The sequence below is a fragment of the Mesorhizobium sp. B2-8-3 genome (assembly GCF_006440815.1).
Taxonomy (GTDB): Bacteria; Pseudomonadota; Alphaproteobacteria; order Rhizobiales; family Rhizobiaceae; genus Mesorhizobium.
On sequence record NZ_VFTW01000013.1, the window covers coordinates 1 to 57362 of the forward strand.

The window sequence follows — 57362 nt, forward strand, 5'->3', positions numbered from 1 at the left end:
ACGCGGCGGTGATCGGCACCCCGACGGTGGCCGATGTGACCGAGGACAGCGCCAGTCCGACGCTGACGGCGAGCGGCGCCATCTCGATCAGCGATGCCGACCAGAACCAGTCCTCGTTCCAGACCACGGTCAGCGGCGATGCGGGCAACCTGGGCAGCCTGACGCTGGCCGCCAACGGCTCCTACACCTACTCGGTGGCCAATGCGGCCGTGCAGTATCTGGGCGAGAACGACACCAAGATCGACACCTTCACCGTCACCGCCCTCGACGGCACCACCAAGCAGGTCAGCTTCACCGTCCACGGCGTCAACGACGCGGCGGTGATCACCGGCAACAGCAGCGGTTCCGTGACCGAGGATGCCGTGCTGACCGTCAACGGAGCTCTGACCGTCAACGACCCTGACGCAGGCCAGAACTCGTTCCTGGTGCACACCAGCATCAATCCGATCGCGGGCACATACGGCTCGCTGACCATCGATGCCAGTGGAAACTGGGTCTACACACTCAACAATGCCGCGGCCAATGTCCAGGCCCTGACCTCTGCCGACCATCCGCACGACCAGATCCATGTATTGTCGGCCGATGGCACGGACCATGTCATCGACATCACGGTGAATGGTGCCAATGAGCCCGTGACCAACCATGCGCCGAGCGCGCCGGTGTTCGTCCCGGGCTCGGCCCCGATCGCCGACGGGAATCCTATCGATTTGGGCCACTTCTTGTCCGTGGATCCCGATGCGGGCGATAGCGTCTCGTTTACGGGCACCTGGAGTGGCACCGGGACAGTCGCGGTTGCAGCAAACGGAGAGCTGACCGCCAGCGTCGGACTAGGAAGCTCGGCAACAGGCACTCTTACTGTCACCGCCACTGATAATCATTCGGCTTCATCGGCTCCACAGTCGTTCACCGTTTGGATCGGCAACGCCAACGGGAGCAGTGTCGACAACACGATCACACTGGTAAGTACCGATCCGACTATCGCTGACGGTCGAGCTGGCACGGACAGCGTCACCGGAACCTCTGCCGTCGACTACATCTTCGGTGGCGCGGGCAACGACACGATTATTGGAAAGGCGAACGCCGATTGGTTGGTCGGCGGCGACGGTGCCGACCATTTCGTCTACACGGCGGTCGCCGATTCCACTCATGCCGCCTTCGATACGATCCAGGACTTCCTCCACGGGACGGACAAACTCGACTTCCTGGATACACTAAATCTGACTGGCACTCCGACCAACTTAGGTGCTTCGACAACGCTTGCCGCGCACAGCGTCGGTTGGACGACGGATGGAACGAACACCATTGTCTACGCAAATGTCGGTACGTCAGCCGAGGCGATTACAAACGGTGCGGACGTCATCGAAATCCACCTCCTGGGGGTGACCAATCTGAGCAGCGCAGACATCAATCTGCATGCCTGATCGCAGGAAGACGATGAAGTGGCAGATAAGATGATGCAGGATCATTCTGCGCTCAAGCTTGCCCTCTCCCGCTGCCGCGGCGGTTTCGCCGCGGTGGCGGGGTTCAGCTTCTTCATCAACCTGCTCGTGCTCTCGACCTCGATCTACATGCTGCAGGTCTATGATCGAGTGCTGACGGGACGCAGCGTGGAAACGCTCGTCTATCTGACGCTGATTACGACGGCGGCGCTGGCTGCAATGGGCGCGCTCGAATTCTTCCGCTCGCGGCTGCTGGTGCAGCTCGGCACCTGGATCGACCGCGTGCTGTCGCCGCAGGTACTGGGCCGCGGCCTTGAGAACGCGTTGCGCGGCTCCTCTTACCGCACCGAGGCGCTGCGCGACCTCGCCACGCTGCGCGGCTATCTTGGCGGCGGCGGCATCATGGCGCTGTTCGACGCGCCATGGATGCCGCTCTATCTCGGCTTCATCTTCCTGCTGCATCCCCTGCTCGGACTTCTGGCGCTGGGCGGCGCTATCATCCTGTTCGGCCTCGCCCTTGCCAACAACGCACTGACGGCCAACACGCTCAAACAGGCCAACGCCGCTTCCGCGCGCGCCTACCAGGCGGCGGATGCCGGTTTCCGCAATGCCGAAGTCATCGACGGGATGGGCATGGGCGGGGTGCTCGCCCGGCGTTGGGACGCGGCCAATGCGTCCGTGCTCGCGCTGCAGACGACCGCCAGCGACTGGGCCGGCCTGATCAATGCCTTCACCAAGCCGTTCCGGATGTTCCTGCAGGTCGCGGTGCTGGGGCTCGGCGCCTGGCTGTCGCTGCGCCATGAAGTCTCGCCCGGCGCCATGATCGCGGCCTCGATCATCATGTCGCGCGCGCTCGCGCCGGTCGAGCAGGCTATCGCAACCTGGAAACAGACGACCGCCGCTCGCGAGGCCTGGCGTCGCCTGGACCGGCTGTTCGAGGCTCCGTCGCTGCGCCCCCCGGGGATGGAATTGCCGCGTCCGCAGGGGCGGCTTTCGGTCGAGGCTGTCGCTTACACGCCAGCCGGCGCCAAGGAGCCCGCGCTCAGGAATCTCTCCTTCGCCGTGCCGCCGGGCCAGGTGCTTGCTGTGATTGGCCCGTCTGCGGCCGGCAAGTCGACGCTTGCCCGCCTGATCGTCGGCATGCTGTCGCCGCAGAAGGCCGGGTTCGGCTCGACGGTGTCGACGTGTTTTCCTGGAACCGAACCGACTTCGGCTCTTATGTCGGCTACCTTCCTCAGGACGTCGAACTCTTTCCCGGCACCATCCGCGAGAACATCGCCCGCATGGAACAAGGCGATCCGGCTGAGATCGTGGCCGCCGCCCAGATGGCCGGCGTGCATGAGATGATCCTCAGGCTCCCGAACGGCTATGATACCGAGATCGGCGAACAGGGTTCGGTGCTCTCCGGTGGGCAGCGCCAGCGCATTGGCCTTGCCAGGGCGCTCTACCGCCGTCCGGCGCTGGTGGTGCTGGACGAGCCGAACTCCAATCTCGATGCCGTTGGCGAGGAAGCGCTGAACCAGGCGATTGCCGCGATGAAGGAGGCAGGTTCGACCGTGGTGATCGTCGCCCACCGCCCGTCCCTGATGGTGAACGTCGATTGCGTCCTGGTGCTGAACGATGGCCAGCCGCAAATGTTCGGCCCGCGCGATGGCGTGCTTGCGCAACTGCGCCGCCCCGAGCAGCAGTCCGCCCAGCCGCAGGTCCGGGTCGTGAGCTCCGAAAGGACCGGGTCGTGACTGAAGCCGCGCTGTCGCTGAAAATGCCGCCGCCACCGCCCGCATGGCCGGCGGTAAGCGCCCATGTCTTCGGCGGCCTGACCGTCATCGGCCTGCTGTTCGGTGGCTTCGGTCTCTGGGCAGCCACCGCGCCGCTGACGAGCGCGGCGGTCGCGTCCGGGGTGGTGAAGGTCGACAGCAACCGCAAGACCATACAGCACCTGGAAGGCGGCATCATCCGGGAAATCCTGGTCCGGGAGGGAGACTTGGTCAAGCAGGGTCAGATACTGGTCCGCCTCGACGGGCTCGACGCGGAATCCGACCGCGACGCCGTGCGCGGCGAACTCGATTCCGCGCTCGCCGGCGAAGCCCGCCTGATCGCGCAGCGCGACGGCCTGAAGACAATTCCTTTTTCTGCGGACCTGTCGGCGCGGCAAAGCGACCCCACCGTCGCCGAGGCCATGGCCGGGCAGGAGCGCATCTTCCAGGACCAGGCCAAGGTTCAGGCGTCGGAGGTCGAGGTCTGGCAGCAGCGGATCGCCCAATACCATGCCCAGATGTCGGCGCTCGCTGCGAGAGTTGCGGCCTTCGAGATCCAGTTGCCGTCACTGCGGGAAGAGCTGGCGGACGCCCGCACACTTCTCAAGAAAGGCTATGGGGTGAAGTCCCGCGTGCTCCAGCTCGAACGGCAGGTCATTGCCGCGCAGGGGGAGGCTGACTCGAACCGTGGCAATATAGAAAGCCTGCGGCAGCAGATCGCCGAGGCGGACGCGCAGATCGACAATGGGCGGCTCTCCTATGTCAAGAAGGCCGCCGAGGACCTTCGTGACGTCCAGACCAAACGCTCCGAGCTCGAAAAGGCGCTTCAGAAGACCGACGCGCGCGCGGCGCGCCGGGATGTCGTTGCGCCGGAAGATGGGGCGGTAATGAACCTTCGGTATTTCACGCCGGGCGGCGTTGTGCCCCCCGGCGGGATTATTCTCGATCTGGTTCCCGACCAGGACAAGATGGTGCTGGACGTCAAGATTCAGCCGCTGGATATCGATGTCGTTCGCCCCGGTCTGCCGGCGACGGTGCGGCTCGTCGCCTACAAGCAGAGAACCACACCCACGGTGAAGGGCGCCCTTACCCGGGTTTCGGCCGACGCCGAGATCGACGAGCGCAGCGGCGCGACGTTTTTCAGGGGGACGGTCGAGGTGAGTGCCGATGAGCTCAAGAACCTCCCACAAGTGAAGCTATATCCGGGAATGCCGGTGGACGTCTCCGTTGTCACCGGCAAGCGAACCCTGCTCGAATATCTCTTTCAGCCGGTCGCCGACAGTTTCGCTCACGCCTTCAAGGAGGAGTGAAAAGGCCGCCTGCCTCCAGTTGGCATGGCATTCACGGCTGCAGCTCCATCGTGCGGGCGCCGCGAAGCGGCGGCGCGCGATGGGTTGAGACGACGACGATCCGATCGCTGAAGCGGTCGAGCAGCCGCTCGAGAATGCGCGCTTCCTGCGTATCATCAAGGTGGGGCTCGTCGAGCAGCATGAGCGGCTTGGTCGACAGCCAGGCACGGGCGAGATTGATCGGGAGCGAATTGCAGTCTGACGATCTGCTGGCGGCCGTCGGAAAGCGTCTTGGTCAATTTCACGACGCCCGAAAGCACATTCGAGAAACGCTCGACGCTCCTGGAATCGCCCACCAGCTCCTTGCCGGCCTCGGCCTTGTGCCGCTTCGTCGATTTGGCGAGCACCTGGAGCTCCTCGGCGTTGAGCGCTCCGCATATGCCGCAGTCCGCCTGAAACCTGCCGGCCGTCCCGGACCTTACTTCATCCTTCGGCCGAGGCCCATGGATTTGGCCAGTTTCGAACGCGTTGCCGAATAATTTGGCGCTACCATCGGGTAGTTCGAAGGCAGGTTCCACTTCGCTCGATACTGGTCTGGCGTAAGGCCGTATTGGGTCTCGATATGCCGCTTGAGCGATTTGAAGCGCTTGCCGTCTTCCAGGCAGATGATGAATTCCGGCGTGACGGTTTTTTTCGCCCGGGCCACGCCCTTTATCTCGTCCGGCGGGACATCGGGCGACCCAAGTGAGATCAGCTTGATCGAGGCGTATATCTTGCCGATGAAGTCGGGCAGCTCGGCCGCAGGCAGCGGATTGTTCGCAATGTAGGCGGATACAACGCTTGCGGTCAGGGAGACAGTGGGATCTAGGCGTTCGTTGAGCGAGACAAAGCCGTCCGAGGAGCTTGAAAAGTCCTTTCCGTTGGTCTCCATGCCGCGATGCGCACGGTCGATGCGGTCGACACTGCCCGCTGGACGGTCGAATCCATCCAGGGCCTTGTTTATGGCCGGCTTCACATAAGGCCTTTTCAACAATGCTCTCCTCTGCCGGTCATACCCTTGCGGCGATCGATGTGAGGTTCTGCCTCGCGATAAATATTGTGGGAAAATTTCACACGTGTCAACCAAGGGAGACCACTGGACATAACGCGCCTTGCGAATTGAGGATAGCGAGGTGGGACAGGCGGCATTGCAGGCCCATCTATTGTGGAAGCATTTCCCACGGGCTATTTTCGGCAGGAATTTTCGGGGCATAGGTGGTTGATTGACGGGTGAAGGACGGCGATGAGTAAATCGGCGGAACAATATTTGGATGCTGCGGGCGTCCAGAGCGCGTTGAACCGGGTGCTTCGCCCGTTGGTGCGATTGGCGATCAAATGCGGGGTGACGTTTCCCACCTTCGTCGACCTGCTGCGGCAGATCTACGTCAACGTGGCGGAGCATGAATTCACGCTGCCCGACAAGCAGCAGACGGACAGCAGGGTAAGCCTGTTGACGGGTGTCCATCGCAAGGAGGTCAGCCGTCTGCGAGGCGCCGGCGCCCCTGTCAGGGTGATACCCGAATCCGTTTCGAGGACGAGCGCGATTGTCGCGCGCTGGCTTGCGGATCGGTTGTTCACCGATGCCAAGGGCGCGCCATTGCCCTTGCCGCGAATGGCCGAGGCCGGAGAGGCGTCGTTCGCGGGCCTCGTGGAGTCGGTGACGCGGGATTTGCGGCCGAGAGCGGTTCTGGACGACTGGCTCGATCGAAAGCTGGTGGAGATCGACGAGGAGGACCGCATCGTCCTGATGGAGGCGGCTATGGCGCCGCGCGACGACGGCGAGGTCAGACTCTATTACTTTGCCCGCAACCTTCAGGACCATGCCGCCGCCGCCGTCGCGAACATCCTGGCGGACAAACCGCCCTTCATCGAGCGGGCCGTCCACTATGACGGGCTCTCGGAAGACCTTGCCAGGTCGCTCGAAGCCTACAGCCGCAAGGTCGCGATGGAGACACTTATCCAGCTCAACAAGCATGCGAACCAGGCGGTGAAAAGCGATCCCGGCGGGACAAGCCGTTGGAATTGCGGCGTCTACATCCTCACCTCCGACGGTGCATCGTTTGCCGGCGAAGAATCCTCCAAGCCTGCCGGCGGAGACGCTTGATGCATTGGAGGTTGACGAGGCGGAGTTTTCTGATGCTCGGCGCCGCCTTTCCGGCGGCGTTGCCCAGTTCAATCGCAAGGGCGACGGATACGTCGAGCGACCGGGGTATCGGCGGCACCGGGTGGACGGCGGGAACGGAGAGCGATCACGGCATCGGCGGCACCGGCATAGTGGGAACCATACAGCGCTTCGGCAGCATCTTCGTCAACGATGTGCGCGTCGCCTACGGTCCGGACGTGCCCGTCTGGATAGACGGCGTCGCAGCCACCACAGGCAGCCTCAAGGTGGGACATGTTGTCCGCGTGGCCGTGACACGGGATGCGGATCGCGTCTTCACGCGTGAAATCCACGTCACCAGCGAGGTCGTCGGGCCTGTCGAACGCGCAAGTCGCGGTTCGATTCTGGTCCTGGGACAGAGCGTGGACACCAGCCGCGTTGCGGGAATGCCGACGGTCAAGAAGGGGGATATCGTGGCCGTTCAAGGCATCCGGCGGCCGGGCGGGAAGATCGTTGCAAGCTTGATAGAGACCAGACCGTCCGGGACGCCTTACCTTGTGCGCGGCCTGGCGGTCGTGAGGTCGGGCTCACTGCTGGTGGGACGACTGAGCCTCGGCCCAAGGTCGCTGCAGCTTGCGAACCGCCGCGTCGAACTGTTCCTGGCCAAGGCCAGCGGCGGCTACAGGGTGTTGCGCATCGAGGCGGAGGTTCCGGTTCCACAGGCCGATGCCGCGAACGTGCTGTATGAGACCTTCCTGCGGCGCCAGGGAGCTCGGCTGGTTTCGGGTCTGGGGGTCTTGATCGACGACCAAGGCGACGATTCGAAATCGACAGCTGTCGTCCACGCGTTCCTTGCCGTCGGGTTCGACCGGGCGGGCAACATCGTATCGGCCTCGCGCCAGGCGAATTCCGGCATGCGGCCGCAAGGCCCGTCCGGCATGCCCGGTCAGCCGCCTGGTTCAGGTCCGCCAAAAGGCCCAGGCGGTCCAGAGGCTCCCGGGGGCGCCTCCAATGGCGAATCGGTTGGGCCCGGTGGGCCTGGTGGGCCGAGCGGCCCCGGTGGACCGGGCGGTCCAGGCGCTCCCTGAGGTCCCGCACGAGGATCTAGCAGGCTGTTGCCGCCGGCAAGGCCGAACGCTTCGCGGTGTCGGCTGCCCCGCTGCTCGAAAACACGCTGTCTCGCGATGGCGATAGATCCGGCCGGCCTGTCTCTTGCGAGGGACAGGCCGGCCGGCGCAGTCGCACTGGGCTCTTTTACCGGGGTGGGTGTTCCGAGCCTTTTCGTTACGGCTGCTGCTCTTCCGCGGATCATGCGGGGGGCAGGTGATCCGTGGAAATTCAGTCCGCGCCTGCGATCGAAGCGGCTTTGATCGACGGCCAAATATTTGTGGGAAAATTACCCACATGTATCAAGCGATTCATTGGCTGGCCGCACCCCCTGGCGGGCGATTTCATGTTCGCCCAGGGCGATGCACAGGTTGCTTGCCCTGGTAAGGCCCGGCCCGCGGCCCTCCCGCCGACTACCGCATTGCACAAATCCGGCCTACCTGCACAATAGGCGCATGTCCGCCGGTTCGTTGACCATCCTTGTTATCGACGAGAACCGCATCCGTGCGTCGATCATCGAGGCCGGATTGCGGGATGCCGGCCATCGGCATGTGACGGTGATCCATGATGTGGCCGGCATAGCCCGGCGCATCGCCGAGATCGAGCCGGACGTCATCGTCATCGACCTCGAAAACCCCAACCGCGACATGCTGGAGAACATGTTCCAGCTTTCGCGCGCGGTGAAGCGGCCGATCGCCATGTTCGTCGACCGCTCGGATCAGGCTTCGATCGAGGCGGCCGTCGACGCCGGCGTGTCGGCCTATGTGGTCGACGGGCTGAAAAAAGAACGCATCAAGCCGATCCTCGACATGGCGATCAGCCGCTTCAACGCCTTCTCACGCATGGCGCGCGAACTCGAGGAGGCGCGCAGCGAGCTCGAGAACCGCAAGGTCATCGACCGGGCCAAGGGGATCTTGATGAAGTCGCGGGGCCTAAGCGAAGGGGCGGCCTACGCGCTGCTGCGCAAGACCGCGATGAACCAGAACCGCAAGATCGCCGACATCGCCCAGAGCCTGGTGACGGCTGCGGGATTGCTGGGGCCTCTGGAGGGCGAATGAGCATGTCGGTAGCGCATCAGATCACCGCCGGCTTCATGCCGCTTTTCGACAGCGCCGTCCTGGTCGCAGCCGGCGAGATAGGCTTTGCCGCGCGCGAGGACATCGAGCTCAAGCTGCAACGCGAGACTTCCTGGGCCAACATCCGCGACCGCATCGCCATCGGCCATTTCGATGTCGCGCATATGCTGGGGCCGATGCCGCTCGCCTGCAGCCTTGGCCTCACGCCGCTTGCCTCCGAAACCATCGTACCGTTCTCGCTCGGCCTCGGCGGCAATTGCGTCACCGTTTCCAACGCCGTGTGGGAAGGCATGGCGGCGCATGGCGCGGCGCCTGACCTCGATCCCGCCCGCGCCGGGGCGGCGCTCGGCGCGCTGATCCGCGAGCGGATGGGCGCTGTTCGCGAGCCGCTGCGTTTCGCCGTCGTGCATCCGCATTCCGGGCATAACTACGAATTGCGCTACTGGCTTGCCGCCTGCGGTATCGATCCCGACCGGGACATCGAGATCGTCATCGTGCCGCCGCCCTTCATGGCCGACGCATTGGCCGCCGGCCGCATCGACGGCTATTGCGTCGGCGAGCCCTGGAACAGCGCCGCCGTCGCGGCGGGCACCGGCCACATCGTCACCGTCAAGGCGCTGCTGTGGCGCAACAGCCCGGAAAAGGTCATCGGTGCCCGCAGGGCTTGGGCTGAGGAAAACCCGGAGGCGCTAGCCGCCCTGCTCAGGGCGCTGCATCATTCCGCCCGCTGGTGCCAGGATCCGGCGAACCGCGGCGAACTGGCCGCGCTGATGGCAAGGCCAGCCTTCCTCGGGCAGCCGGAGACGATCCAGATGCCGGCGCTCACCGGACGCCTTCAACTCGGCGGCGGCGCGGAACGGCGCGTCGAGGATTTCTTCCTGCCTTTCGACAAGGCGGCCAATTTTCCCTGGAAGAGCCATGCGCTGTGGTTCTACACGCAGATGGTGCGCTGGGGGCAGTTGCCGCACACGCCACAGAACCTGGCCATCGCCCGCGACTGCTACCGGCCCGACCTCTATCGATCGGCGCTCAAGCCGCTTGGCGTCGCGCTGCCCGGCGCCAATGCCAAGGTCGAGGGCGCATTGAAGGTCGCGACGCCGGTCGGCTCGGCGGGGGCCAGTCTGATCCTTGGCCCCGATGGATTCTTCGACGGCCAGATCTTCGATCCGGACCGAATCGACGCCTATATTGACGGCCAGAAGCGAGCTTGATTATTTGCGCGCCATTCTTGTGCGTTGCACAAAATTTATGCGCTGTTGTCGCGCCATTGATCAATGTTTGACCGCGAACATGTCTGGCATGGTCGCCGGCTGGCATTCATACCGCTTTGATTTTCCACAGAATTCAGCTTCCGCGTAAAACTGGCACGGTTCGTGCTTTGAAATAGCCGAGCCCCTCGCGGGCAACGGAACAGGCGTCCACTGGCGGGCGCCACAGGCAAAGCTGCCGCTCAGGTCACCACGCGATCCCGGATGTACGGACGCAAGAGGGCCTGGACGGCAGCTTTTTTGTTTTGGCCGACACGCAATCGACGGCGCTGGCCCCAAGCAGCGCCCAACGGGAGACGACGATGACGAGATGGATCGGAACGACATCCCTCAAGGATTTCACCCGCCGCGATTTCCTGGCGAGCAGCGCGCTGACGGCGGTGCTGTTCATCGCCGCGCTGCTCTTGTTTCCCGCCAGCCACGAAGCCGAAGGCAACGGTCCGCAAGTGACCGCGCAAGCCCCGTCGCGCTGACCATGATCAACACCACACGCGGCGCCTTCCTCGCTGCAAACTGGAGCTAGCCATGACCGCAAATCTCCCAGCCGCGCCCAGCCAGGACAGTGCTTCCCGGCAGGCGCTTACCATGTCCACCATCGCCTTCACCGTCTGCTTCGCGGTGTGGACGATCTTTTCCATCATCGGCGTTCGCATCAAGCAGGAGCTTGGGCTCAACGAGACCGAGTTCGGCCTGCTGGTCGGCACGCCGATCCTGACGGGCTCGCTCGTGCGCATGGTGCTCGGCGTCTGGACCGACCGCTATGGCGGCCGCCTGGTCTACACAGCGACCATGCTCGCGGCCGCGGTCGCGACCTTCCTGCTCGCTTTCGCGCACACCTACGGGCAGATGCTGCTGGCCGCGCTCGGCGTCGGGCTCGCGGGCGGCTCCTTCGCCGTCGGCGTCGCCTATGTCTCGCGCTTCTTTTCAGCCGGAAAACAAGGCACGGCGCTCGGCATCTTCGGTGTCGGCAATGTCGGCGCCGCGGTCACCAAGTTCCTGGCGCCGTTCGTGCTCTTGTCCTGGGGCTGGCAGTCGGTGGCGCTGATCTGGGCGGCGGCGCTGGTCGTCATGGCCATCGTCTTCTGGTTCACGACCGACGACGATCCGGTCATCCGCGAGCGCCGCGCCGGTACGGCGGCGCCGGCAAGAAGCTTCTGGCAGGAATTCGCGCCGCTGAAGAACCTGCGGGTCTGGCGCTTGGCCTTCTACTATTTCTTTTCCTTCGGCGCGTTCGTGGCGCTGTCGCTCTGGCTGCCGCGTTACCTGATCGGCGTCTACGGCTTCGGCATCGCCACCGCCGGCATGATCGGCGCCGCCTATTCGATCCCCGCCAGCATCTTCCGCGCCTATGGCGGCGTGCTTTCCGACCGCATCGGCGCCCGCACCGTGCTCTACTGGACCTTCAGCGTTTGTGCCGTCGCGACGCTCGTTCTGTCTCTCCCCTCGGCAGACTATGTCGTGCGCGGCATCAGCGGGCCGATCCCCTTCCACTTCGAGATCGGCCCGCTCGCCTTCATCGCCGTCGCTTCCGTGCTCGGCTTCTTCATGAGCCTCGGCAAGGCCGCCGTCTACAAGCACATCCCGGCCTATTATCCGCAGAGCGTCGGCGCGGTCGGCGGCGTGGTCGGCATGATCGGCGGGCTCGGCGGTTTCATCCTGCCGATCGCTTTCGGCACCCTGAACGACCTCACCGGCGTCTGGTCGAGCTGCTTCATGCTCCTGTTCCTGATCGTCAGCTCTTGCCTGCTCTGGATGCACGTCACCATCCGTCGGATGGAGCGCGCGGCCGCCGTCAAGACATCGTCCCTTTCCTACGCCGCCGAATAGATCGGAGCAGACCGGACATGAGCGAAAAACTCGTCATCATCGGCAACGGCATGGCGCCAGGCAGGATGCTGGAGCACCTGCTGGAGGCAGCGCCGGACCGTTACGCCGTCACCATCTTCAACGCCGAGCCGCGCGTGAACTACGACCGCATCATGCTGTCGCCGGTGCTGTCGGGCGAGAAGGCGTTCGAGGAGATCGTCATCCATGGCGACGGCTGGTACATCAAGCACGGCATCACGCTCTACAAGGGCCACAAGATTGTCGCCATCGACCGTGAGGCCAAGACCGTCACCTCGGACCACGGCGTGACGGAAAGCTATGACCGGCTGATCATCGCTACCGGCTCGGTGCCCTTCATCATTCCGGTGCCCGGCAAGGAATTGCCGGGCGTGCTCAGCTATCGCGACCTCGACGACGTCAATGCCATGCTGCTCGCCGCGCAATCGCGCGCCAAGGCGGTCGTCATCGGCGGCGGCCTGCTTGGGCTCGAAGCCGCGGCGGGGCTTAAAGAACGCGGCATGGACGTCACCGTGCTGCACGTCATGCCGACGCTGATGGAGCGCCAGCTCGATCCGGCCGCCGGCTACCTGCTGCAGAAGGCCGTCGAGGCGCGCGGCATCAAGGTCATGACCAAGGCCAACACCAAGGCCATCGTCGGCAACGGCAAGGTCGAGGGCGTCGAACTGATGGATGGCACGGTCATCCCGGCAACGCTGGTTGTGATGGCGGTCGGCATCCGGCCCAGCACCACGCTCGCCAAGGAGGCCGGGCTGGAGGTCAATCGCGGCATCGTCGTCGACGACCGCATGCGGACTTCCGATCCGGCGATCATGGCGCTCGGCGAATGCGCCGAGGTCGGCGGCCATGTCTACGGGCTGGTCGCGCCGCTCTACGAGATGGCCCGCGTCGCGGCCGCCGGGCTGGCGGATGGCGAGGACAGGCGCTTCGTCCACTCCGACACGCCGACCAAGCTCAAGGTCACCGGCATCGACCTCTATTCGCTGGGCGACTTCGCCGACGGCGAGGATCGCGAGGAGATCATCCTGCGCGACGCATCCGCCGGCATCTACAAGCGCGTCGTGCTGCAGGACAACCGCATCATCGGCACGGTGCTGTTCGGCGAGACGGGCGACGGCGCCTGGTTCAACTACCTCAAGAAGAAGGCGACCGACATTTCGGAGATGCGCGACACGCTGATCTTCGGCCAGGCGTTCCAGGGAGGCGTTTCCTCGGACCCTTTGGCGGCCGTTGCGGCACTGGCGGATGATGCGGAAATCTGCGGCTGCAACGGCGTCTGCAAGGGAAAGATCACCGGCGCGATCACCGGCAAGGGGCTGACCGGTCTCGACGACGTGCGCGCCCACACCAAGGCCTCGGCCTCGTGCGGCTCGTGCACGGGTCTCGTCGAGCAATTGCTGAAGCTCACGCTGGGCGAAGCCTACAATCCGGCGGCGGTGCAGCCCATGTGCGGCTGCACCAGCCTTGGCCATGACGATGTGCGGCGGCTGATCAAGGCGAAAGGCCTGAAGACGATCCCCGCCGTCATGCAGGAGCTCGAATGGAAGACCTCCTGCGGCTGCGCAAAGTGCCGGCCGGCGCTGAACTACTATCTCGTCTGCGACTGGCCTGACCAATATGCCGACGACTACCAGTCGCGCTTCATCAACGAGCGCGTGCACGCCAACATCCAGAAGGACGGCACCTATTCGGTGGTGCCGCGCATGTGGGGCGGCGTCACCAGCGCCGGCGAATTGCGCGCCATCGCCGACGTGGTCGACAAGTTCGACATCCCGATGGTCAAGGTCACCGGCGGCCAGCGCATCGACATGCTGGGCATCCGCAAGGAGGACCTGCCGGCGGTGTGGGCCGATCTCGGCAAGGCCGGCTTCGTCTCCGGCCATGCCTACGCCAAGGGCCTGCGCACCGTGAAGACCTGTGTCGGTTCCGACTGGTGCCGTTTCGGCACGCAGGATTCGACCGGCCTCGGCATCCGCATCGAAAAATTCATGTGGGGCTCGTGGACACCGGCCAAGGTGAAGATGGCGGTGTCGGGATGCCCGCGCAACTGCGCGGAAGCGACCTGCAAGGATGTCGGCGTGGTCTGCGTCGACTCCGGCTACGAGATCCATTTCGCCGGGGCCGCCGGCCTCGATATCAAGGGCACCGAAGTGCTCGGCCTGGTCAAGACCGAGGACGAGGCGCTGGAGGTGATCGTGGCACTTGTCCAGATGTATCGCGAGCAGGCCCGCTATCTGGAGCGCATCTACAAATGGGCCAAACGCGTCGGCACCGCCGAGATCAAGAAGCAGATCCTGGACGATGCAGAGCGCCGCAGGACGCTCTTCGACCGCTTCGTCTTCAGCCAGAAATTCGCGCAGGTCGATCCGTGGTCGGAGCGCGTCTCCGGCAAGGACAAGCACGAGTTCCGGCCGATGGCGTCGGTCGGGTTCGCGGAGGCGGCGGAGTGACCAATATGAACTGGATCGCCATCGGCTCCATCGCCGACATCCCACCGCGCGGCGCGCGTTGCGTCGTCACACCGCAAGGCAAGATTGCCATCTTCCGCACGGCGGACGACCAGGTCTTCGCCATCGACGACCATTGCCCGCACAAGGGAGGACCGCTCAGCCAGGGCATCGTCCATGGCGCGGCGGTGACTTGCCCGCTGCACAATTGGGTGATCTCGCTGGAGACCGGCAAGGCGCTCGGCGCCGACGAAGGCTCGGTCCGGACTATACCGGTCAAGGTCGAGGGCGAACGGTTGTTCATCGCGCTCGAAGCGCTGGCCTCGAAAGCGGCCTGAGGCATGGAAGAAGCACGCGAGGTGAGGACCACCTGTCCCTATTGCGGGGTGGGTTGCGGCGTGCTGGCCGAGGTCGCCGCGGACGGCCCGACGACCGTTCGCGGCGATCCCGATCATCCGGCCAATCTAGGCAAGCTTTGCTCGAAGGGTGCTGCGCTTGGCGAGACGCTTGGCCTCGAAGGCCGTTTGCTCCGGCCTGAAATCCGCGGCAGGCAGACCGATTGGGATGAAGCGCTCGATCTCGTCGCCGGAAAATTCTCGCGGGCGATTGCCGAGCATGGACCGGACTCGGTCGCCTTCTATGTATCCGGCCAGCTACTGACCGAGGATTATTACGTCGCCAACAAGCTGATGAAGGGCTTCATCGGCTCGGGCAACATCGACACCAATTCGCGGCTCTGCATGGCGTCGTCCGTCGCCGGCCATCGCCGCGCTTTCGGCGAGGACATCGTTCCCGGCGTCTATGAGGATTTCGAGCGCGCCGATCTCATCGTGCTCACCGGCTCCAACACCGCATGGTGTCACCCGGTGCTCTATCAGCGCATGCTTGCGGCGCGAAGGGAACGCGGAACCAGGATCGTCGTCATCGATCCGCGCCGCACTGCCACGGCCGACGAGTGCGACCTGCATCTGGCGCTCGATCCGGGCACGGACGTGCTGTTGTTCAACGGCCTGCTCGCGCATCTCGCGCAAGCCGGAAAGACCGATACCGATTTCATCCGCGACCATACATCAGGCTTCGATGCGGCAGCTTCGCTCGCCGGCGCCGATGCGCCGTCGATCGCGCGCGTCGCGAAAGGTTGCGGGCTGGCAGTCGCCGATATCCAGGCCTTCTACGATCTCTTCGCCGCCACAGAGCGGACCGTCACCGTCTACAGCCAGGGCGTCAATCAGTCGGCGCATGGGACCGACAAGGTCAACGCCATCATCAACTGCCATCTCGCCACCGGCCGCATCGGGCGACCCGGCATGGGGCCGTTCTCGGTCACCGGTCAGCCGAACGCCATGGGCGGCCGCGAGGTAGGCGGCCTGGCCAACCAGCTCGCCGCGCATATGGACTTCGCGGACGAGGCCAACGTCGACCGGGTCTCGCGCTTCTGGAAGGCGCCAAGCGTCGCGCGGCGCGGCGGCCTGAAGGCGGTGGACATGTTCCAGGCGGTCGCCGACGGCCGCATCAAGGCGCTGTGGGTGATGGGCACCAATCCGGCCGTCAGCATGCCGGATGCGTCGCGCGTGCGCGCCGCCTTGTCCAAATGCGATTTCGTCGCTGTCTCGGATGTGACCCGCACCGACACCACGCGCCATGCCGACGTGCTGCTGCCGGCCGCCGCCTGGGGCGAGAAGGACGGCACGGTCACCAATTCGGAGCGGCGCCTCTCGCGTCAGCGGTCGTTCCTGCCGCCGCCGGGCGAGGCGAGAGCCGACTGGCGCATCATCTGTGATGTCGCCGCCCGCATGGGCTTTGGCGATGCCTTCGCCTACCAGGCGCCGGCCGACATCTTCCGCGAGCACGCGGCGCTGTCCGCCTTCGAGAACAGCGGCGAGCGCCTGTTCGATCTCGGCGGCATGGCTGACCTCAGCGACACGGACTATGCCGCCTTCGCGCCGCGTCACTGGCCCGCACCGGAGCGAGGCGAGCAGCAGATGCGATTGTTCAGCGACGGCCGTTTCCCGACGCCCGACGGCCGTGCGCGATTCGTGCCGGTGCGGCAGGAGGCGACGGCCTTCACCGTCGATGCCGATTATCCGCTGGCCCTGAACACCGGCCGGCTGCGCGACCAGTGGCACACCATGACGCGCACCGGGACCGTGCCGCGTTTGATGGCGAACGCGCCGGAGCCCGCGGTCGACATCCATCCGGCGGATGCGGCCGCGCACCGTCTCAAGGACGGCGACCTCGCCCATCTTTCGACCCGCTTCGGCTTCGTCCGTGCACGGGTGCGGGTGTCGGAAGCACAGCGACGCGGCCAGGCCTTCATGCCCATGCATTGGAGTGGCCATTTCGCGGCGAAGGCCGCGGCCGGTCTGCTGTCCTCACCGGTTACCGATCCGCATTCCGGCCAACCTGAACTCAAACATGTTCCGGTCAGGATCGTGCGTGAGAACACCGGCTGGGCCGGCGTGCTCATTACACGCCGCGATCTCAGGCCGACAGGTTTCGTCCATTGGAGCCGACAGGCGGTCGAGGGCGGTTGGGTCTACGAGCTGACCGGAACGGAGCCGCCGGATCAGGGCATTCTCCTGGCGCGCAAGCTGCTCGGCGTCCAACGGCGAGACCAGCTTCTGGAATACACCGACCGGCGCGGCCTCGCCTATCGCGCGGCGGCCATTGACGATGGCGGCGCCATGGCCGAAGCCTTGCTGGTCGCCGCCCCGGATCAGTTGCCGGCACGTGACTGGCTGGTGTCGCTGCTCGCAGCGCGCCAGCCACTGTCGGCGACCGATCGCCATGCGCTTTTGTCGGGACGCTCGCCGGTGCCCATGCCTGCCATCGGGCGGGTCGTGTGCGCGTGCTTCCATATCGGCGCCAACCAGCTTGCGTCGGCCGTCGCCGCCGGATGCGACAGTCTGGAAGCAATCGGCTCGACACTGCGCGCCGGTACCAATTGCGGCTCATGCCGCTCGGAGATCAGGGCGATCATCAATGCCCGCCATGTACAGGCGGCGGAGTGAGCCGTGCCTGTCACGGCCACGTCGCTTGGTTCTATCGGTCCTCGACGATCCGCAGATACGCCGCCGTCACGAACAGCACGATGAAGCCGAACAGGATGCGGCGGCCGCCTTCGGGCATTTGCAGGATGGTGAGCAGCGTCGTCAGCACGGTCAGGATCAGCGCGCCGATGATGGTGCCGGTGTAGCCGCCGCGACCGCCGAAGATCGAGGTGCCGCCAATGACGGCGGCGGCTACCGATGGCAGCACCAGCGGTTCGGCGAGCGACAGCGAGGGCGCCTTGATCAGGCCGATATAGAGCAGGCCGGTGATGCCGGCGAGTAGGCTGGAGAGGACGTAGAGCGCGGTGATCACCTGCCAGTAGCGGACGCCCGACAGACGCGCGGCGCGCTCATTGTCGCCGACGGCGTAGAGCAGGCGACCGAAGCCGGTGCGGTTCAGCATGAAGACGATCAGCACCGCCACCGGCACGAACAGCAGAAGCGCGTTGGGAAAGCCGTAGGTGACGCCGGTGCCCAGCCAGCTGAGGAAATCCGGAATCTTGGCGCCGGAGGCGATCACTGTTCGCTGGTAGACCTGCAGGAAGCCGGTGCCGATCAGGCTGGTGCCGAGCGTCATGATCAGAGGATGCACCCGGAACACGCCGACGCCGATGCCGTTGACGAGGCCGATCAGCACGGCGGGCAGCATGGCCAGCAGGAACGCCACCGCCGGATCCTGGTTCACGATCTGCGTCGCCATGATGAAGGCGCTCATCGTCGCCACCGTGCCGACGGAAAGGTCGATGCCGCCGGTCAGCATTGTCATGGTCTGGCAGCCGGCGAGGATCGCCAGCGGGATGGCGAATTTCGCCGTGTTGGCGAGCCAGCGCTCGTTGACGATACCGGGGCGCAGCACCTGCAGGATCGCCACGAGGATGATCAAAAGGATGATCAGCGGGATAAGTGGCCGGTCCGCCATGAAGCGCTTGATCCGGCGACCGAACGAGACCGGCTGGGGCATGGTCGCGATGTCGGTCATGGCGTTGCTCCTGCCGGGCGGCTCCGCATGGTGATGAAGGCGCCGAACATGACGACCGCGACCATGATCGCGCCCTCGATGATCGCGGTGACGTTCGGATCGATGGCCAGAAGCGTCAGGTCGGTGCGCACCAGCCTCAGCACGAAGACGGCGATGATCGGCCCGAGCAGGCCGCCCTTGCCGCCGCCGAGCGCGACGCCGCCCAGCACCACCGCGGCGACGCTGGCCAGCAGATAGGGCCCGGGGATGGGCGCGCCGATGCCGGTGCTGACGGTGAGCGACAGGCCGCCAAGCGCTGCGCACAGGCCGGACAGCGCGTAGGCGATGATCCTGGTGCGCGCCACCGGCACGCCGCTGCGGAAGGCGGCGAGCTCGTTGCTGCCGATGGCGTAGATGGAGAGGCCGAGGCGTGAGCGCCTGAGCGGAATCCACACGATGCAGAGGCAGACGACGAGCAGCACCAGCGCTTTCGGCACCCAGGCGTCAGCCCAATCCGGCAGGCCGGGGATCGGCACGGTGCCGATAACGCTTGCCTTCAGCCATTCGGCGGCGGCGCCGCCGGGGGCGCCCAGCACAAGCAGCGCCGCGCCCTGGAGCACGAACAGCATGGCCAGGGTGACAACGATGTCGGGCACCCGGGTGACGACGATGAGGAGGCCGTTCAGCGCGCCAAGCACCAGCCCCATGGCCAGCACGAAGGGCACGACGAACAAGGCATATTCCTCGCTGGCGCCGTTCATCATCGAGGCGGCGGTGACGCTGGTCAGCGCCATCATGGCGGCGACCGACAGGTCGATGCCGCCGGCGATGACGACGACGGTCTGGGCCGCGACGGCAAAGGCATAAGGCAGAACCGCGCGCGCCAGCGAACCGAAGTCGCCGCTGCCATAGCCCGGCTGGATCAGCTTGGTGACGACGAAGAGAAAGATCAGCAGGGCGAACAGACCCGCGACCCAACCCTGGTTGCGGAGAAAGCGGCTCATGACGCGGCCTCCGCGCTGGAACCGGGTTTGACCTCGGCAAGGATGCCGACATCCGCCTTGGCGCCGCGCGGCAGCCCGTAGGCTGCGCGCATCAATGCCGGTTCATCGGCTTGCTCGACCGGGAAAGTGTCGACGACGCGGCCGCCGAAGATGATGATGACGCGGTCGCAGACACGCTGCACCTCTTCCATTTCGGATGTGTAGAACAGCACCGACTTGCCCTGGCCGGCGAGCTCGCGCAGCAGCTTGTAGATTTCCTGCTTGGTGCCGACATCGATGCCGCGCGTCGGGTCGAAGCAAAGGATGGTGCGGGCGTTGGCCGCGATCCAGCGGGCGATGGTCACCTTCTGCTGGTTGCCGCCGGAAAGGCGCTGCACCTCGCCCTGGGCGCGGGTGTCGATCTGCAATCTGGCGATGGCGCTGGAAACCACCACCTGCTCGCGGCGCATGCGGATCGGGCCCCATTTGCGCAACGCCGCGCTGAAGGGCAGCGCGATGTTCTCGCGCACCGAGCGCTGCATGGCCAAGGCCTCGGCGCGGTCGCCCGGCACATAGGCGATGCCGGCCTGGATGGCGTCGCTCGGATGCGAGAATTTCACCGGCGCGCCGTCGACGTCGATGGTGCCGCCGGTCGGACGGATCGAGCCGGCAAGCGCTGCGAAGAGCTCGTCCTGGCCCTGGCCCTCGAGCGCAAACACGCCGGCGACCTCGCCATTGGCGAGATCGAAGGAGACGTCGTTGAGCTTGGTGCCGAGCTGCAGGTTGCGGACCGACAATCGCGGGCGGCGGCCGCCGGCAACCGCCACATCATTTGCCGCGCGCGCGGTGACGCGTGTCTTCTCGATGCGGGTGCCGAGCATCATCTCGACTATTCTTTCCTCGACGCCCGGCTCGATGTCGACGACACCGACCGTGGAGCCGTCGCGCAGCACGGTGGCGCGGTCGCAGAGCGCGGAGATCTCGACGAAACGGTGCGAGATGAAGATGACGGAGCGGCCGGCATCGCCCTGGCGGCGCACGACTTCCAGCACCTTCTCGGCAAGGTTCGCGGGCAGAGCCGCGGTCATCTCGTCGAGCAGAAGCACGTCGGGTTCGACGGCAAGCGCGCGCGCCAGGTCGAGCACGCGCAGGATGGCCAAGGGGATATGACGCGCCGTTTCGCGGATATCGAGGTCGGGAATGCCGAGCTCGCGCACCCAGGCGCGGAACGGCTCGACCGGCGTGCCGGTCAGCCGCAGATTGGACAAGACATCGAGATCGGGGATCAGCGCCGGTTCCTGGTAGACCGGCAGCAGCCCGGCGCGGCGGGCGTCGGCGGGCGAGCGGACATCGAGCTGCTGGCCGCGGATCAGGATGCGCCCGGCGTCCGCCTTGATCGCGCCGGTCAGGATCTTCACCAGGGTCGACTTGCCGGCGCCGTTGGCGCCCATCAGCGCATGCACCTCGCCCGGCAATACGGAAAGCGAGGCGTTGCGCAGCGCGGCAACCGCGCCGTAGTTCTTCGCTACGCCTGTGGCGTCGAGGAGGTTGGTGGTCAAAGCTTTCTCGATTCAGAGTGTTCCACCGTTTCATGGAAACGGCGAACCGCTCTATCCTTTTGTTTTACGCAATTCCGGACGGAAACCGCTCACACTTTTCCTGGAATTGCTCGAAGGCTCAAATTATGCGTGCCAAATCAAATGGCAAGGACGCCAGACCTTGGTCCAGCGTCCTCGCGCTTGCGTCCGGATCAGGCGCTTATTCGCCCGGGCCCTTGCAGGCTACGATCTGCTCCTTGGTGTAGGTCGTCCAGTCCGGGATCGAGATCGAGACCGGCCATTCGGGGCTGAGCGAGGGATCGACGACGCTCTTCAGCTTGGCCTTGCCTTCGTCGGTGGCGTTTTCCCAGAGCTGCGGCTCGACCAGCACGGTCTGCTGCGCCGGCTTCTTGCCGTCGAGGATCTGCAAGGCGAGCGTCACGCCGGCGCCGCCGATCGAGCCGGGATTGGTGACCGCAGCACCGACCAGGCCCTTGACCGAGCTGAGCTGGCCGACGAAGCCGGCATTGTCGGCGCCGACCACGGGCACCATCGGCGCCTGCTGTTCGACCAGCGCGTCGACAATCACGTTGTCGATGCCAGAGGTCCAGATGCCATTGATCGGGGTGCCGGTGGCGAGGAAGGACAGGATCTGCTGCTTGGCCTGGTCCTGCTGCCAGCCGGTGAAGACTTCCTGCGCGACCTTCACGTCGGGGAATTCGGCGAGCGCCTTCTTAAAGCCTTTGTCGCGATCTGAGTCGGCCGAAGCGCCGGCGGCGCCGCGCATGTAGAACACCTCGCCCTTGCCGCCCATCTGCTGGAACAGCCACTTGGCGCCGAGATAGGCATATTGTTCCTGGTTGTTGGAGATGATGTAGGCGGACGGCTCGGTCACCGCCTGGTCGACGGCGACGACGACGATGCCGGCCTTGGTGGCTTCCTCGAGGCCGGCCTTGATGCCGGCCGGATCGGCCGGGTTGACGACGATGGCGTCGACCTTGGCGCTGATCAGGTTGCGGATGTCCTCGAGCTGGCCGGCGGCGTCGGTGTTGCGGTGGGCGATGTTGAGCTTCGTCACTTCGCCGGATGCGAGCGCCTGCGCCTTCATCGCGCAGATCATTTCCTCGCGCCAGCCATTGCCCTGCACGGTGTTGGAAATGCCGATCGTATACTTGCCGGCGGCGGCCGAAACGCCCACCGAGGCAAGCAAGGCGGCGCCGGCAAGGAGCGAGGCCACGGTCAGATGTCTTTTCATTTCAGTACTCCTCCACATTGATCTTTTCAGTTCAGTTCCAGGGCTCCGACGCGGTCGGAGCCGAGCTTTTCGTCATTTGATGAAGGGGCGCAGCACGTCGCGGGCAAGCAGGAAGCCGCGCTTGACCTTTTCATCCGTCCCCTCGAAGCGCCGGTCCTCATGCTCGATGATGACCGGCCCGTCATATCCGGCCCGGTAGAGGCCCGAAAAAATCCTGCTCCAGTCGATGTCCCCAAGCCCCGGCATGCGCGGCACCTGCCAGCCTATGCCAGCCGAAAGGATTCCGCGCTCGTACAAACCATCATGATCAATCATCAGATCCTTGGCGTGCACATGCAGCATGCTCTTGCCGAACTCGCGGATGAAGCGCTCCTTGTCGATCATCTGCCAGACGAGATGCGAGGGGTCGAAGTTCATGCCGACGTCGCCGCCCCAGGCTTCGAGGATGCGGCGCCAGACATAGGGCGAGTAGGCGATGTTGTGCCCGCCCGGCCATTCGTCATAGCTGAAGATCATCGGGCAGTTCTCGAAGGCGAGTTTTACACCGTGCTCGCGGGCGTGGGAGATGATCGACGGCCAGATTTTCCGCGCATCCTCCCAGTTGGTGTCGATAGTCTTCGAAGCGTCGCCGCCGCAGAAGGTGTTGACGAGCGGGACCCCCATGCGGCTCGCCAGCACGATCACTTTCTTCAGATGATCGATCACCGCTTCGCGATGCGCCCGGTCGGGATGGAGCGGATTGGGGTAGAAGCCGAGGCCCGAGATGGCCAGGCCCTTGCCGGCAAGCTCGGCGGCTATGTCCTTGGCCTGCGCGGCCGAGACGTCCACGTCGATATGGCTGGTGCCAGCGTAGCGGCGGCTGGCGCCGGACGTCTTCGGCCAGCAGGCGATTTCCAGCGCCTCGAAGCCGACAGAGCGCGCCCAGTCGGCAACTTCGCCGAGTGGCGTATCCGGAAACGGTGCTGTCAGCAGTCCAAGCTTCATGTTCCCTCCCAGTTGCTAACTATGCAGATCGCGCCGGCTGCTTCAACCGCGCATCGGTTGGCCCAGCGCGGACTTGTCCGACAAAGCCCATCGGATCGCCTGAAAGCAAGCCGTCGAGCCCGGCGACGACATGCGCCCGGAATGTGGCGTTGGCGGCCAAGGACGGGTCGAAAATAGCGTCGATGGCAAGGATCGAATCGACAAGCGCGCCGCTGTCCGCACCGATGCGGTCGGCGATCGCCGCAATTTTCTCGGCAAAGGGGTCGGAAACCTGCCAGGCGCGGCCGAAACGCGCGGATGCCTTGACCAGATAGGCCATCCAGCCGGCGACCGGCACCGAGAGGAGCGCAATGCTCTCGCCCTTCGCCAGGCGGTCGCGGATCGGGTTGAGCAGGCGCTGCACGATCTTCTGCGAGCCGTCGGTGGCGATCTGGTGGTTGCGATGGCGGATCGCCGTGTTGGCGAGGCGCGAAAAGCTCTGCTCAACGTAGGCAGTGGGCGCTATGCCGGGCACGGGCATCAGCGTCGGCAATGCTTCCTCGGTCAGCATGCGGCGGACGAAATTCGCCAGAAGCGGGTCGGCGATGGTCTCGAACGTGTGCTCGAAGCCGCCCAAAACGCCGAGATAGCTGAGCGTCGTCTGGGCGCCGTTCAGGACGCGCATCTTGAGATGCTCGAACGGTGTGACATCGTCGACGAAGGTCGCGCCGACGCGGTCCCAGCGCGGGACGCGGCCGGCGAAGCGGTTCTCGATCACCCATTGGCGGAAGCGCTCGCCCACCACCACGGCGCCGTCGCGGTAGCCGAAGCGCTTCTCGACGGTGTCGATATCGGCTTCGGTCGTCGCCGGCGCGATGCGATCGACCATGGCCGAGGGGAAGGCGACATTGGCCTCGATCCAGTCCGCCAGCCTCCTGCCGCGCCGCTCGGCGAATGCGCGCACGACATTGCCGAGGATAATGCCGTTGGTGGGGATGTTGTCGCAGGACAGCAGCGTCACCGGCCGGCCATGCGTGGCCATGCGCAGCTCCAGCGCCCTTGCCAGGATGCCTGGCACGCTGCCCGGCGTCTCGGGATTGGCGAGATCGTGCGCGATGTCGGGATGGTCGGGGTCGAGCGCGCCGCTCGACGGAATGTGGCAATAGCCTTTCTCGGTCACCGTCATGGTGACCATCTCGATGTCGGGCGAGGCGAGCACGTCCAACGCCGGCGCCGCACTTTCCTGGCTGTCGACGACGCTAACGATGCTGCCGATGATGCGCGCTTCGACCTCGTCGTTCTGACGGATCAGCCGCGTGTAGAGGCCGTCCTGACGCCCCAGCGTATCGGCCAGCAGCGGAGATCGGATATTGATGCCGACCAGTCCCCAGCGGTCGAAATCCTTCGCCAGCAGGTCGTCGGTGTATTCGGCCTGATGGCAGCGGTGGAAGGCGCCGACACCGATATGGGCGATCCCGGGCTTCAGCGTAGCGCGATTGTAAGCCGGCTTGCGGACCTCGGACGGCAAGCGATCGAGCAGGGCAGGGCCGAGGTTGTCGGGCGATGACGCGCTCAACGATTGGCTCCGATCACCCATTGCTCCTGGTCGATCAGCGCGCCGGTCATCGGGCCGGCAGCATCGGAAAGCAGGAAGACGGCAAGGTTGGCTATATCGGTCACGGCGAACAGCCGGCCGAAGGGCTGCGTCGCATTGGCCGCGTCTAGCCAGCCCGGCCCCTGGCCGAGCGTCTCGGCTTGCATGACGCGCTCGGCCGGCGTGTCGGTCCAGCCGACATTGATGCCGTTGACGCGGATGCGGTCGAAGCGATGGGCGTTGGCGGCGTTCTTGGTCAGCGTCGCCAGCGCGCCCTTGGTGGCGGAATAGACGGCAAGCTCCGGCGAGCCGCAATGCGCGTTGATCGACAGGATGTTGACGATCGAGCCGCCCTGTCCGCGCTTCTTCATGTCGGCGATCGCCGCCTGCATCAGGAAGAAGGGTGCTCGGGCGTTGACGGCAAACAGCGATGACCAATCGTCGAGCGTGGCGTCGACGAAAGAGGCGCGATCGGTCAGCCCGGCGGCATTGACCAGGCCGTCGATGCGGCCGAAGCGTTCGATGCAGGCCTGCGCCAGCCGCGCCGGGGTTTGCGGATCACCGAGGTCGGCGGAAGCGAAGGCGGTAGCGGTGCCCATGGCCGAGAGCTCTGCCGCGGCAGCGTCGCCACGTTCCTGGTCACGGCCAGTGATCAGCAGTCCGGCGGCGCCGGAACGCGCGGCGATCTCGGCGATCGCCCGGCCGATGCCTTGCGTCGCGCCGGTGACCAGCACCACCTTGCCGTCGAGACGAACCTCCATTCCTCCTCCCGGAACAAAGTTTCCATTTTTTCAAATATGGAACGATGGTTCTCTTTAGTCAATCGTGCTAGAGCGGTTCGCCGTTTTCATGGAACCGGTGAACCGCTCTATCTCCTTGTCTTTCGCAATTCCGGACGGAAAACCGCTCACGCTTTTCCTGGAATTGCTCTTGTCAACCTGTCCGTTGCGCGACGACGCCGTGGACCAAGGCCATGCCGACCGCGAGCGAGGCGGCGAGCGAACGGAAGCCGCCGAAATCCTGCTCGACCACTTCCAGCCAGGTGTCGGAGAGTTTTACCAGCGGCGAAAAGGTGCTGTCGGTGATGGCGACGATGCGCGCCTTGCGCTCATGCGCGACGGCGACGAGGTCGGGCGTGATCGAATTGTAGGGGCTGAAGGAGACAGCGAGCACCGCGTCGCGCGGCGTGATGCAGCCGACCTGGTCCAAGGCGGTTGAGCCGACATTGTCGACCAGCACGTTGCGCACGCCCTGCTGCGAGAGCGTCAGCGACAAATAGGTGGTGACCGGGAAGGCGCGCTTGCTGCCGATCACATAGATCAGCTCGGCCGCCGCCAGATGGTCGACCATCGTCTCGAAAGCGGCGATATCGAAATTATTGCCGATGCGGCCGAGCGAGGCCTGGCAGGCACCGACCATGCCATTGAGGAAATGCAGGTTTGCATTCGGCTCCTCGGCCTTGTCCGGGCTGCCTTGCGTATCCGGCCAGGAGCCTTTCATGCGGTCCTTGAACAGGAGCTGGAAATCGGAAAAGCCGGAATAGCCGAAGATCTGCGCGAAGCGCACCAGGGTCGAGGGCTGCACGCCGGCCTGGTCCGCCACTTGCGCGATCGTGCCCAGAGCCACGTCGCTCGGATGCTGCCAGAGGAAGATCGCGACCTGGCGAAGCCGTTTCGGAAAATGCACGGTGCCCGACGAGAGCACCGCCCTCAGCTCTTCATAGGTTTGCGGCTTGGTGTAGCCAAGTGCCGCCAGCGACCGGCTCCGCTTTCTCGCCGCCGTCTCCAGGCTATGGGCGGACGGCTCGTCGGTCGCCTTGCCGCGGCCGCTCATAGGATATGCCTCATCGTGACCCCAACCATCGGATGCGTCATCCGATCCCTGCCCTCCGGATGCGGTCCGCTGGATCAGGACGACGTTTCGTTGAACCGTCGTCCTGATCCAGCTCGTTGTTGAAGCATGATCTTTTTCCGAAAACCGGTTCCCACTTTTCGGGATCATGTTCTAGCTGGACCTGGATCAAAAGCTAACGCGGCACAATCGTTTTACAAAACAAAAAATAGAAATATCATTCGAAAACAACGGCGGTCGGTTACGACGAACATCGGCGACGACCGGCACATCGAACTTGGGAGAATAATCGCAATCATGGTCTATGCAACCGCCGACGGTACGTCGCGTAAACGTCTCCGGGTCGGCATGGTCGGAGGCGGCCGCAACGCCTTCATCGGCGCCGTGCACCGGCTGGCCATGCGCCTCGACGACCAGATCGCGCTGGTCGCGGGCGCTTTGTCCTCCGATCCGGAGAATGCCGCGGCCTCCGCGGCGGAGATCGGCATCGCGCCTGAGCGCAGCTATGCCGATTACCGCGCCATGGCGAAGGCCGAAGCGGCGCGACCGGACGGGATCGAGGCGGTGGTCATCGTCACGCCCAACCATCTGCACGCGCCGGTCGCCACCGCCTTCCTCGAAGCCGGCATCGACGTGATCTGCGACAAGCCGCTGTCGACGACGCTTGCCGAGGCCGAAGCGCTGGTTGCGCTGACCAAAGCCAGGAAGCGCCGCTTCGTCGTCACGCTCAACAACACCGGTTACGCCATGGTGCGCCAGGCGCGCGAGATGGTGGCGGCGGGCGAGCTCGGCCGCATCGTGTCGGTGCACGGCGCCTATATCCAGGACTGGCTGACCAAGCCGATCGATGCCGAGGGCCAGAAGCAGGCCGAATGGCGCACCGATCCGGCGCGCGCCGGCCAGTCGGCGGTGCTCGCCGATATCGGCGTGCATGCCTTCAACCTGGCGAGCTTCATTTCCGGTTTCGAGGCCGAGGCGGTTTCCGCAGACCTGTTCACCGCCGTGCCGGGACGGCGGCTCGACGACAACGCGCATGTGCTGCTGCGCTGGACGGGCGGGGCGCGCGGCACGATCCTCGCCAGCCAGACCTCGCCCGGCCACTACAACGACCTGTCGGTGCGCATCTATGGCGAGAAGGCCGGACTCGAATGGTCTGGATCGCGGCCGGAGGAGTTGCGCTTCTCGCCCTATGGCGAGGAAACGCGCACGCTGGTGCGCGGCGGCCATGGCTCGACGGCGGAAGCCCGGCGCGTCTCGCGCATGCCGGCGGCGCATCCGGAAGGCTATATCGAGGCCTTCGCCAACTTCTACCGCGACGCCGCCGACATTATTCGCGCGCACCGCTCGGGTGCTGCCGTAGACGCCGGGCGGGCGGCGCAGGTGCCCGATGTCATCGACGGCGCGCGTGGCGTGAAGTTCGTTGCCGCGGCGGTGGCGTCGAATGCGGCGGGAGGGGCTTGGACGGCGGCGCGGTTCGGGTGATTACCCCTTGATCGCCGAGCCCGTGACGCTGCACGACACCGACGTCATCTGCGGCGTCTACCGCGAACGCATGATCGAGGCGCAGAAGAAGCACCTGCCGACCTTCCAGGCGACCATGCGTGAGTGATTGCCATGGGCGGCGCTGGAAGCACCGCCCATGAGCCATTCAAGGCCGGCGCCGCCTCGGCGTGGAATGCTTCGGCGGCGTGTCGTTCTCGTCGGGATTGGGGATCGGCTCCTCGTCAGGCAGCCGATCCGGATCCGGCTCGCGCACCGGCTTCGGTTCGGGGATGGGCGGCGTGGGCACCGGCGTGGGAGCCGGGTCCGGATTGGGGAGAATGGCCATCGCGTTTTCCTTCCGCTGGTGCTCTGCTGCGATCCCAACAAGCGGGATGCCCTGCCCGACCTGAAATGATGGAGGTGATCGCCGCACTCGGACGCTTCGTCGGGAGTATCGGCGGCACAAGCTGGCAGAACGGTCGCGCCCGCGGATGGTTCCAACACGATCGGGCCGCGCGATGGCGGCAGATAATGATCAAATGATTCTACGTGGCTGTTTCGGCTCTTGCCGGCGTCGGTCGGCGCCTTAAATCCCGTTGTGGACGGGGGCCATCTGCCGACACAGGAGACGGCCGTGAAGCACCAAACCCTTGACCAGATCAACGCCGTTGCCGACGTTCATGCCGAAGCACCGGCTCTCATCGCCAATCGCGGCCAGCGCCTTGAACGCTGGGCGCAACTTCTGGAGGATAGTCCGAGCCGCCGCCTCACGGCGCTGGCAGGCACCGAATACGCCGCACCCGACGTGCGTGAAAGAATGCGCACAGACGGATCGGCGATCACCATCGCTTTCGAGGACCCGATCTTTCGCGCGCAAGGCTTGCGCGACGACACTTACGGCGAAGCCAAGCGCTTTTTCGAGATGAGCGACTGGCAGCTGCATGAGGTCGTCTGCCATTGCCATGTCGGCGCCAACATGCCGGCCCGCTGGGCGGCATCGCGCGTGCGGGCGGCGATCTCGCCGGGTGCGGGCATTCTCGCCTGGCTGAGAGCGGTGTTCATGCGTTAGAGCGGTTCACCGTTTCATGGAAACGGCTTTCCGCTCCACCGCTTTGTCCGACGCTATTCCGGACGGAAAAACGCGGGCACTGTCTCTGGAATTGCTCTAGCGCTGGCCGCGATGCCCACGATCGCGACCGTTCAAGACCTCCATGGGAACGACGGAGACTTGGCGGGCTCTCCGCGCTCCCTTTTGTTCAGCGATCGATCTCGCCGAACACGATGTCGAGCGAGCCGATGATTGCCGCGACATCGGCCACCATGTGCCCGCGCGACAGGAAATCCATGGCCTGGAGATGGGCGAAGGACGGTGCGCGTATCTTACAGCGATAGGGAACGTTGCTGCCGTCCGAAACCAGATAGACGCCGAACTCGCCTTTCGGCGCCTCGACCGCGGCATAGACCTCTCCGGGCGGCACGCGGTGGCCTTCGGTATAAAGCTTGAAATGATGGATGGTCGCTTCCATCGAGCGCTTCATGGTGGCGCGCGGCGGCGGCGTGATCTTCTGGTTCGGCACGGCGACAGGACCTTGGCCATCCGATGAACGCAGCTTTTCCAGGCACTGCCGCATGATCCGCACCGACTGGCGCATCTCTTCCATGCGTACCAGATAGCGATCGTAGCAGTCGCCGTGCTTACCGATGGGGATGTCGAAATCCATTTCGGAATAGCATTCATAGGGCTGCGCCTTGCGCAGGTCCCAGGCGGCACCCGAGCCGCGCACCATGACGCCGGAGAAGCCCAGGCCCCAGGCGTCGTCGAGCGAGATCGCGCCGACATCGACATTGCGCTGCTTGAAGATGCGGTTCTCGGTGAGCAGGCCCTCGAGATTGTCGCAGGCCTGCAGGAACGGATCGCAGAAATCCCAGATGTCATCCAAGAGCTGCCCCGGCAGATCCTGATGGACGCCGCCGACGCGGAAATAGTTCGCGTGCATACGGGCGCCGGAGGCGCGTTCATAGAACACCATCAGCTTCTCGCGTTCGGCGAAACCCCATAGCGGCGGCGTCAGCGCGCCGATATCCATGGCCTGCGTGGTGACGTTGAGAAGATGCGACAAGAGCCGCCCGATCTCGCAAAACAGCACGCGGATCAGTTGGCCGCGGCGGGGGACGGACAGTTCGAGCAGCTTTTCGGCGGCAAGGCAGAAGGCATGCTCCTGGTTCATCGGCGCGACATAGTCGAGCCGATCGAAATAAGGCAGAGCCTGCAGATAGTTCTTGTATTCGATCAGCTTTTCGGTGCCGCGGTGGAGCAGGCCGATATGCGGATCGGCACGGTCGACGATTTCGCCGTCCAGTTCCAACACCAGCCTGAGCACGCCATGCGCCGACGGGTGCTGCGGCCCGAAGTTGAGCGTGAAGTTACGGACCGCGGCTTCGGTCATGACGACCTCGCAAGGGTGAGTATCGAAGGCGGACCGCGGCCCGTCAGCCGCCGTCCAGCCGGGTCATGCCGTCGTCTGGATGATCAGGGTCAGCGTGCCGTCACCGTCGATGTTGGCGGCGACGACTTGCGAGGAATTCAGTCCGTTGGCATGCAGAACGGACGTCGCCTCGGGCGAGGCGTCGACCGAGCTCTGCAGCTTGGCCAGCTCCTTGGCCGTCGTCCTGGTGACGATGGCCTCGGCCTGAGCTTTCACTTCCGAAGGCAAATCCTCGAATGCGACCACGACAATGTTGGTGACATTCTGGCCGGCATTGTCCTCGCCAGGCTGGGCCTGGTCGGGGGTGGGCTGCTGGGCCGGAGGCAGGACTTGCGGCGGCTGCGGATCGGCGCGTTGAGCGGAAGCGGGCTGCGCCAATGCCATTGCCGACAGGGTCAGGACTATCGTCAACATGCGCATCGTCTTTCCTTTCCATCGGGAAACCTGACGACACAACCCCGGGGCCGGACGATGGTTCCCGGACATTCGCCGGCGCGGCAACTTACGAAGCGCGCATTGTCCGGAAGGTGACGGAATAGCGGTGTTGCTCAACAGGCGGGATGCTGTGCTCCCATTCGTTTCGCGACGGGCCGGCCATGAGATAGACAGACCTGGGCTCAATCTCGATCGTTTCACGATCCCATGCCGCGCCGTTCTTGCGGCGCAGCCGGAAGCTGCAGGGCGCGAGCAGCGAAACGCCGGCGACCAGTTCGAAATGCGGCTTGTCCCGGTGCCAGCCTATGCCGGCACCCGGGCGATACTCGTTGATCAGCACCTGCGCGAATTCGGTGGCCGGGACCGCCGCGAAGGCGGCAACCTTGGCGCGAAGCGGCAGCAGGAAGTCCGGAATCGGCGGCACTTCGAGCACCTGGCGGCGCTCATAGTCGTAGCGCAGGCCGAAGCCGACGACCTGCCTGTTGGCAAGATGGCCGTGAAAATCGAACGGCTTGAAAGGCAGGCCCTGGATATGACGGACCAGCTCGTGTTCTTCGTCGCGGGTAATCAGGCCTGGCTGGTAGGAGAAGCCTTCGGGCGCGGGCGGCAGGCTTGCGGGCGCACCGAAGAGATCGCCCTGGAAATCGTCGTCGTCGGCTCGGCTTTTCAATGAAGTCATGCGGCTCAGATAGGCAGTCGGAGCCCCTGTGCAAGCCGGCGCGGCGGAACCGCGCGGCGCACGACGAATTAAGAGTTGGAAGCAGGAGCCTGCACGTGCCTTCCACCGCGATCCGGAATATCCACTACGATCCGTCGAAGCGGGTCCTTTCGGTATGGTTCGTCCCGACCGGCAAGCGCTATGACTATGAGGACGTAGGACCCGAGGTCTCACGGCTTTCAAGGCGGCTTTCTCAAAAGGACAGTTCTTCAACGAATTCGTGCGCGATCGTTTCAGATATCACCTGGTCGAGCATGAAGGCTCGGCTTGCTCCGAAAAAATATAGAAATCAATCAAGTTAAATGGCGGAGAGAGCGTCTCTCGATTAGGGGCCGACCGAATCCACCCGCCTGCCAGCACTCCTAAGTGGCTCCGAGATTTAAGTGCTTCCGGGATTGGGTTGGAGGGCTAGCCTCGGAACGGCAGCTCTGCGCCGCATCTCGGCCGCTGGAGCAATCTTGCCACTGGCCGGAAGCAGACAGGGTCCGGGCCGCAGAGTCTAGCTTGTCCCAAAGCCACCCCTCGACGGTACTGTCAATCAGTCGTCCGGCATGTAACACTACTTGCTAATATGCGGGTGGGAAAGCATTCCGCTGAACCTGGCGGAAGGTCCCTTTGGGAGAAGCCAATATGCAGGGCTCAGTCGAAAGCGACCTTGCCAGTCGCCTGGCATCCGCCGACCGGCGTATTGCCGAACTGGAACATATCAACGCAGTCGCGACGATCGAGCTTGACCGTCTTTCCGTTGAAAACAAGCGATTGATTCAATTCACCGAGGAACGCACCAAGGAATTGGCCATCCTCAACAGCGTCGGCGAAGCGACCGCCAAGACGCTGAATGTCGAAACAGTGACCCGTATTGTTGGCGACAAGGTTCGCGAGATGTTCGGCGCGGATTTGACGGAAATCCTGCTGCACGACGAGACGTCCAATTTGATCAACGTCTCCTATGCATTCGACGGCAATTACCAGTATCCTGAACCTTTTGCGATGGGCGAAGGACTTACCTCGAGAGTTATATTGTCGGGTAAGCCACTATTGCTGGGGACCGCCGACGAAGCCATCGGGTTGGGCGCCCTGATGCCCAAGGAAGAGGACGAGACTGAAACCTATCTCGGTGTGCCTATTATTGCCGGGAATAGGACGCTGGGCGTGGTTAGCGTGCAGAGCTACAGAAAAAACGCCTTCAACGAAGATCATATGCGCCTGTTACAGGGATTATCCTCCAGCATGGGCGTGGCGATTGCTAACGCACGCCTTTTCGACGAAACCCAGCGGCTGCTGAAAATATCAGAGGACCGCGCAAAGGAACTCGCCATTCTCAATAGCGTCGGCGAAGCGATGGCGAAAACGCTGAATGTGAAGACAGTGACCCGTATTGTCGGCGACAAGGTTCGCGAGATATTCGGCACTGAAGTAACCGAAATCCTGTTGCGCGATGAGATGTCGGATCTAATCAGGATCCCTTACGCCTTCTATGGCGATTACCAGGATCCTGAACCGTTTGTTATAGGTGAAGGCCTGACTTCGAAGGTCATATTGTCAGGCAAGCCGCTGCTGCTGGGAAATATTGACGAGCACATTGCTCTGGGTGCCCTGATGCCGAAGGAGGAGGATAGAACCGAATCATACCTGGGCGTGCCGATCATTGCCGGAGACAGAACGCTCGGTGTGGTCAGCGTGCAGAGCTACCAAAAGAATGTCTTTAACGAAGATCACGTGCGCCTGCTGCAAGGGCTGTCGTCCAGCATGGGCATTGCCATTGCCAACGCGTATCTCTTTGACGAGACGCAGCGGCTCCTGAAAATGGCGCAAGACCGCGCAAAGGAATTGGCCATTCTCAACAGCGTCGGCGAAGCGATGACGAAGTCGCTGAATGTTGACACCGTCATCCGACTGGTGGGCGATAAAGTGAGGGAGGCGTTCGGCACAGAGGTCAGCGAGATTCTGTTGCATGATAGTCAATCCGGTTTAGTTCGAGTTCCTTACGCTTACTACAGGGGCTACAAGACCATCGAGCCGTTCCCTTTGGGGATAGGACTTACATCGGAAATTATCTCCACTGGAAAGCCGTTGGTTTTCAACACCATGGAGGAAGGAAAAAGGCGCGGTGCCTATTTTCCAGACGAAGACGACAGGACCTCTTCATACATTGGCGTGCCTATCAATTCAGGCGAGAGAACGCTCGGAGTGGTCAGTGTGCAAAGCTACGAGTCAGATGCCTTCGACGAAAACCACGTGCGCCTGTTGCAGACGATAGCCTCCAGTATGGGAGTCGCGATCGCCAATGCCCGCTTGTTCGACGAGACACAGAGGCTTCTCAAGGAAACCGAGCATCGCGCCGCTGAACTGGGCGCGATCAGCAAGGTTAGCCAAGCCCTCATAGGTGAAGCTGAACTCGGCAATACGATCCAACTGATAGGCGATCAGATGCAGGAGATTTTCAGCGCCGACATCGTCTATGTCGCGCTGCTCGATCCAAAGACCAAGCTCATCCATTTCCCGTATCAGTTCGGCGAGGCCTTCACTACGCTCCGGCTCGGGGAAGGCCTTACAAGCAAGATCATAGAAACCGGCGAGCCGTTGCTCATCAATCAGGATGTCGCGGAACGCGGCGCGGAAATCGGAGCAACTCCAGTTGGCAAGGATGCGCTGTCTTACCTTGGCGTTCCAATCAAGACGGCGCAGGGCAATGTCGGCGTGATCAGCGTGCAGAGCACGACACGGGAGGGCATGTTCAGCGAAAATTCGCTGCGGCTGCTTTCAACCATCGCCGCCAATGCGGGTGCGGCGCTTCACAACGCACAACTGTTCACCGAGCTCAAGGAGCTTTCGCTGGCCCTGACGGAGGCCAAGGAAGCGGCGGAGGCCGCCAACGAAGCCAAAAGCACGTTCCTCGCCACCATGAGCCATGAAATCCGCACGCCCATGAACGGCGTTATCGGCATGGCCAACCTGATGCTGGCCACCAAACTTGACGATGAGCAGCGGGAAATCGGCGAGACGATAAACAATAGTGCGGAAGCGCTGCTGACCATCATCAACGACATACTCGACTTCTCAAAGGTCGAGGCGGGTAAGCTCGACCTTGATCCTCGGCAGTTCGAACTGCGCGAATGTCTCGAAAGCGCGATAGACCTGATCGCGCCGAGGACGGCAGAGAAGGGACTGGATCTCGGCTACGTGATCGAGCCCGGCACGCCGGAAACGATTGTCGCCGACGGCAACCGTCTACGCCAGGTTCTGATCAATCTGCTCAACAACGCCGTCAAATTCACCGAGCGAGGAGAGGTCGTGCTTTCCGTGATGGAGGTGCCGTCCGCAGCCGCGGACACAAGGCCACAGGGCGAAGGCGAGCGGAAAATTTGTACGCTCCAGTTCGCGGTGCGCGACACCGGCATCGGCATAGCCAAGGACCGGATGGATCGCCTGTTCAGGTCATTTAGCCAGGTCGATGCCTCCACGACCAGACGCTATGGCGGAACCGGCCTCGGTCTGGCGATCAGCAGGCGCCTGGTGGAATTGATGGGCGGTGAGGTTTGGGTGGAGAGCGCCGAAGGAAAAGGCACGACATTCTCCTTTACCATCCGCGCTCCGATTGCCTCGAGTCGAAAAACGGCTCAGGCAGCGCCGTCAAAGGACGAGTTGGCCGGTAAACGGCTGCTGTTCGTCGACGACAACGCAACAAACCGGCGCATCATGTCGCTGCAGTCGCAGTCCTGGAACATGGCTGCATCAGCAATCGAACATCCCGCCGACGCGCTTCGAAGACTTGCGGGAGGCGAGGTCTTCGATGTCATCGTTCTCGACATGAACATGCCCGGCATGGATGGGATCGAACTGGCCAGGCAAATACGCGCGCTCGAAGGCAACGGCAGCGTTCCGTTGGTGCTGCTCAGTTCAATGGTGCCCATGCCTGAAGACAAGAAGAAGGAAATGGAAGGCATTAAGTTCGCGGCCACGCTCTCCAAGCCGATCAAGCCGTCGCCATTGCTCAATACGTTGCTGTCGATCTTCGTCGGAACTCCGACACGCTCCATCCGATCAGATCAGCCGAAGGGGACGGCTCTCGATAGTACGATGGCGCAGAAGTTTCCGCTTCACATCCTCCTGGTCGATGACAATGCCACCAACCGGAAGCTTGGCTTCAAGGTGCTCGAGCGTCTGGGTTACAAGCCGCAACTGGCGGTCGACGGGCAGTCGGCGGTCGCCGCTTATACCCAGGGCAGCCATGACGTTATCCTGATGGATATCGAAATGCCTGATATGGACGGTCTCGAAGCGACAAGATTGATCCGCGCGCCCGGCCCCCAATATGCGCGTCAGCCGTTCATCATTGCCCTGACCGCCAACGCGATGGCCGGAGATCGCGAGAGGTATCTGGATGCAGGGATGGATGACTATCTCAGCAAGCCGTTACGCGTCGAAGACCTTATCGCTTCGCTGAACAAGGCGGTGCTGGCAGGCGGGCACAGGCCTGCCGTCGCAACGCGAGATTTCGAGGAACCTGGCGTACCAAGGGTCTAAATACGAAGGGTGCACCTTGGCGCAATCGCCACCGGCGCCGTGGCGGTATTGATCGAGAACTATGTGCTATCGCTAATTTAGCACGTCTGCGATAGTCTGCCTTTTGAACGCGATGGAACTCTCACAAATCCAATCAGGGGGTTCGATTTCGGTCTTACTTCGCCAGTACCGGAAGAAACTCGCGGTCACTGGTTATAGTCGGAAGAAACGCACATCGGGGATGTCGTGGCGATCGACAAAGGGGCACTGGACAAGCTGCGCGAGCTTGTCGGTGGCGAAGAGGCTGACCTTGTAGAGCTCGTGGAGTCCTTTCTCGAAGAGGGGCCATCCATCATGCTGGACATGTGGTCGTCGGCTCGGGCTTCCGACCTGGCAGTCACTCGGCGGGCTGCCCATTCCCTGAAATCCAACGCGCGGGATATGGGGGCGGCCGAACTCAGCCAAATCTGCGCCCAGGTGGAGGCGCGGTGCGCAAGTGGGGAGCCGACGGATTTGGCGGAAATCGACAACGCGCAGCGCGCCTTCGACGCCGCCGTCACGGAGCTCCGAAAAATCTTCAAGCTGGGAGAATAGCGTGAGCAGCCCTGGTAGGATCCTCATTGTTGACGACTCCCGGACCATAAGGATCAAGCTCAAGAAATCGGTTGAGGCTCTCGGACACGAAGCCGAGGCGGTGGAGGGCGGCCGGGCGGCGCTCGATTTGCTCGCCACCGATAATTTCGACCTCATCCTTCTCGATATCATGATGCCGGTGATGGACGGCTTCGAGGTGCTGAAGGGTCTCAAGGCGTCGTCCAGAACGCGGGATGTGCCGATCATCGTGATTTCCGCGCTCGACGATGAGATGAGCAGCGTCGTCAAGGCGATCGAATTGGGCGCCGAGGATTTCCTGCCTAAGGATTTTGAACTCGCGCTTCTCAAGGCACGGGTTTCCACCTGCATCGAGAAGAAGAGACTGCGCGACATCGAGAAAGAATACTTGCGGCAGGTGGCCAAGCTGACGAAGGCGGCCGCGACCTTGGAAAGCGGGAGGTTCAACCCTTCAAAGCTCGGCATCCGCGATGTGGCAGGCCGCCCGGATGGCCTAGGCAAGCTCGCCACGGTTTTCGCTACGATGGCCCAGAAGGTCTATGAGCGCGAGCGCAAGATGCGGCAGAATATCCGCACATTCCGTGGCGCATTGCTGCTGTTGGCCTGCGGAGGACTGTGGGGCCTTGTCGTGCCGCTCTCGAAGATGGCTTCACTCGTTGAAGCTCATCCGATAGGGCTGGCGATCCTTATTGACGTCATTGGGGCAGTATTCTGCGTCGGGATAAGCATCAAGCGCGGGACAATGCCGCGCCTGGCTGATCTTACGCGCTCGGATTGGAAGTTCATCCTCATCCTTGCGTTCATCAGCTCGGTGATCAATCAGGTGCTGGTCTATTGGTTGGCAAGCAAGCTTCCCGCCTTCATCGTCTCCATTGTCATCGTCCTGGAGGGATTCTCCGTATTCCTGTTCGCTGCCTTGATGCGGACGGAAGCGCCTAACCTGAAGCGGTTTTTGGGACTTGGATTGGGTCTCGTCGGCATCTTCATCATACTCCTCTATGGAGAGCCGGCGGAAATGGCTACCAGCTGGTTGTGGCTTGCCATTGCACTCGTCATCCCGATCACTTACGCGACCGAGGATATCTACCTCTCGGAGCGCAAGCCTGCTGCTATCGATAGCGTCGCTCTGTTCGGCATCACCCTTGTTGCTTCGGTTTTGATGCTGATGCCGCTGGCGGCCTTCTATCGGGACTTCATCCCGCTTGATCTATTGACCGGAAAGCTTGGCGTGATCGTCGTTCTAATGGCGGTTGCCGGCAATCTGGCAATGCTGCTTTTCATCGCGCTGATCTCCAGCACAGGCGCCGTATTCGCAAGCCAGAACGCCTACGCGGTCACCGCAGCCGGCATAGGCTGGAGCATGCTGTTGTTGGGTGAAGCCATACCGGCGCTCACCTGGGTCTCCCTGGCGCTGATCGTCGTTGGTCTTCTGATGGTCGAGCCGAAGCAGGAGGCTGAGGAGGAACCGCCATTACTCGACGACGGGTTGGAGGAATTTGTCCTGCGGCCCGACCTGGTGCCGTTACCGACGGAATGAACAGACTTGGAATATTCGGGCGCGTCGGATTTGTCCTGCTAACAATGGCCAGATTGACTCCGCGGCGGAGAGAGCGTCTTTCGATTTAAGACATATGCCGTTGAAAATATTGAGCTTTTTGTTTGCTTTGTTACACAGTTTGTTGCACGGACGGGGCGATAGTTCTGGGAGTCATCTGCGTAGGGAAGGTCAGCTCTGCGCCTCGTATCCACCATTCAACGCCCCGCATGCCGGTCCCCACAAGCTGCCGTCCGGCCCTCGCACGACTTCCACTGTCGGTTGGAGATCCTCCGGATGCATTATGCTTGTGGAGCGTCCGCCACTTGGACAGATAGAGGACGAAGAAATAGCTCGTGGTAGAGATTCAGGCCGACTTTCCGGACCGACCGACGGGTCAACGGCTCGACCAGCTCATCTCGAAAATCCGGGCGGCATGTTTTTCCAAGGCACGCCTTTGCGGCCCATTTCGTAGCCTTTCTCGAACAGCGCCCGCATGTATTTGTTCTCGAACGGAGTTTTTGGCTCGTCGGTGAAGTCTACCGGAACGTCTATGAAGTTGTAGGCGATGCCGTCGCGCTTGGAGATGGCGTAGAGCCGGTAGAGATCGCCAATCCCTTGCGTCTTGATCAGGGAGGAGACTGCCTTTTCCGCGATATCTGGCAGCGTGGCCTTCACCACAGAAGGTTCCGGCGTCGTCCTGCCGTTGCGGATGATATAGATGCGAGCCTTGACCCGTGCATGGAACGCGTGATCGAGCTCGCGCAGGCTCAAGCCAGCAGGCATGAGAAACACCTGATTGGTGGTGCCGCCATCAACGTGCATTTCGTGGTAAGACTTGCCCCCAGCGGTCACTTTCAGCTCGACCGGAGGGAAAATGCCGGGAATGGCGGTGGAGGCCAGGATAACCTGCTTGAAGAGCTTCAGCCGGTCCGGCCGATGGCTCGCCGCGATCGCGCCCATATCCCAAATCACCGGCCGATCCGCATCAAGGTTGGTCGTTCCGATGAAGAGGCGCCGTCCCTTACCGGTTTCTCGGGCGATCTGATCGAGCATTTCCTCGGTGACTTCTTCGTCCAGCATTTTGGCAAGGGGGGCGTTGCTGGTGAACGATGCACTCGACAGCACGCCGAGGAAGCTGTGCTCGGTATAGATGTTGGCGTCCTTGATTGTAGTGAAGGCATGCTTCAAGCGATCATCATAGGTCGGGCCAAGGAATGCGAAGGGCGCGATCAACGATCCGGTGCTGATTCCGGTGACGATGTCGAACCTTGGCCTAGTCCCAGCCTTGGTCCAGCCGGCGAGAATTCCGGCGCCGAAGGCGCCGCTGCTGCCACCGCCTGAAATCGTAAGCGCGTCGAGTTCCCGCAGCTTGATCGACGGATCGGCCTTTGCCGCCTGAATTCTCTCGTCGCGGAATGCGATGAGACGATCGGGCGGAAAACTTTCGTCGGAATCGCCCCAGACGCGTATGTCGCTGGGATAGCCACTCACTTGGGCCGCAGCCATGCGTTCCGTCGGCACGCCATCGCGTGGATAGGCAGCGATGCAGCCTGTAAGCTGAATTGCGCACAGGCCAAGCAGGGTGATCCTCAGCATAGCTTTCAAGCTCCTGACTCGGTTTCTTTTCAAGCCAAGGCGAAGCTGCGGAAAAGCTGTTCGCCTCCAAGGACGGCGAAGGAGACGACGGTCATCAGCAGGGCACGATGGAAGCGCGCCTGTTTGATCTCTCTCACGCGTGAGGTTTTCAGCAATTCAGCCGATACCACCGAGGTCCAATCGGATTGCAGGGCCAAGTGAACCAGTTCGCGCACATCGGCGAAAAATTTGGGGTCCACATGGTAGACAGGCGGGATAGCGCAGGCACCAGCTATTTTGCGGTTGAGTTCCTTGTCCGCTCGCTTTCGGCTCGGATAGAGCACTTGTCCGAACTGCATGATCGGCATGATGACGACCCCCCAGACCGCGACGTAGAACAGCGGTCCGAGTGGAGCATGCGACGGCAGCAGATCACCAAATCGCAGGATCAGATTGAGGGCGAGGATGTAGCCCGCGCCCACGATCTGAGCCTTGGTGTCGTAGGAACGCGCGACCGACTGCGCCTCCTGCAGCGCCGCGGACAACATCTTCTCGACATATTGGCGCGTGGTCCCATCTGGTTCTGCGCACATGGCGGCGTCGGTCGCAAGAAAGCGGTCGAGGAGAGTGGGGCGTGTTTCCAGCATGGCTGTCTCCTTTCTCAGTCCGACAGGGCCAGGATCGGGATTGCACCGACGCTTGGCTCAGGTGCTGCCGATGGCTCGTCGCTTTCCCGGATCCGGTTCACCGCCACATAAAGAGCCGGCAGGAAAACCAGCGTCAGCATGGTTGCGACGGCGAGTCCGCCGACGATGGCGTAGGCCATCGGCCCCCAGAAGACGTCATGCATGATCGGGATCATGCCGAGGATTGCTGCGGCCGCGGTGAGCATGATCGGCCGGAACCGGTGGACGGTCGCGTCGATCACCGCCTTCCATGGTTCGACCCCCTGGGCCCGCTCATGCTCGATCTGGTGCACCAGGATCACCGAATTGCGGATGATCATGCCGGCGAGCGCAATGATGCCGAGCGTGGCGATGAAGCCCATCGGCGTGCTGGTGGTCAGCAGCGCGATGGCAACTCCGATGAGCCCGAGAGGCGCCACGCTGATGACCATGGCCACCTGCCGGAAACTCCCGAGCTGGACCATCAAAACTGTAAGCATCAGGGTGATCATCAGCGGGAACTGGGCCAGCAGGGCGGCGTTGCTAAGCGCGGTCTTTTCCACCGTGCCGCCGGTCTCGATCGATGTTTCCGCCGGCATCGACTTGGAAAGCGTGTCCAGCGCAGCGGCAACATGCTGGTGAACGAAGGCCGGCTGCAGCCCCGGCTGCGGCTGTGCCTGCACTGTGATCGTGGGCAGGCGTTGGCGCCTCCAGACATACCCTTCATCGAGTTCGTATTTGAAATCGGCGAGCTCGCGCAACGGAACGGATGCGCCGGTCGGCGTGGTGATCTGAAGGTGGCGCAGCGCCTCGATAGTGGAACGCTCGTCGCTCTGGGCGCGCGCGACCACGTCGACCAGGTAGATGGAATCGCGCAGTTGCGTGACCGTCGAGCCGTTGAGCACCCGGTTGAGCGCCTGGGAGAGCTGTTCGGAGCTGAGTCCCGCCTGCCGGACGCGGTCCTGGTCGACGACGATGCGCAGCGTCTTGTTCTTCTCGCCCCAGTCGAAGTTGATGGTCTGGACGAGCCCGGAAGCCCGCAGGATATCGGCAACCTGCTCGCCATACTTCCTGGCATCCTCGGGAGTAGGCGCGCTCACCCGGTACTGCACTGGCCAGCCGACCGGCGGGCCCAGTTCCAGGCGCGAAATGCGCACGGTCACGTCCGGAAAATTATCGGCGAACAGCGCCTGCAGTTTGGCCTGCACACGATCGCGCGCCTGAAGATCCTTGGCGACGACCACTGTCTCGGCCATGAAGTCGTTGTCGAGCTGCACATCCAGAGGCAGGTAGAACCGGATGGCGCCGCCACCGACATAAGAGGAGAAGCGCTCGATATCGGCGTCGCCAGCAAGTGCCTTCTCCAGCCGTTCCGTTTGTGTCTCCGTAGCGGTGATCGAGGCATTCTTGGGCAGCGTCATCGTCACCAGCAGCTCAGGCCGGTTGGAGGCCGGGAAGAACTGTTGCTGGACGAAGCCCATGCCGTAAAGCGAGAGGCCAAAGGCAATGAGGGATGCGGCGATGGTGAGAAAACGGTGCCGCATGGTGAACGCCAGCAGACGCCGGAACAGCCGCATGAGTGGCCCTGGCTCCGCCGTCCCGTGCGCTTTCATGTGTGCGGGCAAGAGGGTCAGCCCGAGCACTGGCGCGAAGATGACCGCCACAAACCATGAAGCGATGAGCGCCACGCCTATGACGGCAAACAGCGAGAAGGTGTATTGCCCGGTATTGTTGTCCGCGAACCCGATCGGCAGGAAGCCGAGCAGCGTGATCAGCGTTCCGGTCAGCATCGGGAAGGCGGTGGACGTGTAGGCAAAGGTCGCTGCCTTGATCTTCGGCATGCCTTCTTCGATCTTGGAGATCATCATCTCGATCGTGATCATAGCGTCGTCGACCAGAAGGCCGAGCGCGATGATGAGCGCACCAAGCGAAATGCGCTGCAGGCTGATGCCCGACGCTTCCATGAATGCGAAGACGATGGCAAGGACAAGCGGGATGGACAGCGCGACCACCAGGCCGGCGCGCAGGCCGAGGCTGAGGAAGCTCACCACGAGCACGATTGCGACCGCTTCGAGAAGCGCCTTGGTGAACTCGCCGATCGCCTCACGCACGACCTCAGGCTGGTCCGATACCAGATTGAGTTCGATGCCGACCGGGAAGCGCTGTTTCAGCCGCTCCGCCACCGCATGAAGTCCCTTGCCGAAGTCGAGGTTGTTGCCGCCGTCGCGCATGTTGATGCCGATCCCGATGGCCGGCTTGCCGTTGACGCGAAACATCTTGCTGGGCGGATCGCTATAGCCGCGCTGCACCTCGGCGATGTCGGAAAGCTTGTAGAAGCGCCCTTCCACCGAGAAATTGAGCTTGGCTATGTCGCCAGGTGCCAACAGCGAGCCGGTCATGTCGACCAGCACGTTCTCGCTGGGCGTGTTGATGATGCCGGAAGGCACGACGGCATTCTGGCGGGCGATAGCCGTCAGCACGTCGTCGAGACTGAGCTTAAGATTGGCAAGCTTCTGCGGCGAGAAATTCAGATAGAGCTTCTCATCCTGGTCGCCGTAGATGTCGACCTTGCCCACATCGGGAGCACGCAGGAATTCGGCCCGTGCGGTCTCGGCGAAGTCGCGTGCCTGGCGGGGACTGAAACCGTCATAGGTTATGCCGTAGATTGTGCCGAAGACGTCGCCAAACTCGTCGTTGAAGAAGGGGCCGACCACGCCTTGCGGCAGTGTCTGCCTTATGTCGTTCACTTTCTTGCGGACCTGATACCAGATGCCGTCGAGGTCGCGTTTCTTGGTCGACTCCTTAAGGTAGACGAAAATCGTCGCCTGGCCTGGCTTGGTGTAGCTCTTGAGGTAATCGAGGTTCGGGGTTTCCTCGAGCTTCTTTTCGATGCGGTCCGTCACCTGCTGCAGCGTGTCGGCGGCGGTTGCTCCCGGCCAGTTTGCCTGGACCACCATGGTCTGCACGGTGAAATCCGGGTCTTCCTGACGACCGAGGCGCTCGTAAGAGGTAATGCCGGCCGCAACGCAGACGAGCATCAGGAAGACGACGATCGAACGGTTGTGGACGGCCCATTCGGAAAGGTTGAAGCTGGCCATCATTCGACCTCCGCGCTGGGCTTGACCAATTCGCCGTCGGCGAGCGAGTTCACGCCGGCGACCACCACCTTGTCGCCCGCGGCCAGTCCTTGGCTCACGGTGACGGAATTTGCATCGAACTCCAGCAGTTGGACCTTGCGCCGCTCCACCTTGTCGTCTTTGCCAACCACCCAAACCTGCGGCTGGCTTCCCGACTGCAGCAGCGCGCTCGGGGGAAGTGTCGCAACCATGTGACCCTGGTCGCTTTCGACCCGACCGACGACGATTGCTCCCAGCCGCATTTGCGGCAGCGGAGCAGGTATGGCAACCTTCACCTGATAGGTGCCGGTGGCGCTGTCAGCCTCGGGCGAAATCTCGCGGACCGTGCCGGTCACCGCGATTTCGGGGTGGGCCTGAAGCGCAACGTTCACCGGCATGCCAAGGCTGGCCCTGACGATGTCCTCGCTCGCGACGGCAAAGACGGCTTCGCGCTCGTCATTGCGCGAGATTTCAATCACCATCTGTCCGGCGGCCACCACTTGGCCGGGATCCGCCCCGGTCGCGGTCACGATGCCATCGTCGGGCGCTTGGAGCTCCGTATAGGCGAGCTGGTTCTGCGCGATACGCAGATTGGCCTCAGTCGCCTGAACCTGCGCTTGCGCGCTCCGCAGTGACTTCAGCGCTTCATCATACTGCGAATGCGTAGCGAAGCCCTTGCCGAGCAGGAGCCGAAATCTCTCTTCCTGCGCGGCAGCCTGAGCGAGAGCGGCCTTGGCCGCGTCGAGGTCTGCCGCAGTGGCGGTCACCTTGTTCTGGTAATCCACCGCGCTCAGTGCCGCGAGCTTCTGGCCCTTCTTGACTGTTGCGCCGGCGTCGACGTCGCGTGAGATGAGCCGGCCACCGACCTCGAAGCCAACCTGGCTGACATAGCGCGATTGGATACGGCCGGCGCCTTGCGTTACCAGCATGAACTTGTGGGGCGTTACCACCACCACCCGGGCCGTTCGTGGCGCTGCCGGCGCCTCGGCCTCCTTTTGTGAACAGCCGGCAAGACAAAGGCCGGCGATACCAGTCAAAAGGAAGTAACGCGACGACAGGCGCATGGAAGCCTCCGCTCGAAAGATCGGGGTTGCAGGGAACTAAAGGGCAAGCCACAGGTCGAACCGAGTGGCATTTCGACTTGAACGATTAAGTCAAATCGACTATATAGTCAATATGAGAGGCGCGCAATCGTGCCATGCAAAAAAGGCATGGCGAGTGGAGAGGCGAGTTAGCCGCAGGATCGGAGCGAGGATGCGGCCTATTGTGCAAAGCGCCACAGGCCGAGTTCCCGGTACGTCACGGGAAATGCATTCGAACGGCAACTGCCGGTCCGCTCCTTTGATATGCTGGGACCGAACGAAAAAGAAAAGGCAGAATGGATGGCAAAGATTGATTTGGCGCGCAGGGCGGAAATCGGACGGGAGAAGCGAGAAAGAACGCGTACCCTGATCCTGGACGTCGGGACGATGCTCATGGCCGAACGGCCCCGCGAGTCGATTACAATCGATGCCGTCGTGGAGGCAGCCGGCGTCGCGAAGGGTACGTTCTACTACCACTTCCAGAGCATCGACGAACTGGCTGCGGCCGTTGGGGAGAAACTCGGAGAGAGCTTCGACGCGGTGCTGAGGGACGCGCGCCTCGCACTGGACGATCCAGTCAAACGTTTATGCTTCGCTTTCACGAAGTTCTTGGAAAAGGCGATCTCGGACCCGAATTGGGCACGTCTGGTCGTTCAGAGTTCTCAATCGCGCGCCCCCTATGCGCGGGGTATCCGGACGAACCTCAAGGCGGATATCGCCCAGGCGATAGTCCAGGATCGTGTCAGCATACGAGACGCAGAGCTGGCAGTAGATATCGTGATGGGCATATGGCTGCAGGTGACGCGGGGCATCCTTGATCGTGGCACCAGGCCCGAATTGACACAACAGACTGTCGAGTCGGTACTTCGGGCCCTCGGCGCATCGCGGTCGGACCAGCAGAACGCCTGGAAAAAGTGGTCATGATATTGCCGTCCGCGATGTTTGCCACGCGCGAAGACTTTGCTTTATGGCGCGTCTGTTTGGATCAAACGATCGTCACCACGCTGTACGTTCCGTTCTGCGGCCCAGACAGGACGCTGATCACGTCGACGCTGAGCGTCGAAACCTGCCGACCTTGCTCGATTTTCCCTGAAGGAAGCCCATGCTACCGTGTGGGTGTTCTCAGAAATTATCTAAGTTATTGAAATCGTTAAATTTATTAGGAAAATTATGGCGGAGAGAGCGGGATTCGAACCCGCGTTACGGTTTCCCGTAAACACACTTTCCAGGCGTGCGCCTTCAACCACTCGGCCACCTCTCCGTCTTAGCATCTCGCGTCGGCCGGTTTCGCCGCGCGGGTTGGGGAGATGCTCCCGTGGGAAGTCCTCAACGGACATCTGGTGCCTTCAACCGGCGGGCAACCTTCCCGGCACCGCTAGCCGTCTAGGCAAACAGGCGCGGGGCTCATCTAGTCGATCCGAAAGCGAATGCCAAGCCATATTGGCGTTGCCGCGGCTTTTGCCGTGTATGGCGCAAAGGGCGGGGAAGGGCGATGCGTTCGAATGATGTGTACAGGCCGATGGTGGCGCGCCGGTGATGCTTGACTTCGCCTGCGCCCGGCTGTCGACTGCCGTTAATCATGCAATCCCGGTGAACGGTTGCGGGCTTTCCTGGAATTGCCGGTTCGGTTTTGCAATCCCGACGAAAGCCGGCAGCCGGCCTTCCTGGAATTGCTTGGGCGAGGGGCGTCGTTCCGACATGGCATCGATCGACCAGCAACCCGCGGGGCGGCCGGACGGCGGCCTGTCCTTCATCCCGGTGGCGTGGCTCGCCATCGTCATGGGACTGTCGGCCTACGGGCTGATCTCCTCCTGGCGGCTGATCGGCGACTTCAGCCTGCCCGACAGCGTGTTCTTCCTGGTCTATGGCGGCTTGACCGGCGGCGTCATCACCATCCTGTGGGGGCTGTACCTGCTTGGCCTTGCCTTCAACCGGTCGGCCCGCTTCCCGCGCCATTACACGATCTGGCAAATCGCCATCATCATCTGGCTCCTCGTGCGCCAGGCCTATGTGTTTTACAGCTTCGCCTTCTCGGCCGAAGCGTTGGGCTTCACAGTGGCCGAGATCGCCATCGGCCTGCTTTGCATCTACCTGCTGCGCAACGGCGCCGGCGCCGAGACGATCTACGCCAATCCGGAGACCGAGCGGCCGCCGGTCTTCGTCTCGATCCTTGCCGCGCTGCTCGGCATCATCCTTGGCGGCGCGATCGGCGCCTGCGCCGGGTTCTTCGCCGGCTCGCTGATCGCGGACCTGACGCATATGAGCTGCTTCGAGGGCGCCTGCGGATTTTTCGCGGCTTTTGTCGGCCTGGGAGGCCTGATCGTCGGCGCGATCGCCGGCGGTATTTTCGCCGTCCGGCGGGTGAACCGGCGCGTGCCGGCGCGGGCTCGCTAATTTCACGGGCCGCGATTGCGCGGGAACCACGCACGCTCTATGTCGATTGCGGGGTAGACGGGAGGTTTCCCGGGGAGAGCGTCGATGTTGCGTTTCATCTTTCGGCTGGCAGCCATGGTTGCGCTGTCGATCGCCGTCATCATGGCGGTGATCGACACGACACGCTCGGTCGCGGCGTCGTCGCTGGTGATGACGCCGCTCAACGCAAGCTGGCTCGCGGTCTCGCCCGATACCCGCGCGGCTTTCGAGACTTTCGTGCGCGCCAAGGCAAACCCTCTGGTCTGGGACGGCGCGGTCGCCTGGGTGCTCGCGCAACCCGGTTTCGCGGTGTTCGCGGTGCTTGCCTTCCTGCTCTACGCGATCGGCTACCGGCGCAAGCGCCGCGGCGCGGAATTCGCTCCAAGCCCTTGAAGGCTTTTGTTCTGACGCAATTCCGCATGCAAACCACAACACACTTTTCCTGGAATTGCTTTTAAGAGACGTGCCGGATCGCCGGTAACCGCTTTTTCCAACAGGTCAAAATTCCACGTGAATTTTGTTTCGCGCCGTGCCAGATTGACCGCGAGCGGGAGGGTCAAACACTTCCTGCCTGGCCTCGCCAGCCCGCCGGAGAACCGGGCGAGCAGGCGGTGCAAAAACGGAAAAATAACCGACAGGGTGTGGATCACATGAAACGTATCGTTCTCGGCCTTCTGGCCGCAACCGCAATGGTTCTTCCGACTTTCGCCGCGGACGTGCAGCCGGCCATCCTCTATGATCTGGGCGGCAAGTTCGACAAATCCTTCAACGAGGCCGCCTATAACGGCGCCGAGAAGTTCAAGAAGGAAACCGGCGTCGCCTATGTCGAATTCGAAGTCTCCAACGCCTCGCAGCGCGAACAGGCGCTGCGCCGCTTCGCCGAGGACGGCCGCAACCCGATCGTCATGGCGGGCTTTGCCTGGGAGGACGCGCTGAAAGCGGTCGCGAAAGATTATCCCGACCTCAACTTCGCCATCATCGACGATGCCGTCGACCTGCCCAATGTCCGCTCGCTGGTGTTCAAGGAGAACGAAGGCTCCTACCTCGTCGGCATCCTGGCGGCGATGGCGTCGAAGTCGAAGAAGGTGGGCTTCATCGGCGGCATGGACATCCCGCTGATCCGCAAGTTCGAATGCGGCTATGTCGGCGGCGCCAAGTCGGCCGGCGCGACCGATGTCATCCAGAACATGACCGGCGATACGCCGGCCGCCTGGAACGACCCGGCCAAGGGCGGCGAGATCGCCAAGACGCAGATCGACCAGGGCGCCGACGTGGTCTATGCCGCTGCCGGCGGCACCGGCGTCGGCGTGCTGCAGGCGGCGGCGGATGCCGGCAAGCTCGGCATCGGCGTCGATTCCAACCAGAACGGTCTGCAGCCCGGCAAGGTGCTGACCTCGATGATGAAGCGCGTCGACGTCGCCGTCTACAACACCTTCATGGACGGCAAGAACGGCACCTTCAAGGGTGGTCTGGAGAATCTCGGCCTCAAGGAAGGCGGCGTGGACTACGCCATGGACGACAACAACAAGGCGCTGGTGACCGATGAGATGAAAGCGGCCGTCGAAAAGGCCAAGGCCGACATCATCGCTGGCAAGGTCCAGGTGCACGACTACACCGCCGACAACGCCTGCCCCTATTGATCGGCAGCTGAGCCGGAGCGGTTCAGTGATTGAACCGCTCCGGCTTTTGTTTTCACGCAATTCCGGACGGAAAACCGCTACGCACTTTTCCTGGAATTGCTCTGGGGTTCGAACCGCCGGGCCAATGCCCGGCGGTTTTGTTTTGGAGACGGCCCGATGCGACCGGCAATCGAAGCCATGGCCGAAGGCGACGTCGAGCCACTGGCGCGGCTTCGGCTCGAGGCTTTCTTTGAGGGTACGGATCGGACACTCGACGAGGACATGGCCGGGCTGCGCGGGCTGATCGCCGGCGACGGCTTCGAGGCGGCCTTTGTCGCCCGCGACCGCGGCCGGCCGATCGGGAGCTGCCTGCTCGTCCGCGACGAAATCAGTTCGCCGCACGATCTGACGCCGTGGCTGGCCGGATTGATCGTCGAGGAAGCCTATCGAGGCGGCGGCGTCGGCACGGCGCTGGTCAGAACCGTCGAGGCTCATGCGGCGTCTGCCGGTATCGGCACGCTCTACCTTTATACCTGGCAGGCGCGCGGCTTCTACGAGGCGCTTGGATGGACGGCCGTCGAGACCTTCGAGCAGGACGGCGCGCCGATGCTTCTGATGTCGAAGTCTCTGCTTTGACGCAATTCCGGACGGAAGGCTACGACGAAGCCGCCGAGCCCAACCGCCCGCACTTTCCTGGAATTGCTTTTATAGCGTGCCGGCGAGATAGCCGAGCGCAAAGGCCGCCACCAGGGCAAGCGCGATGACGAAGCCCAGCCTGCCGCCAAGCGAATGCAGGCCGACGCCGTAGGGCTTGCGCTCGAGCCGTTGGATCATCGGCGGCGCCGGTTCCGTCTCCGGGACGCCGACGCCAGCCAGCCGCGTCTGCATCTGCGGCAGTTCGGCAAGGCGTTGCGTGACCAGTTCCCAGCGATCGCCGCGCGCTTCAGGTCCCGCGGGATCGAAGGCGCGCAGGCGTTCGGCCAGCCGCAGCACCGTGTCGCGAAAGGCGGGATCGATCTCGAGGTCGCGTTCGGCACGGGCGCGTTCCCTGTCGTTCATCAAGCCAAAGACATAATCGCCGGCTCGAGCGACGCGGTCGCTTTCACTGGACATGGCCGTCTTTCCCCATGGCTCCTCACCAATGCGGCGGCTTGGTCACCGGCACATCGGAGGCGGACTGCTCCTCCAATTCCAGGAAGCGGTCGGTCAGGGCTGCGAGCTTGCGCTCCATACGCTCGATCACCTTCCACTGTTCGGCGATCTGGCCGGACAGCTCCTCGATGGTCTTCTCCTGCTCGGCGGCGCGGATTTCCAACGTCGTCAGCCGATCGTCAGGCATGGCCATGCAAAACCGATCCTTGCGATGTGAAGCCTCCAGCTAAGCAGATATTCGTGGGATGCCCCACGAATATCTGCTTAGCTCTGTTGGTTTTCGCAGGTTCAGATCGCAAAACCGTGGGACACTTTTGCGGAACCTGCTCAGGTTCGAAATTGACAAGGACGCGGGGATTTGTCGAGAGTGAACGGCCGATTGGCATAAGCGGGGCATCATGCTAGGCATTTTGACCAAGCGATAAAAAAATAATAGTGGGAACAGGCTGCATGGCGCAAGCCGCAATCGAGCTCATAGGCATCAACAAGAGCTTTGGCGCGGTGCGCGCCAACCGCGACATCAACCTGGAAGTCGCGCGCGGCACGATCCACGGCATTGTCGGCGAGAACGGCGCCGGCAAGTCGACGCTGATGTCGATCCTTTACGGCTTCTACCAGGCCGATAGCGGCGAGATCCGCGTCGGCGGCAAGCCGGTGTCGATCAGCACCTCCAACGACGCAATCGCGCTCGGCATCGGCATGGTGCACCAGCATTTCATGCTGGTCGACAATTTCACGGTGCTGGAGAACATCATCCTCGGCGCCGAAAACGATGCGCTGTTGAAGAGCAGCATCGCCAAGGCGCGCTCGGAGCTTGACCGGCTGGAGCGCGAATACGGCCTCGAGGTCGATCCCGACGCCGTCATCGAAGAGCTGCCGGTCGGCCTGCAGCAGCGCGTCGAAATCCTCAAGGCGCTCTATCGCGGCGCCGAGATCCTGATCCTCGACGAGCCGACGGGCGTGTTGACCCCGGCTGAGGCCGATCACCTTTTCCGCATCCTCAAGCAATTGAAGGAGCAGGGCAAAACCATCGTGCTCATCACGCACAAGCTGCGCGAGATCATGGCGATCACCGACACGGTGTCGGTGATGCGCCAAGGCACGATGGTGGCGACCCGGGTGACGAAGGAAACCACGGTCGGCGAATTGGCCGAACTGATGGTCGGCCGGCGGGTGTTGCTCAGGGTCGAGAAGGGCCAGTCGGAAGCCGGCGCGGTAAAACTCTCAGTCAAGAACCTGACGGTCAAGGATTCGCGCGGCGTCACCATGGTCGACAATGTCTCCTTCGACGTGCGCGGCGGCGAGATCGTCGGCATCGCCGGCGTTGCCGGCAACGGCCAGTCCGAGCTGCTCGAGGCGATCTCCGGCATCCGGCATGCGGTCTCCGGCGAGGTGATGCTCGACGGCAAGCCGATCGACCTCACCGGCAAGGCCGATCCCGGCGAACTACGCGACCGCGGACTCGCCCATGTGCCGGAAGACCGTCACCATGTCGGACTGGTGCTCGCCTTCGAGGAAAACGAGAACTCGATCCTCGGCTATCACGACGACGAGCGCTATTTGAAGGGGCCGTTCCTCGACATCGATGCCATCATGGCCGATGCCAAGGACAAGATCGAAAAATACGACATCCGTCCAAGCAATCCGCGGCTGAAGACGGCGAACTTCTCCGGCGGCAACCAGCAGAAGATCGTGCTGGCCAGGGAGATGGAGCAGGATCCCGGCGTGCTGATCGTCGGCCAGCCGACGCGCGGCGTCGATGTCGGCGCCATCGAATTCATCCACAAGCGGCTGATCGCCATGCGCGACCAGGGCAAGGCGGTGCTGGTGGTCTCGGTCGAGCTCGACGAGATCCGCTCGCTCTCCGACCGCATCCTGGTGATGTTTGCCGGCCGTGTCGTCGGCGAGCGCGGCCCGGACGCGACCGAAGGCGAGCTTGGCCTATTGATGGCCGGCGTCGAGCACCAGGAGGCCGCCGAATGAGCACGCCTTACGCCAAATTGCCGGCCTGGGCCGATTATGGATTGATTCCGTTGATCAACCTGTCGGTCGCCTTCATCGTCGCCGGCTTCGTCGTCATGCTGGTCGGCGAAAACCCGTTCCGCGCCGCCGTCATCCTGGTCGAGGGCGCCTTCGGCAAGGGCACGGGCATCGCCTTCACTTTGTTTTACGCCACGACCTTCATCTTCACCGGACTTTCCGTGGCGGTAGCGGCGCATTGCAGCCTGTTCAACATCGGCACCGAGGGGCAGGCCTATATAGGCGGCCTCGGCATCGCGCTTGTTTGCCTGAGCCTCGACAGCGTGCTGCCCTGGTGGGTGATCTTTCCAATCGCGATCGTCGCCGCTGCTGCCTTCGGCGCGCTGTGGGGGCTGATCCCGGCCTATCTGCAGGCCAAGCGCGGCTCGCACATCGTCATCACCACCATCATGTTCAATTTCATCGCCGCCTCGGTGATGGTCTACCTGCTGGTCGGCGCGCTGAAGCCGGCCGGCTCGCAGGCGCCGCAGACGCGCAATTTCCTCGCCGGCGCCGAACTGCCGAAGCTCAACTGGATCATCGAATTGTTCGGTGCCAAGATCCGTTCGGCGCCGCTCAACATCTGCTTCCTGCTGGCACTGGTCATGGCTTTCCTTGTCTGGCTTTTGATCTGGCGCACGAGGCTCGGCTACGAGATGCGCACCTATGGCCACAGCCCGAAGGCGGCGCGCTACGCCGGCATTTCGGAAACCCGCATCATCATCACCGCGATGATGATCTCGGGCGCGCTGGCCGGCATGATGGCGCTCAACCCTGTCATGGGCGACCAGCACAATGTCGCGATCGATTTCGTGTCCGGCGCCGGCTATGTCGGCATCGCGGTCGCGCTGATGGGCAGGCTGCATCCGGTCGGCATCGTGCTGGCGGCGATCCTGTTCGGCATGCTCTACCAGGGCGGCGCCGAGCTCGCCTTCGAGATGCCGGCGATCAGCCGCGACATGATCGTCATCATCCAGGGTTTGGTCATTCTCTTCGCCGGCGCGCTGGAACACATGTTCAGGCCCTACATCCAGGCGCTGTTCGCCTCGGTCAGTCCGAAATCGGTCGGCATGCAGGCAGTGAACGGGAAGGGGGCCTGAGATGGACATTTTCAACGCCATCGTCCAGGTGCTGGATTCGACCATCCGCCTTTCGGTGCCGCTGCTGCTCGCCTGCCTGGCGGGCCTCTATTCGGAACGAGCCGGCATCTTCGACATCGGGCTCGAAGGCAAGATGCTGGTCGGCGCCTTTGCCGGCGCTTCGGCCGCCGCCGTCTTCCATTCGGCGCTGATCGGCCTCGGCATGGCGGTGCTGATCTCGGTTGCATTCGCCCTGGTGCACGGCTTCGCCTCGATCACGCATCGCGGCAACCAGATCGTGTCCGGCGTGGCCATCAACTTCATCGCCGCCGGATCGACCATCATCCTCGGCCAGGCCTGGTTCCAGCAGGGCGGGCGCACGCCGGCGCTGCAGCCGGGCGAACGCTTCGCAGCGATCACCTGGCCCGGCGCCGACGCGATCAAGGACGTGCCGATCATCGGCCCGATCTATGCCGAGCTGATCTCCGGCCACTCGATCCTGGTCTACTTCGCCTTCGCCATGGTGCCGTTCACCTGGTGGGTGCTGTTTCGCACCCGCTTCGGGCTGAGGATGCGCGCCGTCGGCGAAAATCCGGCCGCCGTCGACACCGCCGGCATCTCGGTCGCGTGGCTGCGCTATAGGGCGCTGATCTGCACCGGCGTGCTTACCGGCGTCGCGGGCGCCTATCTTTCCATGGTGCAGAATGGCGGTTTCGTGAAAGACATGACCGCGGGCAAGGGCTATATCGCGCTTGCCGCGCTGATCTTCGCCAAATGGAAGCCGGTCAACGCCATGTTCGCCTGCCTTCTGTTCGGCTTTCTCGACGCGGCATCGATCCGCCTGCAGGGCTCGCCGCTGCCTATTGTCGGCAAGGTTCCGGCACAGTTCATGCAGGCGCTGCCCTATGTGCTGACCGTCATCCTGCTCGCCGGCTTCATCGGCAAGGCGATCCCGCCGCGCGCCGGCGGCGTGCCTTATGTCAAGGAACGCTGAGGTTGGATTTTCGTCCGGCGGCGACCGGCATTTGAACAAGATCATGGGAGAGAAGAACCGGATGTCGCATGATCTGTTCGAGGCGGCGAAGACGGCGATGGCCAAGGCCTACGCGCCCTATTCGAAATTCCCGGTGGGTGCGGCGTTGCGCACCGAGGACGGGCGCGTCTTCACCGGCGCCAACATCGAGGTGGCGTCCTATCCGGAAGGCTGGTGCGCCGAGACGACGGCGCTCGGCCACTACATCATGGGCGGCGGCGGCAGGATCGTCGAGATCGCGGTGATTGCCGAACGCATGGCCAAATGCTCGCCCTGCGGCGGCTGCCGGCAACGGCTGGCGGAATTCTGCCGGCCGGACACGAAGCTCTATCTGTGCGACAACGCCGGCGTGGCCGAGACCGTGACCATGGGCGACATGCTGCCTTACGGCTTCAGGGGCGACATCTTGAAATGAAGAGCGGGTTGAAATGAAGGAAGCGCTGGACCATCTGGTCGAGAAGCTGGACGGGCTGGCGCCCGCGGCCGCGCTTGTGCTGGGCTCGGGCCTTGGCGGTCTGGTCGGCCAGGTCAAGCATGCCAGGCGCATCTCCTATGCCGAACTGCCGGGCTTCCCGCGCAGCGGTGTTTCCGGCCATGCCGGCGAGGTGGTTGCCGGGTATTTCGCCGGCACGCCGGTGCTGATGCTGTCGGGGCGCGCGCATTATTACGAGCATGGCAATGCCGCGGCGATGCGGCCGGCGCTGGAGGTGCTTGCTGGCATCGGCATCTCGCATTTGATCCTCACCAATGCCGCCGGCTCCGTCGATCCTGAAATAGGGCCGGGCTCGGTGATGCTGATCACCGACCACATCAATTTCTCCGGCTCCAACCCGTTGATCGGCGAGCCGAGCGACCGCCGCTTCGTCGGTCTCACCGAGGCCTACGATGCCGGCTTGCGTGGCGCGATCGAGAAGGCGGCGAAGGCGACCGGCACGGCATTGCACCAGGGCGTCTATATGTGGTTTTCCGGACCCTGCTTCGAGACGCCGGCCGAGATCCGCATGGCGCGCGTCATGGGCGCGACGGCGGTCGGCATGTCGACCGTGCCGGAGGTCATCCTCGCCCGGTTCCTGGGTCTGAAAGTGGCCGCCTGCTCGGTGATCACCAACCTGGCGGCCGGCATGACGGGAGCAGAGCTCTCGCACCAGGAAACCAAGGACATGGCGCCGGTCGGTGGCGCGCGGCTGGCGACGATCCTGCGGCGCGTCTTCCAGGACGGCTTGCCCGACTGATGCTGCCGCAGGAGATCATCCGCCGCAAGCGCGACGGCCACAGACTCTCGGCCGACGAGATCGCGGCCTTCGTCGCAGGGCTGACAGCCGGCACCATCTCCGAGGGCCAGGTCGGCGCTTTCGCCATGGCCGTGTTCCTCAACGGCATGAGCCGCGAGGAGGCGGTGGCGCTGACGCTCGCCATGCGCGATTCCGGCGACGTGCTCGACTGGTCCGACCTGCCGGGGCCGGTCACCGACAAGCATTCGACCGGCGGCGTCGGCGACAATGTCTCGCTGATGCTGGCGCCGATCGTCGCCGCCTGCGGCGCCTATGTGCCGATGATCTCGGGGCGCGGCCTCGGCCACACCGGCGGCACGCTGGACAAGATGGATGCCATCCCTGGCTATGCCAGCCAGCCGGACGTGGCGCTTTTCCGCAAGACGGTGCTCGAGACTGGTTGCGCCATCATCGGCCAGACCGCCGATTTGGCACCCGCCGACCGCAGGCTCTACACGATCCGCGACGTGACGGGAACCGTCGAATCGGTCCCGCTGATCACCGCCTCGATCCTGTCGAAGAAGCTTGCCGCGGGCTTGGGCTCGCTGGTGCTCGACGTCAAGGTCGGCAACGGCGCCTTCATGGAAAAGTCGCGCGATGCGGTCGCGCTGGCGAACAGCCTGGTCGAGGTCGCCAATGGCGCCGGCCTGAATGCATCCGCGCTGGTGACGGGCATGAACGAGCCGCTGGCTTCGGCGGCCGGCAACGCGGTCGAGGTGCGAAATGCCGTCGATTTCCTCACCGGCCGATATCGCGACCGCCGGCTGGAGGATGTTACGCTGGCGCTGGCGGCCGAGATGCTGCAGTCGGCGGGGCTCGTCTCGTCTCATCAGGACGGTATCAGGCGCGCCACCGAGGCGCTTGCCGGAGGCCGTGCGGCAGCCGTCTTCGCGCGAATGGTGGCGGTGCTTGGCGGCCCCGGCGATTTCATCGAGAAACCGGAAAAGTATCTGCCGACAGCGCCGGTCGAATTGGCCGTGAAAACGGAACAGGACGGGTTCGTGACCGGCATCGCCACGCGCGATATCGGGCTTGCCGTCGTCACGCTCGGTGGCGGGCGTTCCCGTCCCGACGACAAGATCGATCATGCCGTCGGTCTGACCAGGCTGTTGCCGGTCGGCGCCGAGGCGCGCCCGGGCGAGGCCCTGGCGCTGGTGCATGCCCGCACCGACGCCCAGGCCGGGGCAGCAGCGGCCGCCGTGCGTGCCGCCTATACGATCGGGGGTTCCAAGCCGCCAGCCGACAAGACCGTGCTCAGGCGGATATTGCCTCGCTGATCGGCCTTACTGAACGAGCAGCAGCGAGCCATCCTGGACCTGGTATTTCTGCAGGCGCTGCAGGAAGCTCATGCCGATCAGGTTGGTCTGCAGCGCCCTGTCGTCGAGCACCATCGCCTGGACGTTGTCGACCGATATCTTGCCGATCTGCAGGCGATCGACCGTCACCACGGCGGCCTTGATCGCCCCGTTGGCGGTGTTCACCTGGCGATTGAAGTCGGACGGGTTGAGCGAGATGCCGATCCTGCGGGCGGTCGAGGTGTTGATGGCGACCAGCGTCGCGCCGGTGTCGATCATGCCGTCGATCTGGCGGCCGTTGAGCTTGAACTGCGACGTGAAGTGACCGCGCCCGTCGGCATTGACCAGCACCTGGCGGCCGAGCGGCATTGGCGTCGCCGGCTTGTCTGGGACCGAAGCGAGATTGACCTGCGGCTCTGCCTTCGGCGCAGCCGGCTGCGAGGCGACGGTCGATTTCAACAAGCCGTCCACCAGATGCGGATTCGCCTGATAGACGATCGGAATCGAAGCCGAGGTTCCGGCAAAGATGCCAAGGATAAGAAGCTTGCGCAGCATGGATGCCCCTTAAATCGAGGTCGCATCCTTGCGCCGACGTGGTGTTTTCCGCCTTAACGTGCGCCGGAACCGCGCGGTTGTGTAAACGCGTGGTAAACGGATGCGCTCATTTTGTGCCGTACATGCGGTCGCCGGCGTCGCCGAGGCCGGGCA

General features: G+C 63.3%; 50 protein-coding genes, 1 tRNA gene and 2 pseudogenes (1 of these 53 running past the window's edge). 29 read left to right on the forward strand and 24 right to left on the reverse strand.

Features of this window, described 5'->3' with window-relative positions:
• The 3 genes and pseudogenes from FJ418_RS19135 to FJ418_RS19145 form a co-directional block, all read left to right on the forward strand.
• Positions 1-1421 (forward strand): VCBS domain-containing protein (locus FJ418_RS19135; protein ID WP_181166994.1); only part of this gene is annotated, 1421 nt, incomplete at its 5' end.
• Between the two features lie 33 nt (positions 1422-1454).
• Positions 1455-3178: pseudogene (locus tag FJ418_RS19140) on the forward strand (type I secretion system permease/ATPase).
• Positions 3175-4506, forward strand: a complete 1332-nt coding sequence (locus FJ418_RS19145) for an HlyD family type I secretion periplasmic adaptor subunit (RefSeq protein ID WP_140642521.1) — start codon at positions 3175-3177, stop codon at positions 4504-4506. The pseudogene FJ418_RS19140 and the gene FJ418_RS19145 overlap by 4 nt, the downstream one beginning before the upstream one ends.
• Positions 4507-4537: 31 nt before the next feature.
• Here FJ418_RS19145 and FJ418_RS31975 read toward each other — a convergent pair whose 3' ends face one another.
• The 3 genes and pseudogenes from FJ418_RS31975 to FJ418_RS19155 form a co-directional block, all read right to left on the reverse strand.
• Complete coding sequence (locus FJ418_RS31975; protein WP_181166995.1) at positions 4538-4687, reverse strand: hypothetical protein; 150 nt, start codon at positions 4685-4687, stop codon at positions 4538-4540.
• A 37-nt stretch (positions 4688-4724) separates the two neighbouring features.
• Positions 4725-4928: pseudogene (locus FJ418_RS32415) on the reverse strand (cyclic nucleotide-binding domain-containing protein); the annotation flags it as partial.
• A gap of 35 nt (positions 4929-4963) precedes the next feature.
• Entirely contained in the window at positions 4964-5416 is a 453-nt protein-coding gene (locus tag FJ418_RS19155) for a MucR family transcriptional regulator (RefSeq protein ID WP_140859188.1), read from the reverse strand.
• Positions 5417-5767: 351 nt separating this feature from the next.
• On the opposite strand from FJ418_RS19155, the gene FJ418_RS19160 reads away from it, so the two are divergent.
• From FJ418_RS19160 to FJ418_RS19200, 9 genes are all read left to right on the forward strand, one after another.
• Positions 5768-6628, forward strand: a complete 861-nt coding sequence (locus tag FJ418_RS19160; protein ID WP_181166996.1) for a DUF6502 family protein — start codon at positions 5768-5770, stop codon at positions 6626-6628.
• A 32-nt stretch (positions 6629-6660) separates the two neighbouring features.
• Positions 6661-7713: a DUF5666 domain-containing protein gene (locus FJ418_RS31980; protein ID WP_181166997.1), complete on the forward strand. Its 1053-nt coding sequence runs from the start codon at positions 6661-6663 to the stop codon at positions 7711-7713.
• A 474-nt stretch (positions 7714-8187) separates the two neighbouring features.
• Positions 8188-8790: an ANTAR domain-containing response regulator gene (locus FJ418_RS19170; protein WP_140868207.1), complete on the forward strand. Its 603-nt coding sequence runs from the start codon at positions 8188-8190 to the stop codon at positions 8788-8790.
• 2 nt (positions 8791-8792) lie between these two features.
• On the forward strand, positions 8793-10019 hold the full coding sequence (locus tag FJ418_RS19175) for a CmpA/NrtA family ABC transporter substrate-binding protein (RefSeq protein ID WP_181167000.1): 1227 nt from the start codon (positions 8793-8795) through the stop codon (positions 10017-10019).
• Positions 10020-10378: 359 nt separating this feature from the next.
• Positions 10379-10549, forward strand: a complete 171-nt coding sequence (locus tag FJ418_RS19180; protein ID WP_140868214.1) for a twin-arginine translocation signal domain-containing protein — start codon at positions 10379-10381, stop codon at positions 10547-10549.
• 52 nt (positions 10550-10601) lie between these two features.
• Positions 10602-11903: a nitrate/nitrite transporter gene (locus FJ418_RS19185; protein ID WP_140868217.1), complete on the forward strand. Its 1302-nt coding sequence runs from the start codon at positions 10602-10604 to the stop codon at positions 11901-11903.
• 17 nt (positions 11904-11920) lie between these two features.
• A complete protein-coding gene (gene nirB / locus FJ418_RS19190; protein WP_140868220.1) occupies positions 11921-14371 on the forward strand; it encodes a nitrite reductase large subunit NirB in 2451 nt (816 codons plus the stop codon).
• A 5-nt stretch (positions 14372-14376) separates the two neighbouring features.
• A complete protein-coding gene (gene nirD / locus FJ418_RS19195; RefSeq protein WP_140868450.1) occupies positions 14377-14706 on the forward strand; it encodes a nitrite reductase small subunit NirD in 330 nt (109 codons plus the stop codon).
• A gap of 3 nt (positions 14707-14709) precedes the next feature.
• Positions 14710-17379 (forward strand): nitrate reductase, encoded by a 2670-nt coding sequence (locus FJ418_RS19200; RefSeq protein ID WP_140868223.1) that lies wholly within the window; start codon positions 14710-14712, stop codon positions 17377-17379.
• Between the two features lie 31 nt (positions 17380-17410).
• On the opposite strand, the gene FJ418_RS19205 is transcribed toward FJ418_RS19200, so the two are convergent.
• The 8 genes from FJ418_RS19205 to FJ418_RS19240 form a co-directional block, all read right to left on the reverse strand.
• A complete protein-coding gene (locus FJ418_RS19205; RefSeq protein ID WP_140868226.1) occupies positions 17411-18397 on the reverse strand; it encodes an ABC transporter permease in 987 nt (328 codons plus the stop codon).
• Positions 18394-19380 (reverse strand): ABC transporter permease, encoded by a 987-nt coding sequence (locus FJ418_RS19210; RefSeq protein ID WP_140868228.1) that lies wholly within the window; start codon positions 19378-19380, stop codon positions 18394-18396. Before FJ418_RS19210 ends, FJ418_RS19205 begins: the two co-directional genes overlap by 4 nt.
• Positions 19377-20918, reverse strand: a complete 1542-nt coding sequence (locus FJ418_RS19215; RefSeq protein WP_140868231.1) for a sugar ABC transporter ATP-binding protein — start codon at positions 20916-20918, stop codon at positions 19377-19379. The genes FJ418_RS19210 and FJ418_RS19215 overlap by 4 nt, the downstream gene beginning before the upstream one ends.
• Before the next feature lie 199 nt (positions 20919-21117).
• Positions 21118-22152, reverse strand: a complete 1035-nt coding sequence (locus FJ418_RS19220) for an ABC transporter substrate-binding protein (protein ID WP_140642493.1) — start codon at positions 22150-22152, stop codon at positions 21118-21120.
• A 72-nt stretch (positions 22153-22224) separates the two neighbouring features.
• Positions 22225-23136, reverse strand: coding sequence for a sugar phosphate isomerase/epimerase (locus tag FJ418_RS19225; RefSeq protein ID WP_140868234.1), 912 nt, complete (start codon positions 23134-23136; stop codon positions 22225-22227).
• Positions 23137-23155: 19 nt separating this feature from the next.
• Complete coding sequence (locus FJ418_RS19230; protein ID WP_246683114.1) at positions 23156-24691, reverse strand: mannitol dehydrogenase family protein; 1536 nt, start codon at positions 24689-24691, stop codon at positions 23156-23158.
• Positions 24688-25470: an SDR family oxidoreductase gene (locus tag FJ418_RS19235; protein ID WP_140868240.1), complete on the reverse strand. Its 783-nt coding sequence runs from the start codon at positions 25468-25470 to the stop codon at positions 24688-24690. Before FJ418_RS19235 ends, FJ418_RS19230 begins: the two co-directional genes overlap by 4 nt.
• Before the next feature lie 172 nt (positions 25471-25642).
• On the reverse strand, positions 25643-26542 hold the full coding sequence (locus FJ418_RS19240) for a MurR/RpiR family transcriptional regulator (protein ID WP_140868243.1): 900 nt from the start codon (positions 26540-26542) through the stop codon (positions 25643-25645).
• Between the two features lie 315 nt (positions 26543-26857).
• On the opposite strand from FJ418_RS19240, the gene FJ418_RS19245 reads away from it, so the two are divergent.
• Positions 26858-28042, forward strand: coding sequence for a Gfo/Idh/MocA family oxidoreductase (locus tag FJ418_RS19245; RefSeq protein ID WP_140868246.1), 1185 nt, complete (start codon positions 26858-26860; stop codon positions 28040-28042).
• A 166-nt stretch (positions 28043-28208) separates the two neighbouring features.
• On the opposite strand, the gene FJ418_RS19250 is transcribed toward FJ418_RS19245, so the two are convergent.
• On the reverse strand, positions 28209-28388 hold the full coding sequence (locus tag FJ418_RS19250) for a hypothetical protein (protein ID WP_140642480.1): 180 nt from the start codon (positions 28386-28388) through the stop codon (positions 28209-28211).
• A gap of 288 nt (positions 28389-28676) precedes the next feature.
• On the opposite strand from FJ418_RS19250, the gene FJ418_RS19255 reads away from it, so the two are divergent.
• The gene (locus tag FJ418_RS19255) at positions 28677-29111 is read left to right on the forward strand and encodes a hypothetical protein (protein ID WP_140642478.1); all 435 of its coding nucleotides are present in this window, start codon (positions 28677-28679) and stop codon (positions 29109-29111) included.
• Between the two features lie 187 nt (positions 29112-29298).
• Here the strand turns inward: FJ418_RS19255 and FJ418_RS19260 are convergent, their stop codons facing one another.
• From FJ418_RS19260 to FJ418_RS19270, 3 genes are all read right to left on the reverse strand, one after another.
• Positions 29299-30489 carry an NADH-quinone oxidoreductase subunit D gene (locus tag FJ418_RS19260; RefSeq protein ID WP_140868249.1) on the reverse strand — a complete coding sequence of 397 codons (1191 nt, stop codon included), beginning with the start codon at positions 30487-30489 and terminating at the stop codon, positions 29299-29301.
• 63 nt (positions 30490-30552) lie between these two features.
• On the reverse strand, positions 30553-30942 hold the full coding sequence (locus FJ418_RS19265) for a hypothetical protein (RefSeq protein WP_246683117.1): 390 nt from the start codon (positions 30940-30942) through the stop codon (positions 30553-30555).
• An 88-nt stretch (positions 30943-31030) separates the two neighbouring features.
• Complete coding sequence (locus tag FJ418_RS19270) at positions 31031-31642, reverse strand: alpha-ketoglutarate-dependent dioxygenase AlkB (protein ID WP_140868255.1); 612 nt, start codon at positions 31640-31642, stop codon at positions 31031-31033.
• Between FJ418_RS19270 and FJ418_RS19275 the strand changes: the two genes are divergently transcribed.
• The 4 genes from FJ418_RS19275 (at position 31633) to FJ418_RS19290 (ending at position 38336) form a co-directional block, all read left to right on the forward strand.
• Positions 31633-31983, forward strand: a complete 351-nt coding sequence (locus FJ418_RS19275) for a KTSC domain-containing protein (protein WP_348643110.1) — start codon at positions 31633-31635, stop codon at positions 31981-31983. The genes FJ418_RS19270 and FJ418_RS19275 overlap by 10 nt on opposite strands.
• Before the next feature lie 328 nt (positions 31984-32311).
• Positions 32312-36208 carry a GAF domain-containing protein gene (locus tag FJ418_RS19280; protein ID WP_140868258.1) on the forward strand — a complete coding sequence of 1299 codons (3897 nt, stop codon included), beginning with the start codon at positions 32312-32314 and terminating at the stop codon, positions 36206-36208.
• Between the two features lie 225 nt (positions 36209-36433).
• Positions 36434-36781, forward strand: coding sequence for an Hpt domain-containing protein (locus tag FJ418_RS19285; protein ID WP_140784402.1), 348 nt, complete (start codon positions 36434-36436; stop codon positions 36779-36781).
• Between the two features lies 1 nt (position 36782).
• Positions 36783-38336 (forward strand): response regulator, encoded by a 1554-nt coding sequence (locus FJ418_RS19290; protein ID WP_181166998.1) that lies wholly within the window; start codon positions 36783-36785, stop codon positions 38334-38336.
• Between the two features lie 411 nt (positions 38337-38747).
• Here FJ418_RS19290 and FJ418_RS19295 read toward each other — a convergent pair whose 3' ends face one another.
• Genes FJ418_RS19295 through FJ418_RS19310 form a run of 4 tightly spaced genes read right to left on the reverse strand, consistent with a single transcriptional unit; the run spans position 38748 to position 44756 of the window.
• Positions 38748-39932, reverse strand: a complete 1185-nt coding sequence (locus FJ418_RS19295) for a patatin-like phospholipase family protein (RefSeq protein ID WP_140868263.1) — start codon at positions 39930-39932, stop codon at positions 38748-38750.
• Positions 39933-39961: 29 nt separating this feature from the next.
• Entirely contained in the window at positions 39962-40558 is a 597-nt protein-coding gene (locus FJ418_RS19300) for a hypothetical protein (RefSeq protein ID WP_181166999.1), read from the reverse strand.
• Between the two features lie 14 nt (positions 40559-40572).
• A complete protein-coding gene (locus FJ418_RS19305; RefSeq protein ID WP_281407579.1) occupies positions 40573-43674 on the reverse strand; it encodes an efflux RND transporter permease subunit in 3102 nt (1033 codons plus the stop codon).
• A complete protein-coding gene (locus FJ418_RS19310) occupies positions 43674-44756 on the reverse strand; it encodes an efflux RND transporter periplasmic adaptor subunit (protein WP_140706792.1) in 1083 nt (360 codons plus the stop codon). Before FJ418_RS19310 ends, FJ418_RS19305 begins: the two co-directional genes overlap by 1 nt.
• A 318-nt stretch (positions 44757-45074) precedes the next feature.
• Between FJ418_RS19310 and FJ418_RS19315 the strand changes: the two genes are divergently transcribed.
• Entirely contained in the window at positions 45075-45698 is a 624-nt protein-coding gene (locus FJ418_RS19315) for a TetR/AcrR family transcriptional regulator (protein ID WP_140868267.1), read from the forward strand.
• A gap of 247 nt (positions 45699-45945) precedes the next feature.
• Here the strand turns inward: FJ418_RS19315 and FJ418_RS19320 are convergent.
• Positions 45946-46035, reverse strand: a tRNA-Ser gene (locus FJ418_RS19320).
• A 437-nt stretch (positions 46036-46472) separates the two neighbouring features.
• On the opposite strand from FJ418_RS19320, the gene FJ418_RS19325 reads away from it, so the two are divergent.
• The 4 genes from FJ418_RS19325 to FJ418_RS19340 all read left to right on the forward strand — a co-directional run bounded on the left by FJ418_RS19325 (position 46473) and on the right by FJ418_RS19340 (position 49441).
• On the forward strand, positions 46473-47168 hold the full coding sequence (locus tag FJ418_RS19325; RefSeq protein WP_140868269.1) for a DUF2569 family protein: 696 nt from the start codon (positions 46473-46475) through the stop codon (positions 47166-47168).
• An 84-nt stretch (positions 47169-47252) separates the two neighbouring features.
• Positions 47253-47579: a hypothetical protein gene (locus FJ418_RS19330; RefSeq protein WP_140642450.1), complete on the forward strand. Its 327-nt coding sequence runs from the start codon at positions 47253-47255 to the stop codon at positions 47577-47579.
• A 257-nt stretch (positions 47580-47836) separates the two neighbouring features.
• A complete protein-coding gene (locus FJ418_RS19335) occupies positions 47837-48826 on the forward strand; it encodes a BMP family ABC transporter substrate-binding protein (RefSeq protein ID WP_140859165.1) in 990 nt (329 codons plus the stop codon).
• A gap of 156 nt (positions 48827-48982) precedes the next feature.
• Entirely contained in the window at positions 48983-49441 is a 459-nt protein-coding gene (locus FJ418_RS19340; protein ID WP_140868271.1) for a GNAT family N-acetyltransferase, read from the forward strand.
• 69 nt (positions 49442-49510) lie between these two features.
• On the opposite strand, the gene FJ418_RS19345 is transcribed toward FJ418_RS19340, so the two are convergent.
• On the reverse strand, positions 49511-49918 hold the full coding sequence (locus FJ418_RS19345) for a hypothetical protein (RefSeq protein WP_140868275.1): 408 nt from the start codon (positions 49916-49918) through the stop codon (positions 49511-49513).
• A 22-nt stretch (positions 49919-49940) separates the two neighbouring features.
• Positions 49941-50150, reverse strand: coding sequence for a SlyX family protein (locus FJ418_RS19350; protein WP_140642442.1), 210 nt, complete (start codon positions 50148-50150; stop codon positions 49941-49943).
• Between the two features lie 257 nt (positions 50151-50407).
• Between FJ418_RS19350 and FJ418_RS19355 the strand changes: the two genes are divergently transcribed.
• The 6 genes from FJ418_RS19355 (at position 50408) to deoA (ending at position 56636) form a co-directional block, all read left to right on the forward strand.
• On the forward strand, positions 50408-51940 hold the full coding sequence (locus FJ418_RS19355; protein ID WP_140651393.1) for an ABC transporter ATP-binding protein: 1533 nt from the start codon (positions 50408-50410) through the stop codon (positions 51938-51940).
• Entirely contained in the window at positions 51937-53076 is a 1140-nt protein-coding gene (locus tag FJ418_RS19360; protein WP_140642438.1) for an ABC transporter permease, read from the forward strand. Before FJ418_RS19355 ends, FJ418_RS19360 begins: the two co-directional genes overlap by 4 nt.
• Before the next feature lies 1 nt (position 53077).
• Positions 53078-54049 carry an ABC transporter permease gene (locus tag FJ418_RS19365; protein ID WP_140642435.1) on the forward strand — a complete coding sequence of 324 codons (972 nt, stop codon included), beginning with the start codon at positions 53078-53080 and terminating at the stop codon, positions 54047-54049.
• A gap of 61 nt (positions 54050-54110) precedes the next feature.
• The gene (cdd, locus tag FJ418_RS19370) at positions 54111-54503 is read left to right on the forward strand and encodes a cytidine deaminase (RefSeq protein WP_095766692.1); all 393 of its coding nucleotides are present in this window, start codon (positions 54111-54113) and stop codon (positions 54501-54503) included.
• 13 nt (positions 54504-54516) lie between these two features.
• A complete protein-coding gene (locus FJ418_RS19375; RefSeq protein WP_140868277.1) occupies positions 54517-55320 on the forward strand; it encodes a purine-nucleoside phosphorylase in 804 nt (267 codons plus the stop codon).
• Positions 55320-56636, forward strand: a complete 1317-nt coding sequence (deoA, locus tag FJ418_RS19380; RefSeq protein WP_140868279.1) for a thymidine phosphorylase — start codon at positions 55320-55322, stop codon at positions 56634-56636. The genes FJ418_RS19375 and deoA overlap by 1 nt, the downstream gene beginning before the upstream one ends.
• 6 nt (positions 56637-56642) lie before the next feature.
• Here the strand turns inward: deoA and FJ418_RS19385 are convergent, their stop codons facing one another.
• Positions 56643-57209 (reverse strand): TIGR02281 family clan AA aspartic protease, encoded by a 567-nt coding sequence (locus FJ418_RS19385; protein ID WP_140642428.1) that lies wholly within the window; start codon positions 57207-57209, stop codon positions 56643-56645.
• A 106-nt stretch (positions 57210-57315) separates the two neighbouring features.
• Positions 57316-57362 carry the final stretch of a uracil phosphoribosyltransferase gene (upp, locus tag FJ418_RS19390; protein ID WP_027165262.1) on the reverse strand. The gene runs 583 nt beyond the window's last position, so 47 of the gene's 630 nt are visible here — the last part of the coding sequence; its start codon lies beyond the right edge, outside the window — the gene reads right to left on this strand; it ends in the stop codon at positions 57316-57318.

Excerpts from the sequence above, each read along its gene's own strand:
- FJ418_RS31975 (WP_181166995.1), bottom strand. The coding sequence starts at position 4,687 with ATGCTGCTCGACGAGCCCCACCTTGATGATACGCAGGAAGCGCGCATT.
- FJ418_RS19155 (WP_140859188.1), bottom strand. The coding sequence starts at position 5,416 with ATGGAGACCAACGGAAAGGACTTTTCAAGCTCCTCGGACGGCTTTGTC.
- FJ418_RS19160 (WP_181166996.1), top strand. The coding sequence starts at position 5,768 with ATGAGTAAATCGGCGGAACAATATTTGGATGCTGCGGGCGTCCAGAGC.
- FJ418_RS31980 (WP_181166997.1), top strand. The coding sequence starts at position 6,661 with ATGCTCGGCGCCGCCTTTCCGGCGGCGTTGCCCAGTTCAATCGCAAGG.
- FJ418_RS19170 (WP_140868207.1), top strand. The coding sequence starts at position 8,188 with ATGTCCGCCGGTTCGTTGACCATCCTTGTTATCGACGAGAACCGCATC.
- FJ418_RS19175 (WP_181167000.1), top strand. The coding sequence starts at position 8,793 with ATGTCGGTAGCGCATCAGATCACCGCCGGCTTCATGCCGCTTTTCGAC.
- FJ418_RS19180 (WP_140868214.1), top strand. The coding sequence starts at position 10,379 with ATGACGAGATGGATCGGAACGACATCCCTCAAGGATTTCACCCGCCGC.
- FJ418_RS19185 (WP_140868217.1), top strand. The coding sequence starts at position 10,602 with ATGACCGCAAATCTCCCAGCCGCGCCCAGCCAGGACAGTGCTTCCCGG.
- nirB (WP_140868220.1), top strand. The coding sequence starts at position 11,921 with ATGAGCGAAAAACTCGTCATCATCGGCAACGGCATGGCGCCAGGCAGG.
- nirD (WP_140868450.1), top strand. The coding sequence starts at position 14,377 with ATGAACTGGATCGCCATCGGCTCCATCGCCGACATCCCACCGCGCGGC.
- FJ418_RS19200 (WP_140868223.1), top strand. The coding sequence starts at position 14,710 with ATGGAAGAAGCACGCGAGGTGAGGACCACCTGTCCCTATTGCGGGGTG.
- FJ418_RS19205 (WP_140868226.1), bottom strand. The coding sequence starts at position 18,397 with ATGACCGACATCGCGACCATGCCCCAGCCGGTCTCGTTCGGTCGCCGG.
- FJ418_RS19210 (WP_140868228.1), bottom strand. The coding sequence starts at position 19,380 with ATGAGCCGCTTTCTCCGCAACCAGGGTTGGGTCGCGGGTCTGTTCGCC.
- FJ418_RS19220 (WP_140642493.1), bottom strand. The coding sequence starts at position 22,152 with ATGAAAAGACATCTGACCGTGGCCTCGCTCCTTGCCGGCGCCGCCTTG.
- FJ418_RS19225 (WP_140868234.1), bottom strand. The coding sequence starts at position 23,136 with ATGAAGCTTGGACTGCTGACAGCACCGTTTCCGGATACGCCACTCGGC.
- FJ418_RS19235 (WP_140868240.1), bottom strand. The coding sequence starts at position 25,470 with ATGGAGGTTCGTCTCGACGGCAAGGTGGTGCTGGTCACCGGCGCGACG.
- FJ418_RS19240 (WP_140868243.1), bottom strand. The coding sequence starts at position 26,542 with ATGAGCGGCCGCGGCAAGGCGACCGACGAGCCGTCCGCCCATAGCCTG.
- FJ418_RS19245 (WP_140868246.1), top strand. The coding sequence starts at position 26,858 with ATGGTCTATGCAACCGCCGACGGTACGTCGCGTAAACGTCTCCGGGTC.
- FJ418_RS19250 (WP_140642480.1), bottom strand. The coding sequence starts at position 28,388 with ATGGCCATTCTCCCCAATCCGGACCCGGCTCCCACGCCGGTGCCCACG.
- FJ418_RS19260 (WP_140868249.1), bottom strand. The coding sequence starts at position 30,489 with ATGACCGAAGCCGCGGTCCGTAACTTCACGCTCAACTTCGGGCCGCAG.
- FJ418_RS19265 (WP_246683117.1), bottom strand. The coding sequence starts at position 30,942 with ATGTTGACGATAGTCCTGACCCTGTCGGCAATGGCATTGGCGCAGCCC.
- FJ418_RS19275 (WP_348643110.1), top strand. The coding sequence starts at position 31,633 with ATGAAGTCATGCGGCTCAGATAGGCAGTCGGAGCCCCTGTGCAAGCCG.
- FJ418_RS19270 (WP_140868255.1), bottom strand. The coding sequence starts at position 31,642 with ATGACTTCATTGAAAAGCCGAGCCGACGACGACGATTTCCAGGGCGAT.
- FJ418_RS19280 (WP_140868258.1), top strand. The coding sequence starts at position 32,312 with ATGCAGGGCTCAGTCGAAAGCGACCTTGCCAGTCGCCTGGCATCCGCC.
- FJ418_RS19295 (WP_140868263.1), bottom strand. The coding sequence starts at position 39,932 with ATGCTGAGGATCACCCTGCTTGGCCTGTGCGCAATTCAGCTTACAGGC.
- FJ418_RS19300 (WP_181166999.1), bottom strand. The coding sequence starts at position 40,558 with ATGCTGGAAACACGCCCCACTCTCCTCGACCGCTTTCTTGCGACCGAC.
- FJ418_RS19305 (WP_281407579.1), bottom strand. The coding sequence starts at position 43,674 with ATGGCCAGCTTCAACCTTTCCGAATGGGCCGTCCACAACCGTTCGATC.
- FJ418_RS19310 (WP_140706792.1), bottom strand. The coding sequence starts at position 44,756 with ATGCGCCTGTCGTCGCGTTACTTCCTTTTGACTGGTATCGCCGGCCTT.
- FJ418_RS19315 (WP_140868267.1), top strand. The coding sequence starts at position 45,075 with ATGGCAAAGATTGATTTGGCGCGCAGGGCGGAAATCGGACGGGAGAAG.
- FJ418_RS19325 (WP_140868269.1), top strand. The coding sequence starts at position 46,473 with ATGGCATCGATCGACCAGCAACCCGCGGGGCGGCCGGACGGCGGCCTG.
- FJ418_RS19330 (WP_140642450.1), top strand. The coding sequence starts at position 47,253 with ATGTTGCGTTTCATCTTTCGGCTGGCAGCCATGGTTGCGCTGTCGATC.
- FJ418_RS19335 (WP_140859165.1), top strand. The coding sequence starts at position 47,837 with ATGAAACGTATCGTTCTCGGCCTTCTGGCCGCAACCGCAATGGTTCTT.
- FJ418_RS19340 (WP_140868271.1), top strand. The coding sequence starts at position 48,983 with ATGCGACCGGCAATCGAAGCCATGGCCGAAGGCGACGTCGAGCCACTG.
- FJ418_RS19345 (WP_140868275.1), bottom strand. The coding sequence starts at position 49,918 with ATGTCCAGTGAAAGCGACCGCGTCGCTCGAGCCGGCGATTATGTCTTT.
- FJ418_RS19350 (WP_140642442.1), bottom strand. The coding sequence starts at position 50,150 with ATGGCCATGCCTGACGATCGGCTGACGACGTTGGAAATCCGCGCCGCC.
- FJ418_RS19355 (WP_140651393.1), top strand. The coding sequence starts at position 50,408 with ATGGCGCAAGCCGCAATCGAGCTCATAGGCATCAACAAGAGCTTTGGC.
- FJ418_RS19360 (WP_140642438.1), top strand. The coding sequence starts at position 51,937 with ATGAGCACGCCTTACGCCAAATTGCCGGCCTGGGCCGATTATGGATTG.
- FJ418_RS19365 (WP_140642435.1), top strand. The coding sequence starts at position 53,078 with ATGGACATTTTCAACGCCATCGTCCAGGTGCTGGATTCGACCATCCGC.
- cdd (WP_095766692.1), top strand. The coding sequence starts at position 54,111 with ATGTCGCATGATCTGTTCGAGGCGGCGAAGACGGCGATGGCCAAGGCC.
- FJ418_RS19375 (WP_140868277.1), top strand. The coding sequence starts at position 54,517 with ATGAAGGAAGCGCTGGACCATCTGGTCGAGAAGCTGGACGGGCTGGCG.
- deoA (WP_140868279.1), top strand. The coding sequence starts at position 55,320 with ATGCTGCCGCAGGAGATCATCCGCCGCAAGCGCGACGGCCACAGACTC.
- FJ418_RS19385 (WP_140642428.1), bottom strand. The coding sequence starts at position 57,209 with ATGCTGCGCAAGCTTCTTATCCTTGGCATCTTTGCCGGAACCTCGGCT.